The organism is Myroides sp. N17-2, assembly GCF_002286775.1.
Classification (GTDB): domain Bacteria; phylum Bacteroidota; class Bacteroidia; order Flavobacteriales; family Flavobacteriaceae; genus Flavobacterium.
In genome coordinates this window covers 1-57671 of sequence record NZ_NSGJ01000009.1, presented here as the reverse complement: position 1 = coordinate 57671, position 57671 = coordinate 1, and the positions used below count along the sequence as shown (strand labels likewise).

The 57671-nt window shown below is 36.3% G+C and carries 51 protein-coding genes; 40 read left to right on the top strand and 11 right to left on the bottom strand.

What is annotated here, in order from left to right; translation table 11 throughout:
• Positions 1 to 155 precede the first annotated feature (155 nt).
• The gene (locus CF599_RS06120) at positions 156 to 989 is read right to left on the bottom strand and encodes an META domain-containing protein (RefSeq protein WP_121965164.1); all 834 of its coding nucleotides are present in this window, start codon (positions 987 to 989) and stop codon (positions 156 to 158) included.
• 628 nt (positions 990 to 1617) lie between these two features.
• Entirely contained in the window at positions 1618 to 2448 is an 831-nt protein-coding gene (locus tag CF599_RS06115) for a hypothetical protein (RefSeq protein ID WP_121965163.1), read from the bottom strand.
• A gap of 1043 nt (positions 2449 to 3491) precedes the next feature.
• Here CF599_RS06115 and pyrR point away from each other — a divergent pair.
• Together pyrR and CF599_RS06105 are read left to right on the top strand one after the other, a co-directional pair.
• Positions 3492 to 4040, top strand: coding sequence for a bifunctional pyr operon transcriptional regulator/uracil phosphoribosyltransferase PyrR (gene pyrR / locus CF599_RS06110; RefSeq protein WP_121965222.1), 549 nt, complete (start codon positions 3492 to 3494; stop codon positions 4038 to 4040).
• Between the two features lie 27 nt (positions 4041 to 4067).
• Positions 4068 to 4994, top strand: a complete 927-nt coding sequence (locus CF599_RS06105) for an aspartate carbamoyltransferase catalytic subunit (protein WP_121965162.1) — start codon at positions 4068 to 4070, stop codon at positions 4992 to 4994.
• Positions 4995 to 6262: 1268 nt separating this feature from the next.
• Here CF599_RS06105 and CF599_RS06100 read toward each other — a convergent pair.
• On the bottom strand, positions 6263 to 7672 hold the full coding sequence (locus CF599_RS06100) for a VWA domain-containing protein (protein ID WP_121965161.1): 1410 nt from the start codon (positions 7670 to 7672) through the stop codon (positions 6263 to 6265).
• A gap of 162 nt (positions 7673 to 7834) precedes the next feature.
• Between CF599_RS06100 and CF599_RS06095 the strand changes: the two genes are divergently transcribed.
• The 12 genes from CF599_RS06095 to CF599_RS06040 all read left to right on the top strand — a co-directional run bounded on the left by CF599_RS06095 (position 7835) and on the right by CF599_RS06040 (position 20382).
• The gene (locus tag CF599_RS06095) at positions 7835 to 9616 is read left to right on the top strand and encodes a histidine kinase (protein ID WP_216821866.1); all 1782 of its coding nucleotides are present in this window, start codon (positions 7835 to 7837) and stop codon (positions 9614 to 9616) included.
• Between the two features lie 477 nt (positions 9617 to 10093).
• Positions 10094 to 10852 carry a LytTR family DNA-binding domain-containing protein gene (locus tag CF599_RS06090; protein ID WP_121965160.1) on the top strand — a complete coding sequence of 253 codons (759 nt, stop codon included), beginning with the start codon at positions 10094 to 10096 and terminating at the stop codon, positions 10850 to 10852.
• Between the two features lie 1178 nt (positions 10853 to 12030).
• Complete coding sequence (locus CF599_RS06085; protein ID WP_121965159.1) at positions 12031 to 12372, top strand: ribonuclease Z; 342 nt, start codon at positions 12031 to 12033, stop codon at positions 12370 to 12372.
• Positions 12373 to 12532: 160 nt separating this feature from the next.
• Positions 12533 to 13441: a ribonuclease Z gene (locus tag CF599_RS06080; RefSeq protein WP_121965158.1), complete on the top strand. Its 909-nt coding sequence runs from the start codon at positions 12533 to 12535 to the stop codon at positions 13439 to 13441.
• Between the two features lie 11 nt (positions 13442 to 13452).
• Positions 13453 to 14100, top strand: a complete 648-nt coding sequence (gene pdxH, locus CF599_RS06075; protein ID WP_121965157.1) for a pyridoxamine 5'-phosphate oxidase — start codon at positions 13453 to 13455, stop codon at positions 14098 to 14100.
• Between the two features lie 6 nt (positions 14101 to 14106).
• Positions 14107 to 14358, top strand: a complete 252-nt coding sequence (locus CF599_RS06070) for a hypothetical protein (RefSeq protein ID WP_121965156.1) — start codon at positions 14107 to 14109, stop codon at positions 14356 to 14358.
• Entirely contained in the window at positions 14351 to 14908 is a 558-nt protein-coding gene (locus tag CF599_RS06065; RefSeq protein ID WP_121965155.1) for a Smr/MutS family protein, read from the top strand. The genes CF599_RS06070 and CF599_RS06065 overlap by 8 nt, the downstream gene beginning before the upstream one ends.
• A 712-nt stretch (positions 14909 to 15620) precedes the next feature.
• A complete protein-coding gene (locus tag CF599_RS06060) occupies positions 15621 to 16724 on the top strand; it encodes a porin (RefSeq protein ID WP_121965154.1) in 1104 nt (367 codons plus the stop codon).
• A 2-nt stretch (positions 16725 to 16726) separates the two neighbouring features.
• Positions 16727 to 16948 carry a hypothetical protein gene (locus CF599_RS06055; protein WP_121965153.1) on the top strand — a complete coding sequence of 74 codons (222 nt, stop codon included), beginning with the start codon at positions 16727 to 16729 and terminating at the stop codon, positions 16946 to 16948.
• 819 nt (positions 16949 to 17767) lie between these two features.
• A complete protein-coding gene (locus CF599_RS06050; RefSeq protein ID WP_158221768.1) occupies positions 17768 to 18346 on the top strand; it encodes a DUF4840 domain-containing protein in 579 nt (192 codons plus the stop codon).
• Between the two features lie 63 nt (positions 18347 to 18409).
• Positions 18410 to 18994 carry an RNA polymerase sigma factor gene (locus CF599_RS06045; RefSeq protein ID WP_121965151.1) on the top strand — a complete coding sequence of 195 codons (585 nt, stop codon included), beginning with the start codon at positions 18410 to 18412 and terminating at the stop codon, positions 18992 to 18994.
• Positions 18991 to 20382 carry an outer membrane beta-barrel protein gene (locus tag CF599_RS06040; RefSeq protein ID WP_121965150.1) on the top strand — a complete coding sequence of 464 codons (1392 nt, stop codon included), beginning with the start codon at positions 18991 to 18993 and terminating at the stop codon, positions 20380 to 20382. The genes CF599_RS06045 and CF599_RS06040 overlap by 4 nt, the downstream gene beginning before the upstream one ends.
• 771 nt (positions 20383 to 21153) lie before the next feature.
• On the opposite strand, the gene CF599_RS06035 is transcribed toward CF599_RS06040, so the two are convergent.
• Entirely contained in the window at positions 21154 to 21384 is a 231-nt protein-coding gene (locus CF599_RS06035; RefSeq protein WP_254050245.1) for a hypothetical protein, read from the bottom strand.
• Between the two features lie 300 nt (positions 21385 to 21684).
• On the opposite strand from CF599_RS06035, the gene CF599_RS06025 reads away from it, so the two are divergent.
• Both CF599_RS06025 and CF599_RS06020 read left to right on the top strand, forming a co-directional pair.
• Entirely contained in the window at positions 21685 to 22455 is a 771-nt protein-coding gene (locus CF599_RS06025) for a hypothetical protein (protein ID WP_121965148.1), read from the top strand.
• A 218-nt stretch (positions 22456 to 22673) separates the two neighbouring features.
• Positions 22674 to 23492 carry a helix-turn-helix domain-containing protein gene (locus CF599_RS06020; RefSeq protein WP_121965147.1) on the top strand — a complete coding sequence of 273 codons (819 nt, stop codon included), beginning with the start codon at positions 22674 to 22676 and terminating at the stop codon, positions 23490 to 23492.
• A gap of 31 nt (positions 23493 to 23523) precedes the next feature.
• Here CF599_RS06020 and CF599_RS06015 read toward each other — a convergent pair whose 3' ends face one another.
• Positions 23524 to 24060, bottom strand: coding sequence for an energy transducer TonB (locus CF599_RS06015; protein ID WP_158221767.1), 537 nt, complete (start codon positions 24058 to 24060; stop codon positions 23524 to 23526).
• Positions 24061 to 24123: 63 nt separating this feature from the next.
• Positions 24124 to 24579: a hypothetical protein gene (locus CF599_RS06010; RefSeq protein WP_121965145.1), complete on the bottom strand. Its 456-nt coding sequence runs from the start codon at positions 24577 to 24579 to the stop codon at positions 24124 to 24126.
• A 127-nt stretch (positions 24580 to 24706) separates the two neighbouring features.
• Between CF599_RS06010 and CF599_RS06005 the strand changes: the two genes are divergently transcribed.
• From CF599_RS06005 to CF599_RS05975, 7 genes are all read left to right on the top strand, one after another.
• The gene (locus CF599_RS06005; RefSeq protein WP_121965144.1) at positions 24707 to 25378 is read left to right on the top strand and encodes a hypothetical protein; all 672 of its coding nucleotides are present in this window, start codon (positions 24707 to 24709) and stop codon (positions 25376 to 25378) included.
• 962 nt (positions 25379 to 26340) lie between these two features.
• Positions 26341 to 27768: a multidrug transporter subunit MdtD gene (mdtD, locus tag CF599_RS06000; protein ID WP_121965143.1), complete on the top strand. Its 1428-nt coding sequence runs from the start codon at positions 26341 to 26343 to the stop codon at positions 27766 to 27768.
• A 19-nt stretch (positions 27769 to 27787) separates the two neighbouring features.
• Positions 27788 to 28270 (top strand): GNAT family N-acetyltransferase, encoded by a 483-nt coding sequence (locus CF599_RS05995; protein ID WP_121965142.1) that lies wholly within the window; start codon positions 27788 to 27790, stop codon positions 28268 to 28270.
• Between the two features lie 229 nt (positions 28271 to 28499).
• Positions 28500 to 29438: a ParB/Srx family N-terminal domain-containing protein gene (locus tag CF599_RS05990; protein WP_121965141.1), complete on the top strand. Its 939-nt coding sequence runs from the start codon at positions 28500 to 28502 to the stop codon at positions 29436 to 29438.
• Positions 29439 to 29603: 165 nt separating this feature from the next.
• Positions 29604 to 30317 carry a phosphodiester glycosidase family protein gene (locus CF599_RS05985; protein WP_121965140.1) on the top strand — a complete coding sequence of 238 codons (714 nt, stop codon included), beginning with the start codon at positions 29604 to 29606 and terminating at the stop codon, positions 30315 to 30317.
• 205 nt (positions 30318 to 30522) lie between these two features.
• Positions 30523 to 33360 (top strand): DUF6493 family protein, encoded by a 2838-nt coding sequence (locus CF599_RS05980; protein ID WP_121965139.1) that lies wholly within the window; start codon positions 30523 to 30525, stop codon positions 33358 to 33360.
• A gap of 152 nt (positions 33361 to 33512) precedes the next feature.
• Positions 33513 to 34022 (top strand): hypothetical protein, encoded by a 510-nt coding sequence (locus tag CF599_RS05975; protein WP_121965138.1) that lies wholly within the window; start codon positions 33513 to 33515, stop codon positions 34020 to 34022.
• A gap of 139 nt (positions 34023 to 34161) precedes the next feature.
• Here the strand turns inward: CF599_RS05975 and CF599_RS05970 are convergent, their stop codons facing one another.
• Positions 34162 to 36288: a TonB-dependent siderophore receptor gene (locus tag CF599_RS05970; protein ID WP_121965137.1), complete on the bottom strand. Its 2127-nt coding sequence runs from the start codon at positions 36286 to 36288 to the stop codon at positions 34162 to 34164.
• A 267-nt stretch (positions 36289 to 36555) separates the two neighbouring features.
• On the opposite strand from CF599_RS05970, the gene CF599_RS05965 reads away from it, so the two are divergent.
• The 6 genes from CF599_RS05965 to CF599_RS05935 all read left to right on the top strand — a co-directional run bounded on the left by CF599_RS05965 (position 36556) and on the right by CF599_RS05935 (position 43032).
• Positions 36556 to 37038, top strand: a complete 483-nt coding sequence (locus tag CF599_RS05965) for a hypothetical protein (RefSeq protein ID WP_121965220.1) — start codon at positions 36556 to 36558, stop codon at positions 37036 to 37038.
• A 1367-nt stretch (positions 37039 to 38405) separates the two neighbouring features.
• Complete coding sequence (locus tag CF599_RS05960) at positions 38406 to 38870, top strand: hypothetical protein (RefSeq protein WP_143824796.1); 465 nt, start codon at positions 38406 to 38408, stop codon at positions 38868 to 38870.
• Between the two features lie 172 nt (positions 38871 to 39042).
• Complete coding sequence (locus CF599_RS05955; protein WP_121965135.1) at positions 39043 to 39900, top strand: alpha/beta hydrolase; 858 nt, start codon at positions 39043 to 39045, stop codon at positions 39898 to 39900.
• A gap of 121 nt (positions 39901 to 40021) precedes the next feature.
• Complete coding sequence (locus CF599_RS05950) at positions 40022 to 40315, top strand: hypothetical protein (protein ID WP_121965134.1); 294 nt, start codon at positions 40022 to 40024, stop codon at positions 40313 to 40315.
• Between the two features lie 1637 nt (positions 40316 to 41952).
• On the top strand, positions 41953 to 42468 hold the full coding sequence (locus CF599_RS05940) for a DinB family protein (protein ID WP_121965132.1): 516 nt from the start codon (positions 41953 to 41955) through the stop codon (positions 42466 to 42468).
• Positions 42469 to 42540: 72 nt separating this feature from the next.
• The gene (locus CF599_RS05935; protein WP_121965131.1) at positions 42541 to 43032 is read left to right on the top strand and encodes a MarR family winged helix-turn-helix transcriptional regulator; all 492 of its coding nucleotides are present in this window, start codon (positions 42541 to 42543) and stop codon (positions 43030 to 43032) included.
• 361 nt (positions 43033 to 43393) lie between these two features.
• On the opposite strand, the gene CF599_RS05930 is transcribed toward CF599_RS05935, so the two are convergent.
• Entirely contained in the window at positions 43394 to 43786 is a 393-nt protein-coding gene (locus CF599_RS05930; protein ID WP_121965130.1) for a hypothetical protein, read from the bottom strand.
• A 695-nt stretch (positions 43787 to 44481) separates the two neighbouring features.
• On the bottom strand, positions 44482 to 45084 hold the full coding sequence (locus CF599_RS05925; protein ID WP_121965129.1) for a nitroreductase family protein: 603 nt from the start codon (positions 45082 to 45084) through the stop codon (positions 44482 to 44484).
• 95 nt (positions 45085 to 45179) lie between these two features.
• On the opposite strand from CF599_RS05925, the gene CF599_RS05920 reads away from it, so the two are divergent.
• The 11 genes from CF599_RS05920 to CF599_RS05870 all read left to right on the top strand — a co-directional run bounded on the left by CF599_RS05920 (position 45180) and on the right by CF599_RS05870 (position 55124).
• Complete coding sequence (locus tag CF599_RS05920) at positions 45180 to 45548, top strand: helix-turn-helix domain-containing protein (RefSeq protein WP_121965128.1); 369 nt, start codon at positions 45180 to 45182, stop codon at positions 45546 to 45548.
• A gap of 98 nt (positions 45549 to 45646) precedes the next feature.
• Positions 45647 to 46321 (top strand): hypothetical protein, encoded by a 675-nt coding sequence (locus CF599_RS05915; protein ID WP_121965127.1) that lies wholly within the window; start codon positions 45647 to 45649, stop codon positions 46319 to 46321.
• Between the two features lie 16 nt (positions 46322 to 46337).
• Entirely contained in the window at positions 46338 to 46955 is a 618-nt protein-coding gene (locus tag CF599_RS05910) for a hypothetical protein (RefSeq protein WP_121965126.1), read from the top strand.
• Positions 46956 to 47570: 615 nt separating this feature from the next.
• Positions 47571 to 47918 (top strand): hydrogenase maturation nickel metallochaperone HypA, encoded by a 348-nt coding sequence (locus CF599_RS05905; protein WP_121965125.1) that lies wholly within the window; start codon positions 47571 to 47573, stop codon positions 47916 to 47918.
• 13 nt (positions 47919 to 47931) lie between these two features.
• Positions 47932 to 48642, top strand: a complete 711-nt coding sequence (gene hypB, locus CF599_RS05900) for a hydrogenase nickel incorporation protein HypB (protein WP_121965124.1) — start codon at positions 47932 to 47934, stop codon at positions 48640 to 48642.
• A gap of 7 nt (positions 48643 to 48649) precedes the next feature.
• Positions 48650 to 49105, top strand: coding sequence for an urease accessory protein UreE (locus CF599_RS05895; protein ID WP_121965123.1), 456 nt, complete (start codon positions 48650 to 48652; stop codon positions 49103 to 49105).
• A gap of 79 nt (positions 49106 to 49184) precedes the next feature.
• Positions 49185 to 50186, top strand: coding sequence for an ABC transporter substrate-binding protein (locus tag CF599_RS05890; RefSeq protein ID WP_121965122.1), 1002 nt, complete (start codon positions 49185 to 49187; stop codon positions 50184 to 50186).
• 15 nt (positions 50187 to 50201) lie between these two features.
• Complete coding sequence (locus tag CF599_RS05885) at positions 50202 to 51200, top strand: iron ABC transporter permease (RefSeq protein ID WP_121965121.1); 999 nt, start codon at positions 50202 to 50204, stop codon at positions 51198 to 51200.
• The gene (locus CF599_RS05880) at positions 51197 to 51964 is read left to right on the top strand and encodes an ABC transporter ATP-binding protein (RefSeq protein WP_121965120.1); all 768 of its coding nucleotides are present in this window, start codon (positions 51197 to 51199) and stop codon (positions 51962 to 51964) included. Before CF599_RS05885 ends, CF599_RS05880 begins: the two co-directional genes overlap by 4 nt.
• Positions 51965 to 52091: 127 nt before the next feature.
• Positions 52092 to 52604 (top strand): GNAT family N-acetyltransferase, encoded by a 513-nt coding sequence (locus CF599_RS05875; RefSeq protein WP_121965119.1) that lies wholly within the window; start codon positions 52092 to 52094, stop codon positions 52602 to 52604.
• A gap of 87 nt (positions 52605 to 52691) precedes the next feature.
• The gene (locus CF599_RS05870) at positions 52692 to 55124 is read left to right on the top strand and encodes a TonB-dependent siderophore receptor (RefSeq protein ID WP_121965219.1); all 2433 of its coding nucleotides are present in this window, start codon (positions 52692 to 52694) and stop codon (positions 55122 to 55124) included.
• 209 nt (positions 55125 to 55333) lie between these two features.
• On the opposite strand, the gene CF599_RS05865 is transcribed toward CF599_RS05870, so the two are convergent.
• Complete coding sequence (locus CF599_RS05865) at positions 55334 to 56491, bottom strand: erythromycin esterase family protein (RefSeq protein WP_121965118.1); 1158 nt, start codon at positions 56489 to 56491, stop codon at positions 55334 to 55336.
• Between the two features lie 132 nt (positions 56492 to 56623).
• Positions 56624 to 57553 carry a serine hydrolase gene (locus tag CF599_RS05860; RefSeq protein ID WP_121965117.1) on the bottom strand — a complete coding sequence of 310 codons (930 nt, stop codon included), beginning with the start codon at positions 57551 to 57553 and terminating at the stop codon, positions 56624 to 56626.
• Positions 57554 to 57671 lie beyond the last annotated feature (118 nt).

Here is a 57671-nt window from a genome sequence, read left to right as displayed (position 1 = left end):
CTGTTATTTAGCCTACTAATTTAGAACTTTTATTGATTATAAAAGGTTTACTTCTCTAACTTAATCTTTCTTTAACGGATATTACTATAGCTAGAGTGATGCGACGTAACTGTATAGTAAACAAAAAAGCCTGTCACTTGGACAGGCTTTAGATATTACTTAAGGGTGTTTTTCTTAACTTGATCAAATTTCATTACGATCTTACCTCCTTGGTAGATACTTAATGTTTCGTCAGCTACATTAAATTGATACGTTGAATTATCGAAGTATTTAAGGAAGTGATCTTTCGTTGCATTGTCTTGACTATTTCCACAAGATTTAGCATCGTCTTGGTTTACTTCAAATAAGGTAATCGTATTATTCTTTCCATCTAATGTGAAAGGTACTTCAAACTTAGCACAGCCTGTTCCACCTTTTACTACGTAATAATGAAAATCAAAAGTAATCCACTGTTTGTAATTTCCTCCTGTTTCACCATCTAGTTGAACTAACTTCCAGTCATAACGGCGAACATCTTTAGCAGACTTCTCTAGTTTCTCATCAGCGAATATATACTTCACTTTATCTTTAGTAAGTAAGTGTAACTGCCCTTCAGTCTCATTAAAAGTGATAGTACCATTAGAGATACGCTTTAAGAATTTATTCTCAGTATAAGCTTCTTGATTAGCACACTCTTTCCCTGTTTTGGTAGCAAAACGAGTAGTCATATGCACTCCTTTTGAATCAACAGCTGTTCTTGATACAGGTAACTCGAATACATTACATCCAGCAAAACCTGTAATAGTAGAACCATTCGTGCGATTAAGCATAATGTGTTTATCCGTTGGTTTTAATACACCAGGTGTACTGCTATCTTGTAATACCCATCTAACATTCCATATTCCATCGGGAGCTAATGGATGAGTTTCTTGAGAATCTGTAGAGCCTTGTTGCGCAAAAGTTACTAAGCTTGTTAAACAAAGAAATAAACTTGTAGCGTATTTTTTCATAATAAATATTAAAATAATTCTAAAATCAAATAGTTTTTGTACTGCTCTATGTTAAGTTATGAATACATAAATGATTGATAACTATGTTTTTGTATTTCATAGAGATACGGATATAACGATTGTGAAAAGATAGTGATTCTTGATGAATATCCCAATTTATAAGCAAAATATTATCAATACACTAAATCATCATCTATAATCGCATCGATATAATATGCTATACCTGTCAATTTACGTTCATAATTATCAATCATATTATCCGCCATCAATATCCACACAACACATTTTCACAACGCATTTCCGCAATACAAATCCACAACGTATATCCACAATCATCATCCACAACGCATTTCCACAATCATCATCCACAACGCATATCCACAATCGTAGGGACGTATTACATACGTCCAAATAAAACATCCTTGGATGTTTTCATAACGATTATATGTTGACATTCCACAATCATCTGCACAACGCATTTCCATAATCATTATCTACAACGCATTTCCACAACGGTATAATGATTACGTGCTGAATGAACGTAATATGGATTACGTGCCAAATGGGCGGGTGGTTAATTACCTGCCAACATTACACATCCATACAGCATATCCACAAAAAAAACATACTACTCCTGTTTAGGCATAAACCCAAACATTAACACCAACTGATCACCTTGATAAAAATTAAGCGTCTGCTCAGCGATATCATAGTGATATACCTTAGAAGTAAAGTACTTCGCATACTTATCAGTTACTCTTTTGAGATCTTTGCGTTTTACCCTTTTTCCACCTTTGTGCTTTGCATGAAAGGTTATACTGTGAAAAGAGAACTGACTTTGACTATAAGAAACATCAAATTGAGCAACAAAAGGGACATTATCTATCGTACCTGTCATCACTCGGTTCTCAAAGTCAAATGAAGTAACCATCTTAGGGAGTTTATCCGAATTCCTGTTTAAAGCAATCAATCCCCAGTCAAATCGTGAGACAAACTTATAGAATCGATCAAGGTTATTAGAATACAGTTTATACTTCGTATCCATTCCTTTTTTTAGCGTGATGACATCTTCAGCACCACTAATCGTAATAGTGCTATTCTCTAATACCCTAAAGAACTCTTGATCCTCTTGAGACCATTGTATTTGAACAAAAGTAGGCAAGAACTCTGTCGCCCCAGTTTGTAAAGTATACTCATCCGCATTGACTTCGACTTGCTTAATTGGTATCTTAGCATAGACAGTTCTCTCCTGATTTTGATTAATACCCTTATTCGCAAGCGTGAACTCTAACGCAGTATCAGTCCATTGAAGTATGATATTTTTATCCTTGTCTTGTAGTATCCATTGCTCTTTTTGTATCACTTTATCAGTCAGTGGAAGCGCTTCTTTTATAAGCTGTGCACTCGCAGATACTGTGAATAGTAGTGTTATGATAACTAATAATCTAAACTTAATCATCTGTATTCCTGTTTTAAATAGTAGTTCAAATATATTAATATGATTATAAAGATAAGAGAGAAGAGAAGAAAAAGTTAACGGTTAATTGGTTAACGGTTATCGGTTTACGGTGAACAGTTTTTAACTTGTGTTTAAAAGATTATTAATCTTAGTAGTAAATCCATAACGTATATCTACAATCAATATCCACAACGTATTTCCGCCATCAATATCCACAACGTATATCCACAAACAATATCCACCATCAACATCCACAAACAATATCCACAAACAATATCCACCATCAATATCCACAACGTATATCCACAATCGTAGGGATGTATTACATACATCCAAATAAAACATCCTTGGATGTTTTCATAATGATTACGCGTCGAATGGACGTGATGTGTATTGTGGATGTATATTGTGTGCCGACAGGACGTGATATGTATTGTGGATGTATATTACGTGCCAACAGGACGTGATGTGTATCGTGGCTACTGGGTAGGACGTATGTAATACGTCCCTACGATTGTGTGCCGAATGGACGTGATATATATTGTGGATGTATATTACGTGCTAACAGGACGTGATATGTATTGTGGATGTATATTGTGTGCCGAATGGACGTGATGTGTATCGTGGTTACTGGGTAGGATGTATGTAATACGTCCCTACGATTGTGTGCCGAATAGACGTGATATGTATTGTGGATGTATATTGTGTGCCGAATGGACGTGATGTGTATCGTGGTTACTGGGTAGGACGTATGTAATACGTCCCTACGATTGTGTGCCGAATGGACGTGATATGTATCGTGGTTACTGGGTAGGACGTATGTAATACGTCCCTACGATTGTGTGCCGAATGGACGTGATATGTATTGGGTGGTTAAACATATCGACAAAATATATTGCATACATCCACACAATCCACATCCCTTAATGCCTGAAAGGCAAACAACAAAAACACAACATCACACCTTCACAAAAAAACAATATAAAAATGGTACTAAACAATATTTAATTGTAAATTTACCCCCCAAACACAACTCTTTATATATGAATCCAAAAGTATTACTTACTTCAAAAGAGATTGATATCATTCTACACCGTTTGGCTTGTCAATTAGTAGAGAAACATCTTGATTTTTCTAACACCCTTCTTATTGGGATACAACCACGTGGTAAATTTCTTGCAGAGCGAATAATGAATATTCTAAAGACAGAGTATGGTATATCTGATATACCGCTAGGGTTCTTAGATATCACATTCTTCCGCGATGACTTTAGAAGAAATCAAAAGACTCTTGAAGCAAATAAAACCCAAATAGACTTCTTAGTAGAAGATAAGAAAGTCGTATTTATAGACGACGTGCTTTACACAGGACGCAGTATACGTGCCGCACTCACCGCTATACAGTCATTCGGACGTCCTGCTGAGATCGAATTATTAGTACTGATAGATCGTCGATTTAGTCGTCACCTACCGATCCAACCCGATTATAGAGGGAGACAGGTAGATGCCTTCGGAGAAGAGACTATCCGTGTACACTGGTCTGAGCACGAACAGGAAGACGCAGTCTTACTAGAAGAAATTGATAAAAACTAACTACCTAAATCTACTATTAGAAGTACAATGAAAGAATTAAGCGTAAATCACCTTTTGGGAATTAAGTATATCACTAAGAATGATATTGATTTAATATTCGAAACAGCTGATCACTTTAAAGAAGTAATTAATCGCCCGATTAAGAAAGTTCCTTCTCTTAGAGATATTACTATTGCTAATATCTTTTTTGAAAACAGTACACGTACCAAGTTGTCTTTCGAATTAGCACAAAAACGTCTGTCTGCAGATGTTATCAGCTTCTCTGCTGCTCAGTCTTCTGTTAAGAAAGGAGAAACCCTAATCGATACCGTTAATAATATCTTAGCGATGAAAGTAGATATGGTCGTGATGCGCCACAGCGATGCTGGAGCAGCTCACTTCTTATCTAAGAACGTTAGTGCTAGTATTATCAACGCAGGTGATGGAGCACACGAGCACCCTACACAGGCGTTATTAGACAGTTATTCTATCCGCGAGAAACTAGGTGATGTAGCAGGTAAGAAAGTCGTGATCGTAGGGGATATCCTACACTCGCGTGTAGCACTATCTAATATATTCGCTTTACAGATGCAGGGAGCAGAAGTAAAAGTATGTGGACCGAAGACCCTTATCCCTAAGTATATCGAGAGTCTAGGAGTGAAAGTAGAGTCTGACTTAAGAAAAGCACTTGAGTGGTGTGATGTAGCGAATATGCTACGCGTTCAGAACGAGCGTTTAGACTTTAGTTATTTCCCTAATACACGAGAGTATGCACAGCAGTATGGACTAGATAAGGCACTATTAGATTCTCTAAATAAAGAGATCATCGTGATGCACCCAGGGCCTATTAACAGAGGAGTAGAGATTACTTCGGATGTAGCAGACTCACAGCAAGCCGTGATCTTAGATCAAGTAGAGAATGGAGTAGCAGTACGTATGGCTGTTACCTACCTATTAGCTTCTAAAATTAAGTAATTACAGCCTTTTTTAAAAGGCTTATTTTATATCTTATAACCAGTATACAGTGTCATATTAATGCTGTGTACTGGTTTTTTTTTGTTTCTTTTTTAAAGGTAACTGCAGTCTATATTACTTTATGCCATAAAAACACTGATTCTTAATTTATACTTCTTAATTGTTTTTGTATCTTTGTACTGTATTTTGCTTCAAATCAGAAACCTATCTGAATGCTTTTTGAACCTAAAAAGTATATAAAAAATAAGCAAATTCACCTTCCTTAGAATCTCTAAAAAACACCATTTTTTAAAGGTTAAAATAATCTCATTTTGCGTTTCTCATTTAGTTTCTATTTGGATTAATACTGGCTTGTATCTCAGTATTTTCGGGCTATTATGCAGTTTAGTTTGGTGTTTGTTCGGGGCTTGTTCGGAAAAAGGCCCTTTTTTCCGAACCTCTTCCGAAGGAGTCCCGAACAAATCTCGAATAAAACTTGTTTATCCCTGTGTGTCATTGGGTTTGTGGTGTGGTTCGGTAATTGTCGAACCATTTTTTTAAAGGTTTTTATAGTTCGTTTTGAGAAGAGTAAAAAATACTATTTTTAAAAGAATTAGAGTGATTTTGGTAATAATATAGGGGTGTTTTGTGGGGATGTATATCACGCTATGTCGGCACGTAATTCACATCACGTCCATTCGGCACACAATCGTAGGGATGATTACATACATCCTATCCAGTAGCCACGATCTATATCACGTAATATTGATACACAATGTCGGCACACAATGTTGGCACACAATGTTGGCACACAATCGTAGGGATGATTACATACATCTTATCTAGTAGCCACGATACACATCACGTCCATTCGTCACACAATGTATATTACGTAATATTGATACGTAATCATTATGAAAACATCCAAGGATGTTTTATTTGGGCGTATAGTAATATGCCCGTACCGTTGTGGAAATGCGTTGCGGATATTGATTGTGGATGTATATCACACAATGTCGACACATAATTATTATGAAAACATCCAAGGATGTTTTATTTGGATGTATGTAATACATCCGTACGATTGCGGAAATGCGTTGCGGATATGTGTTGCGGATAATGATTGCGGAAATGTGTTGTGGATATACGTTGCGGAAATATGCTGCGGATATTGATTGTGGATATGTGATGGGGATTTTTGATAAAAAAAAGCACCTTTTACATAGTCGTAAAAGGTGCTTTGTAAGCGTTTTTTGGGAATTTATTTTATTTAAACACGAAAAGAAAAACTATAATATTCTAGGAAAAGTAGTTGGGGTTGGTTGCCCTGTTTTATATTGTTCCACGATTTTATATACACGTTGGAAGTCACTGTCTTTAAAGTTGTCAGACGAACTCATTTCGTAGATCATAGTATTCATAGATTGGTTCGCATTAGCGATATTGCTTCTAGATTCTATACTTGCAAGTTTTAGCGTGCTAGCCATATAAGCGATATCGTAGTTTTTCGTTAACTCAGGGCTTGTGCTATCTGTATTGTTGTCGAATAGTCTTACCTCATTTACTCTCACTTGTCTACCATCTTTTAGATAAGATAGATTAGCAACTATCTCTTTAGAACTTCTAGAGCTACTAGATTTTCTCACTTTTAATAAGATGATACGAGTAGAGTTAGCTCCTAAGTTCTCTAGGTCGAAGTGTATTTTATTATTGGCTACTATCGTTGCTTTAGCGTCATATCCATAACACGTTACGATGCTCCATTGACTCGGTAGTTCGATATCTACTTTTTGGTTAGTACCCACTCTGTATAAGATAGCGTCTAGTTCTTCGTCGAATACCTTATAGATGTCCTCTTCGTTTTCGCCGATGTAGTAGTTAGATCCTTTTCCTTTATCAGCAAGCGTTCTCAGTAGTTTAAAATCTAATGATTGACCGATACCGATCGTTGAGATTTCTATTCCTTCTTGGTTGTATTTCGCAGAGTTGTCTACTATTCTATCGTGATTTGTTTCTCCTACATTTGTTTCTCCGTCTGTCAGAAGGATTACTCTAGAAGTAGTGTTTTTAGCGTTGTTTTTAAAAGCTTCTTTATATCCTAACATCATTCCTGCGTTTAAGTTGGTACTTCCCATAATCCTAATATCATCGATGACTTTTCGGATTTTTTCTTTTTGATTACCTACTTTTTGACTAGAGAGTACTACTTGGGCATCTGTGCTAAAAGTAGTGATAGATATGATATCATCACTTATTAAGTTATCTACTAAGTGATTTAATGCTTTCTTCACTAGTTCCATTTTTTGACCATACATAGATCCACTGTTGTCTACTACTAGGGAGATGTTTACCCCTCCGCGTACTTTGGCATTAGAACTTACAAGAGGAGTAGCGATACCTACCTGTACTAACGCATAGTTAGGATCATTAAATATCGCATTGTTATAATCGATGCTAACTGCTACTTTTTGATCAGAAGGTATTTTGATTTGGTGTTTATGGTAGTTGATAAAGTCTTCGATCTTCAGTGTTTCTACATTAGGGTAGTTGTTTGAGTTGCTGTTGTAATACCCATTGTTGTTTTGATTATCAAGAGATACTTGTCTCGAATATGATACTGATGCTGTTCCTAGACCTACTTGAGCAAAAGAGTTGATGCTAAATAGTATAATAATTAAGAGTGATAAGTGTTTTTTCATAATAATTTTTATTAATTTGTTAAATAATTTTTATCAAATGTAAGGTGGTTCATCATCACTTTTTGGGGTAAATGGGTGAACTGGTGTTTTGACTTGGTGAACTGTATAAATGGATTGTTATGAATGTATTTACTTTGTCCTATAATTAATTAAGATATTGATATGCAATATATAAAGTGGGTTTTGATACTGTTTTTTGGTACTTCTATAGGGTATGCTCAGGTGGGGGTAGGAACTCGTATACCTACTACAGGAAGTGAAGAAGCATTGAGCGAATTACAGGCGATGCTAGAGACGGCTTCTGAGGAGGATGTAGCGATGAGCTATGTAGCGGTAGCTAAAGAGTTAAATAGAGAAAGGGATCTAGCGAAGGCGATTGCGTATTATACGAAGGCTAAGGATCTCTATGTGAAACTAAAGGACAAGAAACGCCTAACTACGGTAGAGCGTGAGATCGGTAAGCTGTATGAACGACTAGGCAATAAGGAGATGGCGATCAAGAGCTTCGAGTCTGCGCTACAGTCTGCTACAGATAGTGAAGCGAAGGCTGTGAATGAGAATGACCTAAAGCGGCTAGGGGCAAGTAGTCCAAAGGAACAGACTAAGGTGATGGAGAGTAATCTAGCTATCTTCGAAAAGGCAGATGACAAACCTGCACAAGTAGAAACGCTGAAACAAATAGCTGAAATCAATCTGAAGGAAGGAAAAAAGGAGGAGGCTATCCAACAATTAAAACAGGCTAAAGAAAAGGCGGTAGAGCCTGAGGCGACGACTGAGATAGAGAAGCAAATCTCGACTATCTATGTAGAGGAACAGCAATATGACGAGGCGCTAGCATTGAGTTTATCCCTATTAGAGAAGGCTAGGCAAGGGAAGAATATAAAGGAGGAGGTCATACAACTGCGACAGTTGGCTCACATCGCTTTCTTACAAAAGAATAAAGAGGCAGGATTTAAGTATCTAACGGAAGCCTATCAATTGGCGTTATCGACTAATCAAACCTTACAAGCGAAGGAGATTGTGTCTGAATTGACTGCTAGATATCAAGAATATAAAGAGGTAGATAAGGCATTAGCGCTCCAATCTTCGTTCTTAAAGCAACTAGATCAATTGGTCTTGGCGGATAGTACATTGGTTAGTTCGAAGCTATTTCACGTCAAAGAGGAATTGATTAATCAACTTGAGAAAGAGAGAGGGTTAAAAGATGAATTGCTAAGTAGAACGACTACGATTAACTATATCTTGATTGGGTTTATAGCAACGATTTTAGTGTTTATGGTATTTATATACAGAACGCTGTTCTCTATCAAGAGAAAGAATAAACAGATTGCGTTACAGTCACTTAGACGTGAGATGAATCCGCACTTTATCTTTAATAGCCTAAACAGTGTAAATCAGTTTATCGCTCAGAACAATGAGTTGGAAGCGAATAAGTATTTGTCTTCTTACTCACGATTAATGCGCAACGTGATGGAGAACTCGAATAAGGATTTCGTGCAGCTCTCCACAGAGTTAGAACAGCTAACGGAGTACCTAGACTTGGAGCACTTGAGGTTCTCAGATAAGTTTGACTATACCATCAGTGTAGCAGAGGATATCGATGAAGATGCAGTCTTAGTACCCAATATGCTTATACAACCTCAATTAGAGAATGCAATATGGCACGGGTTGCGTTATAAAGAGTCTAAAGGACTGCTGTCATTATCTGTATCTAGACAGGGGAAGAAGTTGGTAATAGTGGTAGAGGATAACGGTATCGGGCTTACTCAGAGTAATGCGTTAAAGACGGCTAATCAACGTGAACACAAGTCTAGAGGAGTGAATAATACGACAGAGCGCATCAAGTTACTAAACGAATTATACAAGGCGAATATCTCTATGGTGATTAGAGAAAGGGAGGCTCCTGATATGGGAGTGAGAGTGGAATTATTAATTAAGAATTAGGAATGTATGTCGTTTCGCTACGCTACACTCTAATTATGAATTATGAATTAGGAATGTATGTCGTTTCGCTGCGCTACACTCTAATTATGAATTAGGAATTAGGAATGTATGTCGTTTCGCTGCGCTACACTCTAATTATGAATTATGAATTAAGAATTAGGAATGTTTGCCTACGGCAGTAGGGGGAGCTTCGCTTAATTAAGAATTACGAATTAAGAATTACGAATTAAGAATTAGGAATTAGGAATGTTTGCCTACGGCAATAGGGACGCTTCACTTAATTAGGAATGGGGAATTTGCACCTATTGACACTCGCTTATCTGTTAAGGCCACAGGGACTCCGTAAGAATAATTGCCTTAAATAAGGTACTTCATTTTATCACTTCATAAGGATTATGGACTATTAAAGTGAAATTAAAAACTATCAACTGTCAACTATCAACTGTAAACCGTACACTGTTAACTAACAAAACAATTATGCAACAACGTATTAGAAGTGTTATCGTAGAGGATGAGTCTGCGGCTAGAGATATACTGAAGACTTATATAGAGAAGTACTGTCCACAACTAGAGATAGTAGGAATGGCTATGGACTGTAAGGAGGCTATAGAGGTCATACATACATTAGAGCCACAGCTAGTCTTTCTAGATGTAGAGATGCCCTTTGGCAATGCTTTTGACGTGCTAGAGGGATGTAAGGATTTGTATTTTGAGACGATATTCGTTACTGCCTTTTCGGAGTATTCGCTAAAGGCATTGAATCAGAGTGCGGCGTATTATTTGCTTAAAACACTGAGTATAGAGGAGCTTATCCTCGCAGTAAACAAGGTTCAGAATCATATCGTCAATAAGGAGTTACTAGATCGAAACAAGATCCTCCTCAACAATATGAAAGAGCCTCAACCTGATAAACAGCAGGTGATATTACCTACGTTAGAGGGTTTTGAGGTGATCAAAATGGAGAGTATCATCCGCCTCCAAGGCAATGGTAACTTTACGAATATACACTGTGATAATGGAGAGGTAAAGATGATCTGCCGCTTCCTTAAACACTTTCACGAGATACTTCCTTATCCGTTTATCCGTGTGCATAAATCCCATATTGTCAATGTCAATTATATCAAAGGATATCACAAGGCTAATGGTGGGTATCTAGTGCTTAAAGATGATATGGAGATAGATATCTCACAGAGTTATAAAGAACAGTTTTTGAGTATTTTTAAAACGACTATTTGATGTCGCTGTGCTCTAGTTATGAATTTAAAATTAGGAATTAGGACTGTGTGGATGTATTATTATTTACAATCTACATCACGTCCTGTCGGCACACAATCGTAGGGATGTATTACATACATCCTACCTAGTAGCCACAATACATATCACGCCCATTCGGCACACAATCGTAGGGATGATTACATACATCCTACCCAGTAACCACAATACACGTCACGTCCATTGGGCACACAATGTCGGCACATAATGTTGGCACACAATCGTAGGGATGTATTACATACATCCTACCCAGTAACCACAATACACGTCACGTCCATTGGGCACACAATGTCGGCACATAATGTTGGCACACAATCGTAGGGATGTATTACATACATCCTACCCAGTAACCACAATACACGTCACGTCCATTGGGCACACAATGTCGGCACATAATGTTGGCACACAATCGTAGGGATGTATTACATACATCCTACCCAGTAACCACAATACACGTCACGTCCATTGGGCACACAATGTCGGCACATAATGTTGGCACACAATCGTAGGGATGTATTACATACATCCTACCCAGTAACCACAATACACGTCACGTCCATTGGGCACACAATGTCGGCACATAATGTTGGCACACAATCGTAGGGATGTATTACATACATCCTACCCAGTAACCACAATACACGTCACGTCCATTGGGCACACAATGTCGGCACGTAATTATTATGAAAACATCCTTGGATGTTTTATTTGGGCGTATAGTAATACATCCCTACGATTGCGGATATTGATTGTGGAAATGTGTTGTGGATAATGATGATGGAAATGCGTTGTGGATGTTGATTACGGAAATGCGTTGTGGAATTGTGTTGCGGATATTGATTACGGAAATGCGTTGTGGATGTATATCACACAATGTCGGCACGTAATCTTTATGAAAACATCCAAGGATGTTTTATTTGGATGTATGTAATACATCCCTACGATTGCGGATATTGATTGTGGAAATGTGTTGTGGATGTTGATTACGGAAATGCGTTGCGGATATCGATTGCGGATCTGCGTTGCTGATACATAATCAGTCTATACATTACTCATCCTATATTTCCGTAATATTTTAGGTCTAGTCTATGATTATATTCATATTCGTTTTATATTCGCTTAATCAAATTAAGGCGTATACAATGAAAGTAAAAGAAAAAGGGCATACACTTATTATAACGTGCAATGAGGGGAGTCTTGTTGAGTTTATTGAGAAGGTAGAGCAGCAGTATGAGAGTAGCTTCAAACAGGCTAACCTAGTGATAGATTTGACTAATACTAGTTTTGTGGTTGAGGAAGAAGATATAGAGCAGTTCGAATCTCTTGCTGTACAGCATATGGAAGAGGCTAATAAGTCTTTTATTATTGTAATCGAGTCAATAGACTTTAATGAGTTTGATGGAGATTTGATAATCGCTCCTTCTTTACAAGAAGCACATGATTTGATTGAAATGGATGAGATCCAAAGAGATTTAGGGTTTTAGAAAGAGATTAATTACTTCGTTTCACAAGAGGATATTTCTTATGTACGATAGTTAAATATATAATTACAGATAAAAGGCTTAAAGTAATTTAAGCCTTTTATTTTTGACTTAGTAGTAGTTTTTCGTAAATTACGTGCTCAAAATATAAAATAAAACCACATTGAAACTTACTATATTAGGCTGTTATGCAGCAACACCACGAACGATAACCAACCCTACTTCTCAAGTTTTAGAGATAGCGGGGCATATGTTCTTGATCGATGCAGGCGAAGGAACACAAGTACAATTAAGACGTCATAAACTAAAGTTTCAGCGTATTAATCACATCTTTATCTCTCACTTACACGGAGATCACTTCTTTGGTTTAATAGGATTGATCTCAACATATATGTTACTTAATCGCCAATCTGATTTGCATATATATGGACCCAAAGGGATTAAGGAGGTAACGTTATTACAGTTAAAATTAGGTAACGCCTATTCGGGATATAAGTTGTTCTTCCACGAACAGACTAGTAAAGAGAGTAGAGTCGTCTTTGAAGATGATAAAGTGATTGTGAGAACTATTCCATTAGATCACCGCGTATATACCAATGGATATAAATTTGAAACAAAACCTGGAGACCGCAAGTTGCGCATTGGTGCGATAGAGGACTTGGGGATAGATAAATGTTACTACCAAAAGATTAAAAGCGGTGGGAATATAACACTAGATAACGGAACAGTCGTGGAAAATAAGGATATCACTTATGAACCGGAAGATACGGAGAGTTATGCATTCTGTTCAGATACATACTATTCAGAAGCAATAGTGCCTATCATTAAAGATGTAGATGTGTTATATCACGAGAGTACATTCTTAGAGTCAGAGGAGCATTATACAGAGAGAACGAAACACTGTACAGCTAAGCAAGCAGCGACAATCGCTAAACTTGCTAATGCTAAGACGTTAGTATTAGGACATTATTCTACTCGTTATAACGATATTACCCTGTTTAAGAAAGAGGCAGAAACTGTCTTTAGTGGTAAGATTATAAATGGAGATGATGGTAAAGTGTTTGACTTATAATAGATAGAGATATGAGTGATTTAAGCGATTACAGAAAATCTTATGAGAAAAGCGTATTGCTAGAAAGCAATGTGGACGAGAACCCGATGATGCAATTCAAGAAATGGTTCTACGAGACAGAGGATTTCGGAGGTGTAGATGAGGTTAATGCGATGACGGTATCAACGATAGGTTTAGACGGTTTTCCGAAGGCTAGAGTAGTGCTGTTAAAATCTTATGATGAAGAGGGATTTGTATTTTATACCAACTACGATTCAGAGAAGGGAAAGGCGATTATCGCTAATCCGCATTTGTGTTTATCATTCTTTTGGCCATCGGCTGAGCGTCAAGTAATCATAAAGGGGATCGCTAGTAAGGCTAGTGCGGTACAATCTGATAATTACTTCGATAGTCGCCCTTTAGGGAGCAGATTAGGAGCGATAGTCTCTAATCAGAGTGAGGTAATTCCCAATCACGAGGTATTAGAACAAGCAATCAATAAGCTAGAACAAGAGGTGGAAGGGACTACTGTTACACGCCCTGATAACTGGGGAGGTTTTGTTGTTAAGCCTGTATCTATAGAGTTTTGGCAAGGACGTGCTAACCGTCTTCACGATCGTATTAGATATACGCTGACGGAAGATGGAATGGACTGGAAAGTAGAACGATTAGCACCTTAAAATAATATGAAAATAGCTAAATTAGCATTGACATTAACGACCTTGTTCTTTATGGGATGGGCATTAGTGGAGAGTTCTAGTGAGAAACCTAATATTTGGATTCAGGTAATAGGGGTAGCGTTATTCTTCTTCGCGATGGCGAGGTTGATGCAAAAGACACCAAGCAATACACATAATCGTGGACCGGCAGAACGTGAGTTTGATGCTGGGATAAAAAGAGATTTAATTAACCAAGCAAAAGAAGATAAAGATGCTTAGCAAAGGAGATTACGTACAAGTATTAGATGAGGACGAAGAAGGAGTAGTCATCAATATCATAGGGGAAGAGGTTACTGTAGAAACGAAAGATGGTTTTCTATTAACATATAAACCTAAAGAGTTATTAAAAGTAGTGAAAGAGGATGAAGTAGATATGCGATCAGCAAGTATACGTAGTTCTGTTAGTGAAGCACTTCAAGATAAGGTTGATCCTATTAAACGTTCGTTTACCAAGGATAAACGCTCTCGTAAGGATGAGTTTATCTTAGAAGTGGACTTGCATATAGAGAAGCTTACGAAAGACTTTAAACGCATGGATAAGCACGATATGCTAACGCTACAGTTAGACACTGCTAGAGGACAAGTAGAGTTCGCTATACGCAATCGCATTCCTCGTATTGTATTTATACACGGAGTAGGTGAGGGAATCTTAAAAGCAGAGTTAGAGTACTTGTTTAGCCGCTATTCTGAGATAGTAGCTGAAGATGCTAACTATCAGAAGTATGGTGTAGGAGCAACTCAGATCTACTTTAAACAAAACGTCAGATAAATTAATTAGGAATTAGGAATTACGAATGTTCTTTCTAAGTAGACTTTTGATATAAAAACGACAATATGGTTAGGCTGTATTGTCGTTTTTTTTTGAGAAAATACACGGCACTTACTGTGTGGAAATACACGGCACGGATTGCAAATCCGCGCCAGCGTTAGGTTTGTGGTTACTGTGTGGTCACGCATACCTAAAACATCATTGATGTTTTCGTGGTGATGAATTGTGATAAATAAACTTAGTAAGTTCAGCTCGCGCGGATTTGTAATCCGTGCGGAGCCTTTAAACTATATGGGAATATGCAGATCTTCTAAAAATAAAAAAAATCACTTGATATACCCACACTAAGGCATAAAAAGTGATTCTCCATTAAATTCATACTAATACACAACATTATAAAGATATAATTATTTTTATTAATAACATAGTATTATTTAGATAAATTGTGTGTTGGGATATTAATTAATCATGAGGTTTGCAGTTTTAGGTAGATTGGGGAGGGGTGAAGTGTTATTCTGTGATTGTTTTAAATAATCGGATAGTTGTTATTGTGTATTTTTTAAGATATAATAGTTGTTGTTTTGCTTGTGTTAGGTTTTTTTAAGTGCTTTTACTTCTATTTATAGCTATGCTGTATTTGTATAATTTTGGTAAAGTTTTGTTAATTATGTTTTAAAAAATGCTATATTGACTTTTTAAAACCTACCAAGCTATGAAGATTAAGTATGTGTTATGTGCCCTAGTTTTAGGAACTCTAAATACAATGGCACAAGATGATAAAAAAGAAGAAACGACCTTGTTAGGAGTATTGGCACCTACGCCGACAGTAACTCCCCAAGAAAAAATAAATAATGTAGAGGTATTCCTTGATACCAAGTATGAGAATTTGACGAAGACAAGTGGTGCAGGTACAAGTGATAGCAAGTTTAGACTAGTGCAATCAAGAGTTTATTTAAAAGGAAATTACAATAATAAGTTGACGTACTCATTGCGTTATCGCCTAAATGAGTCAACAGCTTCTAATGCCTTAGAGTTTGCTTTCTTAGAGTATAATATTGATGAACATTGGACTGTGGGAATGGGAAAACAGTTTACTGCTTGGGGTTCTACGGAGTTGTCTTATAATAGTGCTGATCTATATATGTTCACGAATATCATTGGTTCTATTGAGTTATTCAGCCCTGGAGCTAGTGTTGCTTATAAAGTAAAAGGACAATCATTTAAGCTGCAAATGGTCTCTCAAGGGGAGCAGTTTAGTGCTGAAGCATATAAGAATAAGGCTTATGGAGGCTTGTTCTTATGGGAAGGGGAGTTGTTTAAGAAGCATTTGAAAACGAGATATGGGTATGCTTTATTTCAACACGATGCGAAGAAATATTACAGTTGGATAACGATAGGAAATAGGTTGACATTTAATAACTTTATGGCTGAGTTTGATTGGATGTATGGTTTTAGAAATGTAGCTGATGCGGCGTTTACAGATTTGAATACCGTAACGAAGGGAGTGGCTTATGTAAAGGATAATGTTACTACTGCTTCTATTAAGTATAAGTTTAATAAGATAACGCCTTACATCAAGGTGATGTATAACTATAGAAACGACCTTGATAATGGGGTATCTTATGGTTTAAAAGGAATTTCTACTGCGGTGGAATATAATCCGTTTAACGAGGCTGCCTTTAAAAACCTGCGCTTGTTCGCTGCATATAATTATCTGAACTATGACTATAAGAATTACACTGTAGCAAAATCAGACAGAAATGAACATCAGATAGCACTAGGGGTGAGATGGATGGTACCACTATTTAAATTATAAGTATGATAAAATATAATGAGTTATTAATAGACGAGGATAGCAAGACGATGCAGCTGTTTAAAGGGCTATCTGTAGAGGAGGATCACCTGCTAACCAAAAGGGTGGATGCTCTTATCCGCCAAGGAAAGAATATACGAATGCAAGTAATCGCTATTGATAAAGAGGAGGGGAACTTGTATATAGAAGGGTATACTTTAGTGGAGGATTTGTTAGATAATCTATAGAATAGAGTAATAAAGTTAGGGAAGACCTGTTAGCACTGTTTTAGTGGTAATAGGTCTTTTTTTTGGTTGTATTTTAAGAGGGGTAAGTGTGCGTGTAGACTTTGTCACCCTGACGCAAGGAAGGGTCTCACGTGTAACTCTACTGCGTGACCATAGTCTATATCACACACAGTGTCGGTGCTACATTCCCCTCGATGGAGGGGTGCCTGAAAGGCGGGATGGTTATGAGTCCACTTCATTTATCACTTCGTAAGGCTATGCGGTTTATCCACAGACCTTGTCACCCTGACGTAAGGAAGGGTCTCACGCGTAACTCTACTTCGTGACTATAGTCTATATCACTTACTAATCTTTTTCGCTACGCGGTTTTCTTCTTTTACTTTTTTTCTTGATAAAAAAAGTAAACAAAAAAATCAAGGCTTTAACTCCAAAGCGGTCAATTACGGCACAAATTCCTGAACAAAATTAACTCCCTTCGGTCAAACAGAATTTTGTTCTGCGGAATTAGCACCTATTGACACTCGCTTTTCTGTTAAGGCCGTTAAGTGCTTCGCAAGTCTAGGATGGTTTAATAGCTCACTTCACTTTATCACTTCGTAAGGATAATAACCTTTTAAACGCAAGTTAAAAACCGTTCACTGTTCACTGTCAACTGTAAACCTAAAAAAAAACTTATCTTTAAACTGTTGATTAATAATATCTTATTTGTTATTTGATATTTTTTTATAATTTCTATGCAAGGTTTTGACAAAAGGTGGTTTATATAGATGAGTACTCACCAAAGAATATTGTTTAGTAAGAATTAAAATGTCTGATAAGATGAAAAGAGCAAAGAAGATTAGTGCGTTTTTATTGATGTTCAGTTTAGTGGGGTTAGCATCGTGTAGTATAGATGATAATGATGTCTATCCTGATCAACCCGTTAAAGTGGAAGATATTAATGGAGAGTACTTCGGTAGGTTAATTACTGTACAAGGAAGAATGCAAAGTGGAGTGAATACGACCTTTACTGTAAAGGAAGATATAATGGCTTTTAAGGCATTACCTGTAAGAGAGATCGTGGGAAGTGTGGTGGAAGATGAGGTAGCAAAGGCTGAAGCTATTAAAGCGCTAGGTGATGTGAAGTATAATGTTGACTTTACAGCGAGTCTACATCCTACTAATACTGCGGTACTACTTGTTTTTACTCCTAAGCCATTAGAGCTAGAGATTCCTGTGGAAGGGGTGAGTAAGAAGGTGATAGCAACATTTAAAGCAGAGAGAAAAGGAGTTTACACATCGAATAGAATTAATTCGTTAAAGTTTGAGTTAAGCGTTGATAAACTAACAGTGGATGGAGTCGATTTGAGTACTTTTGAACCCATTAAATACGTTTTTCCACAAGCAATAAAGAAATAGAATGAAAAGATAAATAGCGGGTTGTTAGTTATATAATGACTCGGTATAAGCCTCTTGTAACATATGTTTATACAACAGAAAACTAAAAAAGATGTCGCAGAGCAGAAGCTCGTAGAGAGACTGAGAAAGAAGGATCAGTCTGCTTGGAAGGAATTCTACGAATTCTATTCGGGGCATCTTACCTATGTTTGTATGAGATATATCAAGGGGCAAGAGGATGTGAGGGACATTATGCAGAATAGCTTGATTAAGATATTTAATTCTATCGAGATGTTTGAGTATAGAGGGGCAGGCTCTTTAAAGGCTTGGACTACTCGGCTGTTAATTAATGAGTCACTAAAGTTTATAAGAGACAACTCGAAGATGATGTTTCCTATTAACTCAGATGATCTTCCTGACCTTGAAGATGAGGAGGAGCCGTGTCTAGATGGGATACCAGAGTCGGAGATACTAGAGTATATTCAAGATTTACCTGATGGTTATCGCACCGTGTTTAATCTTTATGTATTCGAGAAGAAAAGCCATAAAGAGATAGCGTCACTTTTGTCAATAGCAGAGAATTCTTCAGCTTCACAGTTTCACAGGGCTAAGAAGATGTTAATGCAAAAGATCAAAACATATAATAAACTAAATACAAATGCCTTATGAACGATAAATGGACAGATGACCTAGAGCAGAAGATGAAGGGTCATACAGAGATCGGACCAGAGGGTTTGTGGGAAGATTTGGAACAAAAACTTTTTGGGGAAGAGAAGGGAAAAATCATACCATTATGGTCTGATACTGTATATCAACACAAAGAGGAGAAACCTAGTAGTAATATAGGGTTTAAAAGAATAATAGGTATTGTAGCTTCTGTGGTTATACTATTAATAGGAGGTATGGAACTGTATAAACAAGCAGGACAGGTATCGCCAAAAGAGATTATCAAAGAAAGAGAAAGTATTGTTGTTGATTCGAGAGAAGAAAGTTTAAAAGGAAATAAAGAAGAGAATAAGGTAGAGGAGAGCACAGAGGAAAATAGTAAGCAAGAGCATATAGCAATGCCTCCTACAGCTATCGCTTCTTATGGACAACCAAAGAAGGAAGGGAAGGCGGTAGAAGAGCTTAGTTCAGGTGTGTCTAAGGTTGTTGCTATAAGTCAATTAAAGATGAAGGGACATACTTTAAATGGCAATACTGAAATAGCGGTGACTAGTGCTAATATACAAGAAGCAGTTAATGATTATATAGCTCAAGAAGAGATAAGACTAGACAGAATACTTGTTGATAATATAGATCGCAAGAAAGAAAAGAGAGGTTTCTCTATAGGGCTGCTTTCTAGTAATCTATCAGCAAATTCAAGTCAAGCACAGAATGGATATGCATCTATGAAGGGAGGCTTTAAGACAGAAGCTAATGATCCTGTGTTTAGCTTGGTACAACGACCTCTTTCAGAGATATACAGTGCTAATCTAGATCGCAATGTCAACACCAAGATAGATCATAAGAGACCTGTCCGATTTGGATTGTCAGTGTATTATCAGATGGGAGACAAGTGGGGGATTAACACAGGTGTTACTTATTCAAGATTGTCGTCTAAGCTTCAGTCAGGTAGTGATGAGTATAAGGTTATTAGTGATCAGACATTACACTATATAGGGATTCCTATTCAGGTGAATTATAATGTATGGCAGATAGGTAGATTCTCTACTTATGTTAATGGAGGAGTACATTTAGAGAAGGCAATAGCGGGTACAGTTGACACTACCTTTAAGATGGGAGATGTAGTAGAAAAGGGACCTAAAGAGCATATACATACTAAAAGCTTACAGGCTTCAGTAAATGCTAGTTTGGGTATGGAGTATAAATTAGCGAAAGAGGTAGGGGTGTTCTTTGAGCCGGGGGTTAGGTATTATGTTGACGACAGAAGCTCTCTTAGCAATGTCTATAAAGAGAGACCATTCAACTTTAATGCGCAGATAGGGATACGCTATTCTATCCCGAATGCCAAAAGGAAAGCGAATAACGACGAGCAATCTGCTGTTATAAAATAAATAGAAACCATAGTATTTAGGGAATACTATAGTATAAAGAAAAAGAAAGTGCTAGTAAGAAAAAACAATGTTTATGTAGCTATAAGGCAACTTGTAGCATAGGTTATTTTTAATTAATTTATCAGCTGACGTCTCTGTATTCATTTATAGAGGCGTCTTTTTTTGGTTGACAGTTGATGGTTGACAGTGAACGGTTTTTAACTTGCGTTTAAAAGGCTATTATCCTTGTGAAGTGATGTGAACTGCTAAATGTAAATAAACTGCTCCGCAAAGTCTCCCGACTTTGAGGTAACTGAAGTGGACTCATAACCACCCCGCCTTTCAGGCACCCCTCCATCGAGGGGAATGTAGCACCGACATTGTGTGTGATATAGACTATGGCTACGATGTAGAGTTAGGAGTGAGACCCTTCCTTACGTCAGGGTGACAAGGTCTGTGGATAAACTGCATAGCCTTACGAAGTGATAAAGTGAGGTAAACTATTAAATGTAAATAAACTGCTCCGCAAAGTCTCCCGACTTTGAGGTAACTGAAGTGGACTCATAACCACCCCGCCTTTCAGGCACCCCTCCATCGAGGGGAATGTAGCACCGACATTGTGTGTGATATAGACTATGGCTACGATGTAGAGTTAGGAGTGAGACCCTTCCTTACGTCAGGGTGACAAGGTCTGTGGATAAACTGCATAGCCTTACGAAGTGATAAGTGAAGTGAACTCATAACTAAAACAACTACGCCTTTGTAATCTGATTACAAAGGCGTAGTTGTTTTCTATTTGCCATCTAAGTCATCCTCATTATCAGGGAAGAACTCTGTAAATATCTTGATACTCTCTATCGGATCAGGCATCCCCATAGGAGCATTCTCTCGTTCGTAGTGTTCTATTAGAATGTTTATAACATCATATTCATCTGCTTGTGCTGTATTGGGCTTAGAATCCTTTAGGAGTTGTAATCTCACTAAAGCCATATGGTAATCTTCTTCTGTTCTTATAGGTTTCATAGGCATTGTGGCGTTTAACCCAAAATCAGTATTAGCCAAATACTACAAAGCAATTCTACTTCATATCTCTTTCATTAGCTTCTCAACCGTACTATAGTATGGTTGAGAAGCTAATTCAGACCTATTTTGTATACTGACTGTTCGTTGATATGTCTATCACTGATTTTGGGTTTAAAATAATTATGTTACTTTTATGTAGATAAATATACTGATTATAAAATGGTTAAGACATGGTGTGTATATGTTTATTTTGTAATTTTAGTGTTAATGTAATTTAAAACCTATTAAAAAAGAAGTACTATGAGAAATTTACTAGTTTGTTTGATGTTAAGTGTGACTTCATTAGTTGCGGCACAGAAAGTTGTGTTTAAAAAAGGAAAGGTTATTTATGATAAGAATCCTATTGCTAATGTACTAGATGAAAAAGGTGTTTATACTATTTCTACTTTAGAGAATGAACCTATTATTATTGCAGATCCACGTATTATGGATGGACAGAAGTTTTATGTTAGGGTTAATTTGCCTGAAGACAAAGAAAAAGTAGTATTGGTAACTCCTACACATAAGAAATGGAGTATGTCTAAATCTAAAATAGTTATTGATGAATTTACTTTTGGAACATATAAGATATTTACTCCTCAGGGGATTGATAAAGATGCTGCTAAAGCAATTATGACTCATGATGATACTGAAATTAGAGCTGTTTTGGAAGCAAATAGAAAAGCTTATGTTGAAACAGAAGAGTATGTGAAAGAGTTTGGTAACCAGAAATGGATATTTAATGATTTAGGAGAATTTGGTAAAAAAGAAAATGGAAGCTTTGTTTCTTATGGAAAGATAAAACGCTATAAAGATGCCGGAGGAATAAATGTGGTATATGATATTTCTATATATGACAATACAACTAGAAGTTACATACTAGTTGGTAAATGGAATGAGAAACGAAATAGTATGTTCATTCTAAACAATGGAGAATCATATACTGTACCTAGCTTTTACAGTTCGCCTGATTTTAGTTTAGATATGGATAGATTAGCTAAAGCTTTGGTTTATATTGTTAAAAATAAATAAACTGCCATGGGTTGTTTAGGAGTATTATTTTCTTTAACTAAGCAAGATGTAGATTCTTTTAAGTTGTGTGATTATGGAGGGAAGGTATTATATAGTATGCTCTTTACAGTAGATCAGTAAAATTAGTCGGAAGAGATAGCACATTTCACGGATTTAAAAGAATATTAAGTGCAGTTGTATTTAATTAGTTTTATTTTGTACCCTTAATAGAAAGGAAGATGAAGTTAGAAGAAAATAAAGAAATAGACTTTTATACGAGAAAGGATAATTTGATTATTCCTACACCACAGAAACAAGATTATTATACGCTTATTTTATGTACTAAAGGACAGATAGACTTAAAGGTGGGATATCACAAGTTTACTATTACAGAGGGAGCTATGTCTATTATTTCCCCTGAAGTACTATATGTAGGAGGGGAAGCTTCAGAGGATTTTAGAGTATTACAGATCTTCTTTAAAAAGTGTTTTCTCTATCGCAATTATGTCAAGGAGATGATCGTAGACGAACTATTGTTCTTAAATGTAGACTATCCGCCGATGTATAACCTTGAGAACTCGTTTAAGCACGTGTTACAGAATTTTAATAACCTAGCTTGGGAGTTAGATACGAAAGGACCTTATCATCTTAACATTATTCGCTTAAAGCTGATAGAGATACTATATGACTATAACAGAGCTTGTGAATATTGTCTATTGGGCTTTCACAAGGGAATGAATAGACAGTATCAACTGACTTATACCTTTAAGCAATTCTTAGAAGAGAAGTTTAAAGAACTAAAGACGGTACAGCAGTATGCTGATCTGATGGGAATAACACCGAAGCACTTGACTGAGGTTATTAAAGAAGAGACAGGTATGACAGCCCTACAGTTGATACACGAGCGCATATTACTAGAAGCACAGTATTTGCTTAAGCACAGTCATATGACAGTGAAGGAGTGTGCTTATGAATTAGGGTTTGATAATATATCTTACTTCAATAGATTCTTTAAACTGCACTTAGAACTATCTCCATTGGTTTATAGGAACAAGTAATGGACTATAACGTATAAAAGAAAAAGAGAGCTTAGTGTATCTGCACTAAGCTCTCTTTTCTTTCTTGATACTTTATCTGAATAGGAATTGTGTAATAGCTTCTTACTGCTTTATTGTCTATAAGTGCAGGTTGCCACGTTTTCATTTCCTTTATTACTCTAATAGCTTCTGTGACTGTTGTTAAACCGGGATGTCTCAATACTTGGATATCACCTATTAGTCCATCTTTTTCTATTGTGATTTTAACGATCAATAGTATTTTATTAGTTGTTTCTGTTAGTTCAGTTGGTATTTGAAACTTTGAGATAAACTCTTTTTTAAAGGCAGGTATTCCTCCAAGATATTCAGCTCTTTTATCTGTTTCTCCTTGTATATAAATATGGTTAGTACTCTTAAGAGAATCATTTATTGGTAGTTCTATAGAAATGTCGGCTCTAGGAATACTACAATAAGATTCTTTTATTTCAGGGGGTGGTGGCATAAAGGTCTTTTTCTTTTTAGTCTTTTGAGAATACATTATTGCCACTGGAATAAGTAAAAATAGACAAAGTATACGTATTTTACTCATTCTAAGTGTATGTGGTTTATTGTTAGAGTACTGTATGTTCATATTAACATAATAGTAAAATCATTAAGCTCTTCTATTTCCTTGAACATCGATAATCAGTTGTTCTCTTAGTTCTTCAAAATTCTTATAGGTAAACTCAAATATCTTGGTTGTCTTATTGTCTTCTTGGATAACGATATACTGTGTCGCGCCGAAGAACGCTCTTTTAGTATAGCCTAGGGCACAAACTGTATTGGGTTTATAAAAGGTCTTCTTAGCGCCTATTAGATTTCTAACGATAATCTCCTTATCAGTGATACTAACATCTTTAACCATCGTCATTGTCAGAGAGAAACTAAATATAAATAAGACAACTCCTACTGTGACTCCTCCAAGGAAGCCGTAGTGTGTTTTAAATACTGTATGGCTTTCCCCTGAATTATCAGCCATAAAATACAGGATGAATGCAAAAATGATAGCGACGGTAAGCATAAAGAGCAATAAATTGATTACTCTATTACTATATTGTGATTTGATCATAGGGATTGTGTTTTTGTGTTGTATAACAGCAAGTTAATAATAATCTAACGCATAAACAAACTAAATATTAGTAAAGAAGATGAAGACTTATGAGATAATTATATCTTAGCAAAAAAAGAATAAAGCAATGAGTTGGAATGCAGAGCAGGTTTATACATTAGCTAACCCAAAGCTAATGGAATGCTTAAAAGGAATAAATGAGCTTCAACAAGGATTGTTTCAAGTAGATGATTTGAGAGGAATTAGAAGTCAGTGGACTAGAGAAATTTTCTTTGAGAATGATAATCACGAACGCAAAGAGATTAAGCACAGTGTACCTCAAGAGGGATTATTAGTGATTAATCCATCGATGTATAGAACTAGTTATGATGATAAGAACAATGATTTCTATGAGCGTTATAAGGAATATGAATCAACAAAGTGGGACTTTATAAAAGATATTACCGTAGAACCTGTTGTATTATCGCTTAATCTAACAATGGAACAGTGTAAGTTACTTGCTTATTTACAGTATTTGAACCTTGAGTTTAATCAGCCTTTTGTCTATTATAAGTGTGAAATGTGGGGTGGACAAATAGACGAGGAAATTGCAATTGTCTTTGATGGTGAGATGAAGGTATATTATTTTGATGAGTTGAATGATCACTATAAACAATTAGTAGGAACAGAGTTAAAGGAGGTAGAAGAGAGTACAGCCTTACAGCTAGGCCTTGCTTCAATCGGACTGCATTTACCAACACACTTTTTTGCCCTACACGAGACTTCATTTGATTGGTACCCTTATCGAGTGATACATTAATGAATGCTATATTAGGTCTATTAATCGTTGAGGTATACGAGAAGTATCTGTGCGGTGTTGTTGCTGAGGAACGCTGTCTTGGCTCGTATACCTCAGGAATACTGCTAGTATTATCAAGATAGTGCAAGAAATGGGAAGTGTAGGCTATATTATATTTTGTCAGCAGATGATGCGGAAGAGATATGTTATGTGTTAGACGGAAGGTATTTCGTTCTGTTGGCAGATAATATACTTCCATAGACCATGTCCTCCTACGAAAATTTGTGAGAGCAGAGTTTGTGAGAGGATTATCACTCGTAACTCTATAATATAACAACAGTCTATATCACTTACTAATCTTTATCGCTACGCGGTTTCTTTCTTTTCTTTTTTGTCTTGACACAAAAAAAGAAACAGGACAGAGCGTTAAAAAGATGTCTAGTAGACATCTTTAGTGAATGGGACAGGAGGCGTGGGGGAAAAGGCTGTAACTCCTAAGCACTCAAACAGAATTTTGTTTCTTAGAATTTGCACCTATTGACGCTCGCTCACTAGCTTAGGCCCTTAAGTACTTCGTAAGTCTAGGCTGGTTAAATAGTTCATTTCACTTTATCACTTCGTAAGAATAATAGCCTTTTAAACGCAAGTCTAAAACTGTTCACTGTTCACCGTCAACTGTAAACCACTCAAATCCTTAAAGTTTTACTAAATTATTTAAACAGCAGGAATAGGGAATTGTTGTATATATAGTAGACTATAGATTCATTCGGTATGTTTATTGATGTGATGTTGTGATTTTGTTAGAAGAGTAGAAGTCTTTTCGCAATTTTATTAGACCGAACTTGTCATAGGACAAGTGTGGGAATTGATTGGATTATTTATATTTGATATATCATCAGAATAACGGTTTTAGCATAAGTATATAAGGTGATTTTAATCTTTTAGACCTTATATATGTAAGACCAATATACTATAACAACATTATGGAAATAGGGATTGTACAAGACCCGAAGGTAAAGAAGTATTTGCCTTGGCTTGCTGCGTTAGCCATATTTATGCAGGCATTAGATGGAACTATCCTCAACACAGGATTACCCTCTATAGCGAAGAGTTTAGGTGAGTCACCTTTAGAGATGCAGAGTGTTATCGTGTCTTATACCCTAACTGTCGCATTACTTATCCCACTTAGTGGATGGTTAGCAGACCGATTCGGTACACGTAATATGCTGATGGTAGCAATTACTACATTTACTCTAGGTTCTTTGTTTTGCTCAATGGCCAATACCTTAGATCAGTTAGTTTTAGCTCGTATATTTCAGGCTATAGGTGGTTCGATGCTAGTTCCTGTAGCTCGTCTTATCTTAATCTATGCTTATCCGAAAGATCAGTTGCTAGGTATCATTAACTTCATTACCATACCTGCCTTAATAGGCCCGATGTTAGGTCCTACAGCAGGTGGATTCTTAGTAGAGAAGTTCTCATGGCATTGGATATTCTTAATCAATTTACCTGTGGGAATTATCGCTATTCTATGGACGAGAAAGTTAGTGCCCAACTTTAAGAATACAGTAGGTAAGTTTGACCTTAAAGGATGGATACTTATAAGTGGAGGATTAACCACGATCACTTTGATTATAGAACGATGGAACTCACCACAGTTCACTGCTGTTACTCTAATTCTATTAGCGGTATTAGCTGTTATCTGTACATTAGGGTATATTCGATATGCTAATAAGACAAGTAAAGCTTTAATCAGACTGAGCCTGTTTAAGATTAAAACTCTTCGAGTAGGACTAATAGGTAATCTTATTACACGCTTCGGAGTAGGAGGCATGCCACTAATGGTACCTTTATTACTACAAGTAGGGTTTGGATATTCAGCATTCTTTGCGGGGTTGATGATGATTCCACAAGCAGGAGCAAACCTAGTGTTTAGAAATTTTGTTATTCCTATTGTGCGCAAGTTTGGTTATCGAAATACCTTAATTGTCAATACAATATTGACAGGGATTATTATTAGTTGTTTTTTCTTTATTACTAAGAGTACACCGATGTGGGTACTGGTGATGTTAATGATCTTTAATGGTGCATTTAACGCGATACAGTTTACCTCTATGAATACTATAGCCTTAGCAGACTTAGATAATGATACTTCAAGTGAAGGGAATACTCTGCTATCAGTGACTCAACAGTTAGCGATAAGCCTAGGTATATCTATTTCGGCTATGATCTTAATGATGTTCCAAAACAGTACTGTAGGGATGAATGATCAGGGAGTAGATGTGTTTAGATACACGTTTTTAGTAATGGGGATTATCACGATACTATCAAGTAGAGTGTTCGTGAGACTTAGTGCTGAAGCAGGAGCAAGCCTTGTAGAAAAAAGAGAGTATAAGACAGAAAAACAATAACCCACCACAATCAGACACCATGGAAAGATTATACTTCAGACCTTTAGTTTTAGAAGATAAAGAACAATTACTTCATATCTACTCAGATAAGGAAGCAATGAAACACAGAGCAAGTAAACCTCTCGAAACTCTTGATGATGCTGAGCAAATGGTCTTACAAGCACATCGTGAATGGGAAGATAGAGTCAAGGTAAGGTTAGCTGTAGTACAGAGAGATACGGAGGTATTAATCGGTACGGCAATGTACTTCTTCGAATCACCAACTGCAGTAGAGATAGGCTTCTCTATCGGTAGGGACTTTTGGAAGTACGGCTATGGACAAGAGGGAACAGAAGGGCTGATAGAATACGTTAAAGCACACGAATCAGAAGTCACTACTATAGTGGGTATTGCTCGTAGTGCAAATGAAAAGTCTTTGAAGATGTTAGCTAATATTGGTTCTTTTGTGGAAGTGTTAGATTATGATAGAGAGGGGATGAGGAGGTTTGAAATCAATTATTAATTATTAATTAAGAATTAGGAATGTGTGCCTTTGGCAATTGGGATGGCATATCACACAATCTTTATCACGTAATGTATGGTTTGGGTGACACTCAAAATATTGCGTCTGTACCTTATATTGATTGTGTATATACGCTGTGGAAGTATATCGTCGCAAAGGACATCATGCTCTATAAGTTCTATCATTAGTAAAAACACCTTACCTTTACCTTGTAGATAAAGCATACCCTATGAAATATTATTGGAAAGATATCGTAGATGAACGTCAGCAATGGCAAGCATTAGAATTGACCGTAGAGGGGTTAACGCCACCTGCTATGCGATTATTGAGTGGTTCGAATTGTAAGATGAAGTTGGTCTGTGAAGATAAACCTGTGATGTGGGGATTGATAAGTCGAGACTTCTGTGATATAGGATTAGTAAGAACCTTTGAAGAGGAGAGTAGGCTCATTAAGAATATAAATTCTCAAGAAGTAGAGAAGCGCAAAGGCCTGTCTAGTGAAGAGAGTCTAAAGTCTTGGTCTCGCTACTTTGCAGAGGAAATGGTAGAGTCAGATAAGCACTTCTTTTATGACGCTATATGGCTTTTTGAAGGGTATAAAGACTTTGCCTCACCACCTAATTACGGTACTACCATAGCCGCAGAAGATGATTTTGATTCGTTTATTTATGCACGTTGGGATAGAGAGTTATTATATTCACGTCAGGTCGATGATCACTCAGGTCGTCTAAAATGGTGGAGAAAGAAGGCGAGAGAAGGGACGCTTCCTCCTATATTTGCTTGGTATATACCTTCTCTTGGTGGGTATTGGATTATAGATGGCAACTATAGACTTAGAGCAGCTATCTTAGAAAAAACAGATATACCTGTAGTATTAGCATACTCAGGAGAATATAAAGAAGCAATAATGAACCCTGATTACCAAAAAGGAATACTACATTCTTTAGCGAAAACAGAAAGGAAACCTGTAAGTCCTCAGACTGCAGAGTCAATGAATCAACACTTGGCTCACGCTTTTGATGACAGACCTTATTTCCAACAAAAGACAGTTGCTAAAGTAAAGATCAAGTCTAATGAAGAATGGCTAGCAGAGGTAACAGATTATTTAGAGTGTATTGATTATCCTGAAAGGGAGAAGTATATTAAGCAGCTGAAGGATGAACTGTAATCATTAAAGTTTTTTTGTGATTTTGGTTTTTCGTTTTTTTGTTTGAGATAAATAAGCTTTTATGAGTTGATTAAACTATAAAAGCTTATTTGTTCAACATCACATCATCACATCATCACAATATCACATCATCACAACATCACAACATCACAAAAAAACAAATAAATGAGGTTGTTTCAAATAAGTATATTGTTTACCGTTCTACTGTTGTTCTCTTGTCAAGGGAGTCAATTAGAGCAGAAGTATGTCATTTATCAATGTGATCCTGCTAAGGAGAACATCAAGATGTATTGGAAAAACGAACAAGGAGAAGTGATACACAGCTTAGCGAACCTTAAAACGATGTTAGCTGAGAAAGGAGAGAAGCTTGTCTTTGCTATGAATGGTGGGATGTTCGAACCTGATAATTCACCTAAGGGACTATACATCGAAAACTACCAAATGTATACACCTCTAGATACTTTAAAAGGAGGTAATGGCAACTTCTATTTGCAACCTAATGGTGTGTTTTATCTCACTAAAGATAATCAAGCGAAAGTAGTATCAACGTCATTATATAGTCATAATACAGCTATAAAATATGCTACACAGTCAGGACCGATATTGCTATTAAATGGTGAGATTAATACAGTCTTCACACCTGGCTCTACGAACCTCAATATCCGCAACGGTGTCGGCGTAAAAGAGAACGGCGAGGTAGTCTTCGCTATGTCTAAAGAGAAAGTCAACTTCTATGACTTCGCTCTATTATTTAAGGAACTAGGCTGTATGGATGCACTGTATTTAGACGGTTTTGTGTCAAGAGCTTACTTGCCTTCTAAAGGGTGGGAGCAGACTGATGGAGACTTTGGTGTGATAATAGGCGCTTCGGGGAATTAGGAATTACGAGTTAGGAATTAGGAATGTGTGCCTTCGGCAGTAGGTTATATATTTTGTGTTGTATTTGTCGGGCTATATCACGTTTTTTTGATACCCGTCTGCACTCAACTGTCTTTTAATTCCCTTTATCTAGCTATTCATAATCCCTTTTTAAAAGCGTATATTTCGGTCTTAAAACAAACGACAAAACTACACAAGCACCATCATGAGTAAAGATATATTTTATACCCAAGTAGAACAGTTAGTAGAAGCAGGAAACACTACAGAAATACTTACATTACTTAAAAATACACCAACAGAAAAGAGACTATCACATAGTAAGCAAATCTCTAAGCTAGGGAAGTATTATGAGGAGTATGTACAGAATGAGAGTAATGTTAATTCTTATCATCCGAGAGGTAGTAGAGAACAACGTTCTACTGTGCATATAGCAGTTTTGACTTGTTGTACATATAAAGAATTTACAGGGGTATGGGGTGTAGATGGACCTGTGTATAAGCAAGTGTTGGACTGGTATGTACCTGATTGGTTAGGGGATTATCTTAATGATTCTCAAGCTAACGGATGGATACGTGATCCGTTTAGAGATATAGATGTTGTGTATGATTTGCATACTAAAGGTGCCTTTAAGACGCCGTTGACTGATGCTAGTTGGGCTTCTATATTAGTATCTTGTGATAATGCGGGGGTGTTTGAGAAACATCCTGCTTTGCTTGAAACACAGTTCTGGTATTTGTTTCAGCATGAATTAGGGATGAACTACACTAAATGGAATGAGGTTATCAGTGAATTGATTAAAAAACACAAACTTGATAAATACCGTGTAGCCAAAGAAGCTATTAATGCTTCGATGACGTTCACTAATCAAGCTCTATGTGGCTGGTATGTGAACTTATTGACGAAGATAGATTTATCAGATAAAGATTTAATAGGGATGCAAGAGGATATATTCCAATTGCTGAATAGTCCTATCTCTAAAGTGGTGAATACTGCCTTAGATTTGCTATATCGCATAGCGAAGGACAAGGAGTTTCAGATAGAGACCTTTGTGGCGCATATGCCTATATTAGTGAGTAGTAGTATCAAGACAACTATCAATAAAGTGATGAGGATAGTAGCTGTATTTGAGAAGTCACATCCTACCTATAAGGATGCAAGTGCAGTGGCTTTAGTAGGTGCTTTACATCTACAGGATCAAGTGATCCAAACCAAGATAGCGAAGTTAGTGACGAAGTTCGCTAAGCCAAATGATGATTTGTCTCTACAATTAGAGGTTTATCAAGAGATGATGATGAGTGAGACGAAGACCTTATTTAGTGGATATATGACTGCTCAGGAGGCGATGTCTTTAATAGATTCTATTGAAGAAACAGAGGTACAGTTGATACCTGTTCAAACTATTGAGACGATAGAAGATTTGATCTTTCACTGTTCAGCTTGGAAGACCTTAGAGAGTCATTATGCTTTTGAGCAGACCATAGATGCTATCATCAGACTTCAAGGCGAGCTTACAACAGAGCATATCGATCAATTACTACCTGCCTTTGATAAAGTATTCAAAACATTTAAGGACTTGTGGTCAACTACTACTGTACAGACTGCCTTGGCTTTTTGGCTGTTAGAATGGGCTCGTATACTGATGGCAGATACCACTATAAATACAACAGAATTAGATAAACTATATAAGAAGTACGCAGATAAAGAGACCTATGTTAATAGTAAGGTTACACTAGCTGAAATGAAACTAGAGCCTAGTAATAGACTTAGTTATCACTATGGGGCTCTGCGTCCTTATCTGACGATGTATTATTACAGCTTACAATTGGTCAAAGAGAAGCGCATACTTCCTATCTTGAGTTTGCCTACACACGAACCGTTTTATATTGATGCTACAGTGCTAGTCAGCCGATTAATGGCTTATCAAGACCAAGGAGAATTAGTAGATGCAGTAGACTTGCAGATCGCTTTAGCACGTATAGATAAGGAGACAGAAGCAGCAGGATTAGCTCTAGCTAAGAAACAACTAAAAGGAGAGTTACTAGCCATATTAGAGTTTTATCTAGGTAAGGGAGAGGTGAAAGAGGGGTCAGCAGATTACTACGATGTATGGAGATTAGCGGCAGCTCTTAAATACCCTCATCAATCATTAGACAGCTTGACAAATGAGAACTATACAAAAGAACAGCAAGAGTATTGTGCTGGTTGGCTTGGCAATTGGGAAGTGATTGAGGAGAGACATACTTACAAGGATTGGGACCAAAAAACAAAACAGCAAGTAGACAAGGCGTTTACACATAAGAAACTGAAGTTTGAGAAGATACCTTATGATTTTAATTTGTCTTTAATCTTTAGTCGTCTTAATAAAGCGATGCCAAAGACAGAGGTAGGTAATCGTATGGAATCTGCAAATTTAATGGACTTGATAATGTATCAGATTACGGATACGAAACTAAGTGCTGATTTGCTAGCGCTTAACCCAAGACAGATAGACGCTGTACTGATAGCTGTTGTGGAGCAATGCTTACACTATGGTGGTAGCTCGACATTCGAAGTGGCTGAGAAGAAATTATTACAAGGGATTGTTACTTATTTGTTACAAATGAATAATGTGCTATTCTCAGATAAATATTACTTATTCTTAGGGTTAGCGTTGATTTGTGATGACAAGGTAACGCGTGCTTTCGTAGCAGAGTATTGGATTAAAGAGGTATCTCGATTAGACCAACAACAACTTGGATATATAATAGGTAAGGTAGAAGCGAAAGAATATGTGACGATAAAACGCCTTACAGATTCTATACAAGGGTTTATGATGAATGTAAGTGTACAGCATAATCAAGCATTACAATTGCTAATAGAGAGTATATTAGAACAATTAGAAGCTAGTCCTATCAAAGGATTAAAGACGCTATTAGAGCAGTATGTAGAGGTACTTCATACAAATAATGTAAAGGTGACTAATGCTAAGGTAATTGCTTTATTAGGTGAGTGGGGTAAAGTTAGTACAACAAAGAAAGTAGCAATGGCACTAGGAGCTAAGTAAGAATATGCCCTATGTCGTTTCGTTGCGCTACACTCCTTTTAATTAGGAATTAGTGTCTTCGGCAGAGGGTTCGTGGATTGTGCTATCTGATGAATTGTATCACGCTCTGTCAGTAAATGACTACATAGTGTAAAACACGATATAGAATTAATATGAGTCTAAGAAGTGAAATAGCTCCTCAAATGAAGGTAGCAGAAGAGCGTTATCCAATAGTGCTAAAAGCTGTATTAGGATATACTGACTTCTGTGATGAGTATGGGGATGAAGACTTTATAGAGTACAAAAGAGTAGAGGATGAGCTACATCAACTGACTGGGAAAGATATGTCTGTGTATGACTTATGGGAATATTGGGAAGCAGAAGGAGCGGAGGTGCTATCCTTTAGAATAGCATTGCCTGATCCTTTATTAGTAAAAAATATTAGTAGAGAAGAGATTATCGAGATAGTGACTATACTTAAGGTTTTTGACGTTCCTGAGAATACAGAAGTACTTACTTTTGAACAGCAGTTTAAGTGGTACTTAGATGAGTATTATGACGCCTTTTTGAAGCTAAACTGTCCTAATTATTCCTATAAACTCTTTATGCGTAATAAGAATAAGCAAGGTGAGTATTTTGAATATTCTATAGAAGAGATTGTCAATGAATTAATGAAGAAATAAACAGAAAAGCCTCAAGTGATTGAGGCTTTTCTGTTATAGGTATATTGATAAGTCGTAATCCACACATCCTTTAATGCCGTAGGCAAAAACTGTAAACCGCCAACTGTAAACCGTCAACTGTAAACCGTCAACTATCCCCTTAAAGCTTATAATTTAATGCCAAAGAAAATGTTCTTTCTCCTTGAGGAGTAACAGTTGAGTTACCTGAGAAGTACTTCTTGTTCGCTAGGTTATCTATTTTAAGAGAGGCTGTGAATCTGCTTATATCATAAGAGATAACGGTATTGCAAATCGTAAAACTTGGTACTGCGAAGACTCCTATAGTTGTGCGGTTCATTACTCTGTTTTCACTTAATGAGTAGACTCCAAAGCCAATGTTTAGGTCTTTTAACGCTCCTGTTTGGAACTTGTAGTTTGTCCAAAAGTTGAAGGTGTTCGCTGGTCCTGCTTCCTCAGGGCGTGTACCTAAATTGCCGTCTTCTGGTTTAGATTTGGTTACCTTATTATAGTTATGACTAAACCCTGTCATTACATTCCATCCCTTAAGAGGGCTTCCTGATAGGGTTAATTCTATCCCTTCACTTTTGACTTTTCCTCCTTGAGAAAAACCATTCATTGTATTCAGATCAGACATTAACTTATTAGATACTTTAATGTGGTAGTAGCTAATAGAAGCTGTTAAAGCGCCGTTTAATAAACTTGCTTTTGTACCTATTTCGAATTGATTTGCTTGTTCAGGATCAAAAGGTTTGATCGTTTTATTGGTTCCATCAGGATCAGATACGATAGCAGGATCAAGGAATACAAAGCCATTCAAGTAGTTAGCAAATACCGCTAGTTTATCTTGTATAGGTTGATATACGATACCAAACTTAGGAGAGAAGTTAGTTTGATTAGTTCCCTTATCACTAACAGCAGAGGTACTTCCCTTTAAATGATCTACTCTAATACTCGCCATTAGAGACAGGTTAGGTAGGAAGTTCGTTACATTAGATAGGTATGAACTGAAAGTCTCTGTTTTGGCGGTGTTATGTGCGCTTTCAACGTTCATTAACGCTTGGTCTACAGCTGATTTAGATAGGTCACCACTATCAGTTTGGTGTGCTAAAGAGACGATACCGTGATTTACATAATCACTGTCGATACTTGAGAACTCCTTAGACATATAGTCTAATCCAACTAGAAGAGTATTGTCAAAATTCCCTAGTTTAAACTTTCCTGTTATGTTGTTTTGGATGCTCGTTATATTAGTTTTAGAGTCTAACTTTGAGATATAACGCTCGAAGTCGCTTCCGTTAGATAAGTCATCTAGGAGTTGGTCATATCCACGGCTACGAGTGTTATTTCTGCTGATAATCGTATTAGAAGTCCAATTGTCAGTGATTTGATATTCTAATCTAGCTTGTGCAGTAAGCGTTGGATTCTTTACTGTCAAGTCATTACTCGTATACGAGTTCTTATAATTTGCTTTAAAAATATCAATAGAATCAAAGGTCAGTGGATTGTTTCTATCTAAGTATAGCATAGGAGCTACCGCCATTTCAGAAGCTTTATACTGGAAGTCAACGAATAGTTTGACCTTTTTGCTGATGTTATACTGTATAGATGGCGCGACAAATAGTGATTCGTTAAAGCCCGCATCTTGAAAAGAATGCTGTTTATGATAGGCTGTATTCAGACGAAACAATAGGTCTTTAGAGACAGGTGTATTAATATCTACAGCTATTCTATTTAGGTTATTACTACCACCTGTATAAGTGATATTCCCCCCGAAAGTATCATAAGGCTTCTTTGTAATCACGTTGATTAATCCTCCATAAGAGACTACACTACCTCCATACAGGGTACCATTGGGCCCTTTAACTACCTCTACTTGCTCTATATTAGCGATGTCTAGCATACCATTACTATAGCTAGGCATTCCATTTAATAGATTGGGTTGGAAGGCGAAGCCTCTCATCGTATAGTACTCTCCACCTGTAACTCCCATTCCGGTAGACTCTATTAGTCTTACTAGCCCTGTTGCGTTCTGTAGGACATCCTTTATATTAGTAGACATTTGGTCTTTGATGATGCGATGGCTGATCACATCATACGATTGAGGTGTTTCTAAGTAGGTGAGTGGCATTTTAGAAGTGAACCCCTTGTTTGGTTGAGTAGTTGTGATGACTACTTCATTGATTCTTTGATTGGCTATAGAATCATTCTGTTGCGCTAGAGCTATAGTCGAATAGCCTAATAATACAGTTAAAAACTGGTATTTCATTATTAAAGTGTAAGTGTTGTTTTGCGGGGCAAATATAGATTAATAAACCTTTCTGATTCTCGTGAAGTATTGAAATCATTGTGTTTATAGCGTTATTAACGTTCTGATAAGAAGATTGAGAAGTATTTTAAAGAGGAAGTATCCATTACTAGTTAGAATGTCCTAATTTTGTACCTGTATTACTTGTTAAACCAAGAATGAGTAATAGAGATATAAACGAAAAGTAATTATACAAAGTAGGTCTGAATAATGTATAAGAAATGTGATATGGAACAAATAAATAAGGTAAATACAGCGCTTTTTGATAAGGCAGTAGAGTTATTAAGTCAAGAGTGGACGATAGAGAAATGGCAGTTGACTAAGACCGCACAGGGTAACTTTATACGCAATTTCGGAGAAGAAATAGGGACTTTCCTTATCAATCACTCTTATACTGCTGGATGGCGTTTTGGATCTAATAGCTTTCATCAAGTAGTCCATTTACACAAAGAAAATTACAAAAAACACAATAGAGAGATCTATAAACAAGGATATTATATCATAGGTACAGGGCTTCACGAGGACTTGATTATTCTTAATTTGAATACAGCTACTGTGGGATATGTAGACTCAGATGCGTTCTATCGTGGAGAAAAAGAAGTGGATATCACTGCTTTATTTAAAGATACAGGGCTTGATATAGGAACGTTTTACTACCGATCTATTACAGAGAAGGAGACGTTTTATAGTTGTGCAAAGGATGTAAAATAGCTTATTTGGATCTATGAGTTCACTTCACTTTATTACTTTATAAGGCTATATTACGCCCTATCGGTAGACAATCAACATCCACAACGTAACCACAATCCTTGCGCTCTTTTCGCTACGCGGTTTCTTCTTTTACTTTTTTCCTTGATGAAAAAAGTAAACAAAAAAATCAAGGCTTTAACTCCAAAGCGGTCAATTACGGCACAAATTCCTGAACAAAATTAACTCGCTGGCGCTCAAACAGAATTTTGTTCTGCGGAATTAGCACCTATTGACGCTCCTGCCTACGCAACACCTGGCTTCTTCGCTAAAAACATCTACTAGATGTTTTATTAACGCTCGACCCTATTAAGGCCGTTAAGCGCTTCGCAAGTCTAGGATGATTTAAGAGTATACTTCACTTTATCACTTCGTAAGGCTATATCACGCCCTATCGGCACACAATCAACATAAGGTGCAGACGCTTCGCAAGTCTAGGATGGTTTAAGAGTATACTTCACTTTATCACTTCGTAAGGCTATATCACGCCCTATCGGCAGACAATCAACATCCACAACGTAACCATAATCCTTGCGCTGGCGCAGGACAGAGCGTTTAAAAAGTGTCCTGTGGACAGTTTTAGTGAATGGGACAGGCGGTGTGTTGGCAGAGTAATCCGTGCCGTGTATATCCACAATCAATATAAGGTAGAGACGCAATATCTTGCGTGTCACACTATGAATATAATACACAATCAACATCCACAACGTAACCACAATCTCTGCGCTCTTTTCGCTACGCGGTTTCTTCTTTTACTTTTTTCCTTGATGAAAAAAGTAAACAAAAAAATCAAGGCTTTAACTCCAAAGCGGTCAATTACGGCACAAATTCCTGAACAAAATTAACTCGCTGGCGCTCAAACAGAATTTTGTTCTGCGGAATTAGCACCTATTGACGCTCGCTTTTCCATTAAGGCCGTTAAGCGCTTCGCAAGTCTAGGATGATTTAAGAGTATACTTCACTTTATCACTTCGTAAGGCTATATCACGCCCTATACATCCACAACGTAACCACAATCCTTGCGCTAGCGCAGAACAGAGCGTTTAAAAAGTGTCCTGTGGACAGTTTTAGTGAATGGGACAGGCGGCGTGTTGGCAGAGTAATCCGTGCCGTGTATATCCACAATCAATATAAGGTAGAGACGCTTCGCAAGTCTAGGATGGTTTAAGAGTTCACTTCACTTTATCACTTCGTAAGTGGATTTTCTTTAGAAAGTTTAGTTGTCTTTTTTGTATTTTAGTGTTATGAATCAGCAATATAAGTGTACTGTCCCTATTTATCAACCAATAATATGTTTTATAACTCTCCTATATATAGGGGGAATATTGTTTATGGTATATTATACTAAAGCGATGTTGATTGTTGGTTTTCCTCTATTAGCTTATATGTATTTAGGACAAAATCATTTAAGAGATGAATTGAGGTATCTCAAATGTTTGTTTAAAAGGACACCGATTATAGAGCTGACAGAAGAATATTTTATTGATTATAAGAATAATATCAGATTTAAATGGTTGGATATTAAAGATGTAGTGTTTTATTCATCAGTGAGAACCGGAAACTATATTTATATCAAGTTAAAGGATGCTACTACTTACCATAAACAGAGGAATAAGCTCTATGATATATGGAATAGAAAGATATTTGGTGACGTAGAGGAGTACAGAATACCTCTTGCTGAAATTATAGGTAACAATGAAGAGATATTTGAAACAATAAAAAAGTATCATCGAGCTGCTGTGTATAAAGATACCTATGTCTCATTTGAGGAGAGGTTTAATACATCACGAGAATAAAGGTATTGTCCTAATCATACCAATAGATGCTCTAATAATACAAATAGAGTAATAATGCCTAAGGTATCTTGCTATTGGTATACTGTTTTTAAGGTGTTTTGGTGTAAAAAAACGTTGGTAGCTTAATGATTTTTCTATCTTTGGAGGCAATAAACTAACCAAAACAATCCTTATGAATATAAAAACGTTATTAGTAACGACAGTGTTATTACTTGGTATATCAGGTATAAGTCAGACTAAAAGCAAGCCACTTGTACTAGGTACAACGGATGAATTATACTCTACTGTATTAAGCGAAAATAGAATTATTAATGTAGTATTACCTCCTGATTATAGCGCTAATGACACGATTAAGTACCCTGTAGTCTACATCTTAGATGGAGGAGTAGAGGAAGACTTCGTGCATCTAGCAGGGTTAGTACGCTTTAATTCACAACCGTGGATAGCGCGCTTTCCCAACTCTATTATCGTTGGTATAGAGACGATTAATCGCAGAAAGGATATGACCTTTGCTGTTGATAATCTTGACTTTGTGGAGAAAGCAGGCTTTAAGAAAGATATGTTCCCTGAGTATGGAAGAGCTGAGGCTTATACGACATTCTTATCATCTGAATTGATTCCTTATATAGAGAAGAATTATAATGGAAGTGAAACTAGAACTATAATAGGAGAGTCTCTAGCAGGGCTTTATTCTACGTATGTGTTAGAATATCATCCTCAGTTGTTTACGAACTATATCATTATCAGCCCTAGTCTATGGTGGGGTGATGAGAAGTTATTAGATAAGACGCATACTGCTCTATTAACGAAGATCAAACAGCCTGTGAATGTCTATGTAGGGGTGCCTAATAAGGAGGAGGATGTGAAGATGTATGAATATGGTGAGCAACTGTATAAGACGCTTCAAAAGAACAAAAATATCAAATCTTACTTTGATTATTTGCCTAATGAATTGCACTCTACAGTGATACATCAAGCGGTAAATAACGCCTTCCAAAAGATATATACCAAGACTTATTTCTCTAAATAAGGTGAATGAAAATATACTTAAGCTACTCGATATGGGTAGCTTTTTTTATGACTATCAATGATTTTAGGGAGTTAATTATGATGTTAATTGTCGTATTTTTGTACGTATAAATGATTGTAATATGACGCCTGTTATAAGTTTAATCCTTGTTTTAATCATCCAAATTATGGGGTATATCTTCTTTTATAAGATGGGGATTAAGGGGTGGAGATATGTGTTGTTGGTACTGTTACTAGTGATATGTGTGGAGTATTTACCTAATTATTTTATCAGTAAAGTGTGTATAGAAAGAGAGCCTGGATACTATATGGATGCCCCTGAACCGTACTTCTTTTTTGGGATATCAGCAGGGGGATTAGTAGTGCTTACTCATCTTACTTTTTGGGCAATTAATAGGTTTTATAGCAAGAGATAATCACCCAAAACTTACGGTTTTTGCAATGTGATTTAAGTGCTTTATGATATTTTTTCGCCTTGTTTTAGGGTGTTTTTAGACGTATCACGTGCTGTATCTTAGTAGTGGTTTAGGTGATATGTGTGCTTAATCCAAAATAACTCATTAATTCGGATTGTTTAAAGAGTGTTTTAAGATGTTTATTTTAAAAATACGAATTGTTTTATATCAAATTCCATTTGAGTTTATTAGAGGTCTTTAAAATAGTTATTTTTGTTAGTAGTACTATTTAAACAATATAAAAGCGCTTTTTATTAAATATTAAAGGTGTTTTTGTTTCTCTAGATAGTAGTGTACCTTGTTTTTATTCCTTCTGTATTTTGTGTCTTTTATTGAAGTGTAATATTGTTTCTTTTTTTACTTACTTCTATTTTTGGCGGTCTTCGCTTTTCAAAACTTTTAGTATTTGACTATTTCTTGTTTTTTAGAACTGCTGTGTTGTCTTTTTTTTGCAGTGGTTTTGATGAGGTGTATTTGTTCTTCTTTGTTGTTCAATGTCAAAAGAAGTCATTGTTCTATTGACACTTCTTGACTTGATATTTGTGGTTCTACTCTTTTCTATTGATTCTTTATTTGTGTTTTTTTTGTGCGTCTTTTTTACAATTGTATTTTTAGTGGATATAGTGTTGTTGTAAATACTTTAATGGTATTTAAGTCGCTTTTGTGTCAAGAGTGGTAGATGTGTTGTTGTCTTTTTTTATGGAGTAGGGTAGAGATTTATTTCTTAGTTATTCGTTATGGCTGTTTAAAGTGTTTTGTTTTATGAATATTTATATACTGTAATAATTATAATTAATAGTTATGTCATTTAATTTGATAGTTGATGTTTTGTGTTGGCTGAAATGAGTTTTGAGTGTGGTAGATCTGATTTTGTTTGGTTGATTTGGTCAGTCTTATGTGGAGGATTATTAGGTGTGGTAGTTTTTGAGGTTGTGTTTTTAAGAGAAGCGTGTGATTTTTATTCTGTGTAAAAAAGACTATTTGTGTCTAGTTTTTTAATGTCTTTTGAGTGTATTTTAAGTATTGGTTATTTGGTTTTTTGTCAGGGTGTTTTGATTGGATTGTATGTTGTTTTATATGTACTATTATATAGGAGTAGGGGAATGAATGGGAGTGAGATATACGAAGGTATGAAGTGTGGTATAGGAATGTTTTATAGAATTGCGAATGAGGAAGTGGTAGTAATAGGTGTTGTTTTTAGGGGAGGATACAAGGTGTTTCGACAAGAGAATTGTGTTTTAGTTAAGTAGATTATATAAAGTCTTACTTTAAGTTATTTGAGATGTGTCTTTAAAGAGGTGTTATTTGTGGTGTCATAAATAGGACAGATGAGCTAGGTTTGTTTTTTGTCATAATGGCAGTCTTTTTTAGGTGATTGTGCTATGTGGTATTTACTTATTTATAGGTGTGTTTCTGATTATTGTTTTGTAATTGGTATTTTTTTAATTGACTTAAAGTATATTTTATTTAAACTTTATATAATCAATGTAAGTGTCTGAATATTAATTATTAGTGAATTATTGTGTAATATTTGTTTGTTTTGAGTTGATTATTGTAGTCGTGATTACTATATTTGCAACAACAATAATTGTAATGCGATGGCTATAGAGAAAGGTTATAAAGACTTTAAACAGGTGTATAAAGTGTGGTTTGAGGCTCTTAAAGGGTATTCTGAAGAAGAAATTACTGAGAATGGCGCTGCAGATGACTGGTCTATAGGACAGATTTATTTACACCTAATTAATTCTACACTGCAGTTTCATGGAAAGCAAATTGAGGTTTGTATAGAGAGTGAAAACAATGCCGATAAGCGAAAGAATTTTAAGGGATTTATGGTCTATACTATATTAGGTAAGTTTCCTCCTGTGAAGATAAAAGTACCTGCTTCGGATGAGTATACCCCTGTTGTACCAAGTAGTAAAAAGGAAGTGGAAGAAGGAATGAAAAAAGCGCTTGAGATGATGGAAGTTTGGAGTGGATTACTAGCAAGTGATTTGGGTGGTAAAACACCACACCCTGGCTTTGGTTATCTAGGTGCTAAGGAGTGGTTTCGATTAATACCTATGCATTGGGCGCATCACTTAAGACAGAAAAAAGAAAGAGATCAGCAGTAGTATTCGTAAATTGTAGTAGTAGGTTAGTTTTTAACTAATACTGTGTAAATTATAAATAATATAAAAGTATATATGAGTGAGGTAGTAGAGTTTCCGTTTAAGTCACCTGAAGAAAGTTCGGGATATTTGTTATGGCAAGTGACTATGTTATGGCAGAGAGCTATGAAGAGGGAGTTGGATAATTTGGACATTACCCATACTCAGTTTGTTTTGATGTCTGCTTTAGGTTGGTTGTCAAAAGAGAACCAAAATGTAACACAGATAGATATAGCGAATCACAGTAATACTGACCGAATGATGGTGTCAAAAGTACTTCGTACCCTTGAAGAAAAGAAGGTAATTAAGCGCAAAGACCACCCTGTTGATACCAGAGCAAAAGTGATTACGTTAACTCCAAATGGGGTTGAACTTTTACAAAAAGCATTAGTAGTAGTCCGCAATGTTGACACTACTTTTTTTGACGCATTAGGTCCATACCGTCCGATAGTCGATTTGAATCTGAAAACGCTTTTTGAAAAAAATAGTGAGGAGTCATTTTCGAGTAACGATGTTGAGGGGAAGTAATCTCGTAAGATCAGGTGAGAAAACCAGTTTTAATAGCTTTTGTACTTATTGTTTAAAATAAGGCTGTTTTAAGCTTTAATTTATTCTGTTGTAAATAAAGTATTGTTTGAGAGGATATGGTTGCTTAAAACAATGTTATTTGGTCTTGTATGAGGCAAGAAGATGTTTTTTGGGAAGTGCTATCTACGGAAGTTCTATTTTAAGGAAAGGTTAGTCTTGTCTTTTTGGCTAGTAGTGGTTTTTTAATTAACGCGATTGATAATTTCAAAAAGGTCATCTAAGAAGTAGTACTATAAAACCGAATTTAAGATTTAGACAAAAACAAAAAGTCAAGGAATATTACCTTGACTTTTTGTTTGGATTATTTTGTAAGTTCTAATCTGATCTCTGAGTATTCTTTCTCGTTAGAGTCGGTTGTGATTTGCTCTGATTTAAAAACAACGAGATTGTTGTTCTCTGTTGTTTTGCTAAATGTAGTGTCATCGTAACTATAGTATTTTATTTTCTTAATGGTCTTGGTGTAAAAAAGGGGAATACCTGTTTTTAAGCCATCCTCTCTTTCGCCATCGATATAGTAATAATCTTCTGACGCCTCATAGAGCAAAGTTGCTTTGTGCATTAATTTTTGTTTGCTAACTTGTTTTCCATTCAGGTAAGTGATTTCATAAACAGCCATCTTTCCGTCTGTATTTTTTTGGGCAAAGCCAACGACAGAAAAAAGTAAAAGTAAGAAAGTGATAATGCTTCTTGACATAATTTAGTTTTGAGTCAAAAGTAGTATTTTCTCAGAAAGTAAAAAAGATAGGTTTACTCCAATTACAATTTGCTTCATAAACCGAAAAATGTTCTACTCTGTTTTATAAAGTAGTTTGACGTCTGTATTTTCAGAATTTAATTTACTGACTTAAAAAGAATCCGTAAGGGTGTAGTGAAAAGTTTAAATTTGAATTTGTATCTTTGTGGTATAGGAATTCCAAAATTCGCTATTATTTTCTGACTTGATTTCAAGGTCAAATCTCCAAAATCAAAATTTCTTTATTTTTCTAGCACCCATAGCTGTTTTTATGCTATTTCGGTTCGGGTGAGTCCATAGTGAGTCCATAATGAGTCCATAGTGACTCCATTAAAACAAACTTTTTAATGGAGTCACTATGGATACACGATGCTGTCAATATATTTTCATATGAATATATATAGAAGCTTCAGAAACACAAATGCGAGATATGATTGAAATAGATAGGAGTGAGGGATAAGATGTTTAATTCTTGTGAAATAGGAACGCTGATTTCTAGTAGAATAGAAATCGTTTGAGAAGAGCAATATACAAAATAACGGAGGATTTAAAAAGTAAAAACCTGTTTTTGGCAGGAGCTAGCTTTGAGACCCAAGTCTCGTTTTTGCAAAAGCAAAAAAAGAAAGGCAAGCTGTGATTAATAGCTTGCCTTGTGATTATCTGATTTCGATAATTTTATTTTGATCTACACGTGTTTTTGGAGTGATCGATGGTTGGTTAGTGTCTTCATTATGTCTGTATCCGATAGCAACGGCAAAAGTACTCTTATGTGTTCCATCAGGATTAAGTAACTTATCATACTCTACTCTGTCGATACCTTCCATCGGCGTGGCATCTATTCCCATAGTGGCACATGATGCTAAGAAGAAACCTAGCGAAATGTATACTTGGTTTTTTAACCAAGCTTTAATATCTTCTTCAGGCAGTGGTTTTACGAAGCCTTCGTAGAAAGCCTTATTTCCTTCTTGAGCATTATGGATACTCTGGTTCTCGAATGCTTCGATGCTGTCAAATACACTGAATACTACTAGGTGACTAGCGTCTTTTATCTTCTGTGCATTGAAGTATGATAGGGAAGCTAATTCGCTTTTTACACTTTCGCTTTCAACAATGGTAAACTTCCAAGGTTGGCTATTGATAGACGAGGGACTAAGATTTAAGATTTGTTTTAATTGTTCTATTTTGTCCCCACTTACTTTTTTGGTTGGATCGTATTTCTTAGTGGTGTATCTACTCTTAGCAATTTCTAAAAAACTCATTTTGTATTGTATTAAATTAAACTATCATTTTTATAGTTGCAAACTTAAGTATAGTATTTTACCTTTGCAATAACGGTCAAAAAGGATAGTAACTAATGTATAGTATAGACGATAAAGAATATCCGTGTAGCACGAGTGTGGCGATGCGATTTATAGGTGGGAAGTGGAAAGCTGTGATTTTGATTCATCTAATTGAGAAAAAGAGATACAGCGAGCTTAGAAAAGAGATGGTTAATATCACTGAACGCACACTGAGCTTGCAGTTAAAGGAGCTTGAGTCAGATGGTATCGTCATTAGGACGGTTTATACAAGTAAACCACCCCTGCGAGTGGAATATGAGTTGTCTGATTTTGGCAAGTCGCTTATTCCGCTGTTAAAGGCGATTTCGGACTGCGGAAAAGAGATTATTAAACACCATGACAAGGTGACGGTGATCAGTCAACCTTCTTGTTCGATAGAATAATTAGAAAGGATATTACAGATGTGTAGTATCCTTTTTTTGATTCTGTGTTTAGGGAAAGAGAATAAATAGTATTTTAGTTGTTTAATAGATAGTTGGTTATGGAGAAAGTAAAAGAAACTTTTGTGTTTAAAGGAGACCAATATGAAGATTTAGACTATGCTATTGAAGACTTCGTGAATGAATATGATTTGCCTTTAGATCCTAAGAGATTGGCAATAGTAAAGAATGTGGCTGAAATGATAGAGCTATTAGTAAGTACTTTTAAGCAAGAAAGAAAAGAGGGGTGTACTTCCCAACAAGCTTTTTATAAACTGAGAACAGTTCTTCAGAAGTATACAAACGAGTCTGATATAAAGCCGAGTACTCGATTAGAAGAATTATTTCCTAAGCAGAATCGGATAGAGAATATCAAAAGGGTAGAAGAGGAGTTAGGGATTAAGCTGTCTATCTTAAAACCGAAGGATAGTGTTGCTGCTATGTTTGTAGTTACGTTTTTAGGATTATTTGCTTTGCTGTTTTTTGCCACATTGTATGCAATGGTGGGAGGAGTTATTTGGTCTTTCGCTTATAAGGTAACTAAGGATTATGGCAAGGAGTTTAAAGTTGATACCGGAGGTGAGCTAGTCAAAAGGATGATTGAGAAAAACTACTTCAAGAGTAGAAGAGATCCTAATACAATGAATGAACAGGAGTTTAGGGATGTGATAATTGATTATCTCGTAGATAAGGTAGGGTTGGAAAGGGAAGAGTTCTTGAATGCTAAGTTTGGATAAGATAAACGTATATATTATGAAGAAATATTACATACCCGGAATGATCAGTATTATACTACTGCCACTTATGTGTATGTGGTATTTTAGTTATACTAATTCGTATAAGACTTATAGTGCTATAGTTGTTCGTATGGCAGAGGGTATTGGTGCATGTACTTTTGATGGAAATATTCCTATTGAAGAAATGACTTTTGTTGATTTTAGTTTAAATGGAGATATTGAAAATGATACTCCAACTGTCAATAAAATAATAAATGAAATAGAAAGAATAGCGCGGAATAAAGATAATGATAGTGGGGTCAATATTTTATTAGGAGAAAAGATGGAGTACGCTAGTTATATTCGTATACTAGAAACGCTTTATCTGAAAGGAGGAATGTATATAGTACTTGAGGATAGGATAATTTGTGTTAATGATAAATATTATAATAAGAATATTAGAGTATCAGATGATTTGATAGTTATTGATCCTGTGACGAACAAGCCATTTCCTGAGTTAAAACGCAATCGTCTAATGGAGTTTTATGAACAAATGGGTAATAAGAAGTATTTAATTCTAGGAGGTTTCTTATTATTAGTCGTTTTTGCTTTTAGAGATTATATTCCAATTAACAAGTACAGAGAGAAAAAATAGTAGAGTCGGGTGTCGTCAGATATTCGGCTTTTTCGTTTTCTTTTTAGGACATACTAAACGGATGTATGTGATATCTATGATTGAGTGTCAGCAGGGTGTGAATAGTTTGGAGGGCGTATAGTAATACGCCCGTACCGTTGTGGAAGTGGATTGAGGATGTTGTTTTGGATTACTATGTGTGCTCCCTGCTCTTTGTTTCCTTTTTCCTGTTTCTTGCTCCCCGTTCCCCATTCCCTGCTCCCTGTTTCCCCTTATATAGTACTCTTAAAGAAATGTGAATCCCTATTTTATGGTAGAATAGTCAAGATTAGTGCTATTCTAGTGGCAGAACTGTTTCTACATTTGTGCCGTTGATAATGCGGACGTAGCTGATGTATAGCTTGTTTGTTGTCATTGATAATCACTTTTATTGAGAATGCCACTTTAAAGCATTTAGTAAAGAAAAGTGTAATTAGTGTCTATTCGAACCGATAAGAATAGTACTGACTTCCTCAGTGAGAATCCACACTAATGAATTAAGAAGTTTGACTGCAACTAATCACTTCACGTTGTAGGCAGATAAAGAAGGTCTAAGAAAGTAGAATTTATTTTATAGAATTTAAAAAAGATCAAGCGATGCATGAATTGTCAATCGTGAAAGATATCTTTTCTACCCTAGAGGAGCACTACGAGGCTAAAGTAGAAGATATTCAGAAAATACAGGTTACAGCAGGGTTGTTATCTAATGTACAACCTGTGTTGATACAGAATGCCTTTGATGCGTTTATCATTGATAATCTAATCTATAAAGAGATGGAATTAGAAGTAGTGGTCAACGATATCATCGCACACTGTCACAGCTGTGATAAAGACTTTAAGGTGGAGTACCACCGATTCGTCTGTCCGTGTGGTACTCCGTCTGCGGATATCGTACAAGGCAACGAACTATACATATCAAAAGTAATATTTAAACAATCATTATAAATCACCCATACTTATGTCAACAAGTAATCCAAAAAGTTTAGGAAATCGCGTAGGTTCACTACAATGTGATAATACTACTTTACACTTATTAAAAGCAAATGACTTCGTGGCAAATGCGATTAGAGAACGTCTAAAAAATATCTGCGTCATTAATGTGTGTTCTTCTCCTGGTTCTGGTAAGACTACTTTAATGCAAGAAACAGGTAAGCGCCTATCTAATGAGCTAAATATATCTGTATTAGTAGGAGATCCTGAGACGGATAGAGATGCTGTACGTATGAAAGAAGTGGGGTTAAACGCACTTCAGATCGTAACAGGGGGGATGTGCCATATCGAAGCACAGATGATCTTACAGGCATTAGACCACATCGATCTAGAAGGGACAGATGTGTTATTTATAGAGAATGTAGGGAACTTATTATGTCCATCTGCTTTTGACTTAGGGGAAGATTACAGAGTGACGCTATTAGCGACTACAGAAGGAGATGACAAGCCTAAGAAGTATCCACGTATGTTCTTGACTAGTGAGCTAATGTTGGTGTCTAAGATAGATTTATTACCTTATGTGCCGTTCACAATAGAGAATGTAACGAAAGATGCTAGAGAGGTTAACCCAAATATAGAAGTACTACCTATCAGTACTACTAACGGAGAGGGAATAGATCAGTGGTGTGAGTGGTTAAAAGAACGCGTGAAAGCTAAGAAAGCTAAACTAGCGGAGTAGGCACACTATGCAACAAACAATTTATATAGATGATGTTCAACTTCAAGATGTGGTCTCAGAGGGAGTAGATACATTCGAGATCGAATGGTTCGAAACGCAGAAGCACTTGTTTCACCGGAAGACTACTTTGGGAGTTGAACTTCATTTGCTAAAAGAACAAAACAGAGATTGGCAACACGCAGACTTGCTTTATAGTCAGGGAGAAGTAATCGCTCAACTGATGATTAAGCCAACCTTAGTGATCAAGTTTATCGCTGACAAGGCAGAAGAGGTCGCTGACTTTACCTATTATATCGGCAATAGACATTTGCCTGTATTTGTAGACAAGTCTTCTAATGCGTTATCTGTGCCTTATGATGGGAGCCTGTATGAACAGTTAGTTGCCAAGTTTGGAACAAAGATCGTTTTAGAAAAGCAACAGCTGTTTACGCAACATCTACTTAAAAAGAAGTACAGTAAATAGGGAATAGCTGTCGCGGATTTGCAATCCGTGACGATAAACTAGCAGTCGTGCAATCCGTGACGAGTAAACTCTAAGAATTATGAAATTAAGATATTTATTACCTGTATTGTTTGCACTTGTATTCTTACAATCGTGTAAACAAAGTACAGCAACAACTCAATCTACAGAACCAACGTCAACAGAACTTGTGGCGATAGACAGTCGTGGTAAAGAGGTTCGTTTAGCTAAGCCTGCGACTAGAGTAGTGGCATTATACGAAGCGTTAGTAGACGATGTGTTTATGTTAGATGCGCAACAGACTTTAGTGGGTATCCCACAACAGATCTACTTGAATGAAGATACATTTGCTTTCCTATCTACTTTAGATAGCCGTATGGCAAAGAAAGAAATAGCAACACCTACTTTCGGTGGGGGGATGTCTAATGTGGAAGCCATCATAGGGTTACAACCTGATTTGGTCATCACATTTGACCAAGATGCAGAAGCAGTAGCTCAGTTAGAAGACTTGGGTATCGCTGTATTTACTATTGCGAGTGAAGATCAGAAAGGGATTATCAGTGAATTAAAGGGAATAGGAACACTGCTAGGTAAAGCTGAGCGTGCTAATACCATCACTACCTATATCGAAAAAGAAGTAGCTGAAATGGAAGCGACGAAAGTAGAGAGTCCAAAGAAAGTATATTACGCTTGGTCTAAAGGTCGTGTACTTTCTACTTCAGGTAAGGGAACACTGATGGATATGGCGATCACGTTATCAGGAGCAGTAAATGCCTGTCCACTAGAGATGCAAGCGCCTAATATCGGAGCTGAGATGCTGTACAAGTGGAATCCTGATATTATCCTGCTTTGGAACTCAAGTGCGAGTGATGTGTATGGATTAAGCGAGTTAGCTAATCTACCTGCAGTAGAGAATAAGCAAGTTAAGGTGATGACTCCATCATTCTTGTATGATCCTCATACGGTGAAGTTCTTATTATTCGCTAAACAAGTACGCCAATGGAGTTATCCTACTTATACTGAGGACGCTTTAAAAGCAGACTTAGACGAAGCAATGAATATATTGTATAATACAAAGAAATAGAAGTAAGATAAATAGATGAGATACAGCATAAAGGTTGCGTTATTATGGATAGGACCTATCTTGTTATTAATAGGTTCGCTGATGCTCGGGACGACAGGTAATCTATCTCCAAGCGAATTAGTAGCTTATATTACTAAGGCGATTAGTCATAGTGGTATCACTACAGATCCTGTGGAGACTATTCTGTGGAAAGTGCGTCTGCCTCGTATTATCTTAACCTTTATGGTGGGAGCATCACTAGCGGTATCAGGAGGAGTGCTACAAGCTATCTTTCGCAACCCTATCGTAGATCCGTTTACACTTGGTATCTCTTCAGGGGCTGCTTTCGGAGCTGCTCTCGCGATGTTATTCCCTTTTATCTCTATTAATCTATCTGCTTTTGCTTTTGGGATATGTGCAGTAGCCTTGACTTACACGGTATCCTATGCAGGTAGTCGTACTTCTATTGTGAGTATGGTCTTATCGGGGATTATCGTATCAGGAGTATTTACAGCCTTGTTGACTTTGTTGCAATATATGAGTGACCCTTATAAGCTACAAGCGATAGTACAGTGGACGATGGGTAACCTACACACAGCCTCTTGGGCTAAAGTACAGACAGCCTTTGTGCCTATTGTAGTAGGTCTAGTTGTTATTATCCTCTTGCGTTGGAAGTTAAACTTATTGGCATTAGGAGATAATGAAGCCCTAGCAGTAGGAGTGAACCCTAAGTATCTGAAGTTAGCCCTTATTTGCGTTGCGACGATGATTACAGCTTCTTCAGTAGCGGCAGTAGGAGTGATTAGCTTATTTGGATTAATCGTACCACATATGAGTAGAATGGTGTTCGGACCCAATAACAATATTGGTGTTTGGGCTAATATCAGTATAGGAGGTTCTTTCTTATTAGTGATAGATGATTTCTCTAGAGCTGTTATGCCATTCGAAATACCTGTGGGAGTATTCACGATGATTATAGGGGCACCGATATTTATTTATTTGATGAAGAAGAGTTTAACGAGTTGGAACGCATGAGACAGATGATTGAGATAAGTGAATTGTCATTTTCTTATGACAAAGAGATTGTACTAGATAATGTTAATGCAAGTTTCGAGAAAGGGAAGCTATCTATTATCCTTGGTAGAAATGGTAGCGGAAAGTCTACGATGTTTAATATTCTAGCGGGATTAGAGAAGAAATATCACGGCAAGGTGTGCTTCGATGGACAAGAACGCCGAAATATTAAACTAGGCAAAGAACAGCATATCCGCATAGGATTCTTAAATCAGTTTCACCAAACGACCTTTCCCTTTACGGTAAAGGAAGTGATCTTGACAGGAAGAGCTTCTTTCGCCAAGTTTGCTCCCTCTGACGAAGACTTTAATGAGGTAAGCGCTATTTTATCTCGCTTTCAGCTATTGCATTTGATAGACAAGCCTTATACGTCCCTTTCAGGAGGAGAACGTCAGCTAGTCTTATTATGTCGAGTGTTAGTACAGAAGCCTGAAGTGCTGATGTTAGACGAACCAACGAATCACTTGGACTTGCACTATCAAGTAGCAGTGCTCAAATGTATTAAACAACTAGCAGAAGAAGGTACTACCATCTTATGTGTGATGCACGACCCTAACCTTGCGTTTATGTATGGAGAGCGTTTTTACTTGATGCAAAATAAGCAATTGGTAGATATTCAGGCTATCCAAGGAGAGGAGTTGCACAAGCTTTTAGAAGATACGTATCAACTGCCGTTGCATAGAATAGATAATCAAGGGAAGGTGATGTTTATGCCTTTAATATAAGTGATAAGGTTTTGCGTTACGCGGATATTTCTTTCTTTTTTGTCTTGATACCCAAAAGAACCAAAGAAGTGTTTCACAAGATAATTATCGTTGACTATAAAATTAAGACAGAAGATTAAGTTCGTTTATGGAAGATATTCAAATTAGCAAAGTAGAGGAGGATCAAGCGGAGTGTATTAAACAATACGTCAAAGCATTTCGAATAGGGTTATTTCCTATGTTAGACCCGGATAAAGTTCCTCTAGATATTGTTGAGTTTACCTCTACCTATATCACTTCAGATAGTGGAGCATTCTTATGCGCAAGAGATAAAGAAGATACTATAGTAGGAGTTATTGGGATGATGCCTTATGATTACCGATTTGACTACCTTGATTATAAAGATCAACGGACAGTAGAGGTCGCTCGTCTATTCGTAGAGCCTGCCTATAGAAGATTAGGATTAGCAACCAAGTTGTTTAACGCCTTATTAGAAGTAGCGAAGCAGAAAAGGATAGAGATGTTATACTTACATACGCATCCTTTCTTAACAGGAGCGTTTGAGTATTGGCAAAAACAAGGCTTTGAATTGGCGACTACTACAATGTATGGAGAGTTTGAGACACTTCATATGGAAGCACGGATTACAAATCCGCGCTAGCGTATAACAGGAAACTAGATAACTACTTCTAAACTCGCTGTCGCGGATTTGCAATCCATGACGAGTAAACTAAAAAAAACATTACAAATGAAAACATATTTACATAAATCAGGAATAATAGCTATTTCGCTATTACTTCCTTACCTAGCTATTGCTCAGACTTCTCATCGAGTGATCGGTCGCTTAGTAGGCGAAAAGAATAATCCTGTGGCGTATGCTGTAGTGATGATTGGCAATGATAACGTAGAAGAGAGCGATGTGAAAGGAGAGTTTACCACTGCTGATCAAGTAGCGTTCCCGCTGTTATTACAGATTAATGCTATGGGATATAAGCAGAAGTTCGTAGAGCTGAATGAAGAGAATTACAAAGAGGCTAAAGGGATTGTCATTAAGTTAGAGGAGAACCCTAATGAACTAGAAGAAATAGTCGTTACCTCTCGAAGAAACAACTCTTACTTGACCAACTCAACTGTGTTAGGAGGAAAGTATACAGGGAAGATAAAAGACTTGCCTCAGTCTATCTCTATTGTCTCTAGTGAGCTAATGGAAGATAAACAAGCGTTCCAAGTAGCGGACGTAATCCCTGATCTAGCAGGTGTAACACAAGCATCTGTATATGATGAGTTTGTGATACGCGGTTTTAAAAGTGGATATGACAATGGGATTAGATTAATCAACGGTATGCGTTCTGCTTATGGTTTTGGAGAAAGTTATTACCGTTCTCCGATGACCATCAACTTTGAGAGTATCGAAGTCTTAAAAGGGCCTGGAGCATCTCTATTTGGAGATATTGCACCAGGGGGAACGATTAATATGGTCACTAAGAAACCGTTAGAAGAGCACAAGGGCGTGATTAACTTCTCGGCAGGTAGCTTTGAGACATTGAGAACGACTGTCGATATAGGTGGACCTCTTGATAAGGATAAGAAAATATTGTATCGTTTAAACGCAGGGTACGAAAGCTCTAAGACGTTTAGAGATATTAATAACCGCAAGAACTTTGCAGTTGCACCCTCATTTACCTTTAAACCAATGGAGGGAACGACGATTGATGTTGACTTGGTATTTGATCAATTCAATGGATATTTAGATAGAGGGATGAGTACTAAAGGAGGGGATTTATATGCCTTGCCACGTACCTTTACGCTTAGTCAACCATCAGATTACTTTAAGACAAAGACTACAACACTTAGTGGACGTTTAACGCAACGCATCGTAGATAACGTGAACTTACACGTGAACTATATGAAGTCAATCTATGAAGAGGACTTAAACGAACATAGAACATTAAACACCTATGCTAATCCACCAGAGAACACAGTGGTTAACTTGCGTTTCTTTGACCGTCACGGTAAGGAGTACACAGATAACTTCGTGTCGTATTTAAAATGGGATAAGTATGGTAAGAATATAGATCACCATATCGTAGTAGGAGTAGACTATGCACAGTATAAGGGTGATAAGAATAGCTACCAACGCGAGGCACGTAGCAAGAAAGAGAATGGAGAAGTAGTAGCCTTAACTTTTGATATGAATAACCCTGTTTACCAAGGGGCGGATATTACTAACTATGTATGGAGATCGAATACACAATATCCGTTTATGAGTCCATATAAAAGTACAGGCGTCTATATCCAAGACCAAATATCGGTAGGCGAGCGCTTAAAGATGGTATTAGGACTTAGACACGAGAGTTATAAATCAGAGAGTACAGATGCTAAAGTACCGTTTACCGCTACTCAGAATGCTTGGTTGCCTAGGGTAGGACTTACTTACCTTATTAATGATAAGATTAACTACTTCGCTAGTTATTCTCAAGGGTATGTACCTGTGGCGGCTAACTTTGTAGCTAATTACAAAGATTACGGAGCGGATAGTGCGTTTAAGTCTGAGAAGAGTTTCCAAGTAGAAACAGGGTTTAAGACAGGCTTCTTTGACAATCAATTGCAAATGGACTTGTCTGTATTTAGAATAGAGCGAAGAGATATGCTTATCGGTACAGGTCAGTTGACAGAAGCAGGACTACCTGTATACAGACAGTCGGGTAGAGTAATCTCTCAGGGGGTAGAACTAGATATGAGAGGGCAGATCACTAAGGAGTTTCAGATTATGGCGAACTACACCTATAACGAGACTGAAGTAAAAGAGTCAGCTATCGCATCAGAAGAGGGACAGTTGTTACCTGGAGCTCCTAAAAACTCAGGAAGTATTTGGTTAAAATACGTCTTCTCTGATACAGCGCTTAAAGGTTTAGGATTCGGAGCAGGTGCTTACTATGTAGATCAGCGCAGACTAAGTGAAAGTGTAGGTAAAGATGCTCAGGGCAATGCTCAGTGGGGATACTTACCTGCTTATATGACCGCTAATGCAGCGGTGTATTACCACTTAGATAAGTTTAAACTAGCGGTGAATGTGAATAATATATTCGATAAGTATTACTTCTTAGGAGGGTTTGATTATACGAGAGTATTCGCAGGAGCACCTCGTAATGTGATGGTGTCTTTAGGATATCACTTTTAGATGAATATAAAAAAACCTCAGCGGAGTATATCTTCACTGAGGTTTTTTTATGACTGTATTGTATGAGTAGTAGGTTAGCTAAGTATTAGCTTGAAGAATGCGAGCAGAGTCCTTGAGGTGTTGTTGCTGACAGAAGTGCTTTGAGTAGGTATATCTCTCTGAACATGCAGGTTTTGCCCAACCTACTGCAAAAGGGATACTAATTGTCGCTAGTTTTCAGTATTGTTATCTCTAATTAATACTAAACCATCGATTACTTCTTTAATATTCATTTTTTGGAATGTATTGCCTAATAAACGAGTATATTTTACTTGAGTTAATACTTTATCATCTTTATAGAGGTAATAGAAAGGTATTTCGGTGTTATGGTTTAGAGTAATTATTTGTTCTATAGAATTTGGTATAGCATCTTTCAGTTTGTGTTTCTTACCATAAAACCCTAGAGTATTTCCGTTAATGGCTGTGTAAGCGATGAATGCATAATCATCTTTAAATTTGTTAGCTAACAAAGAGCCTAAAGTGATTCTGTTGTTTTGCATAAAAGAAGATTCAATGGCTTTCGGTTTTCTTATAAAATGAGTAGAGGACCCAAATAAAATCAATTTTTCGTTGGGATATAGTTTCTTTAGGGTTAGGATATTCTCAAACATCAATTGGTCTCTATGATTGTCTGAATTAACCTGGTTTTTTTTAGCATCTATTATCTTTGTAAGATTGGTTAAAGCTTGTTGTAATATAGGATTACTTTCAATTTGTGTTAGATAGCATTGAAGATAGTCATAGACAATGTTGTAATCTTTTTTAGTACGAAACAATGCTTTTAGATTAGTAATAGTTAAGTTTTTAAAGTGTTTTTCGAACTCTTTAGGTGATATAGATGTACAATTTAGTGAGGAATTATTGATAGTTTCTGTTATAGATGTTGTAAAAACGCTATCTGAATAGTCACCTGAAAATGCAGAGTCAAACCCAATTACTTTGACTGTATTACCTTTTTCATTCTGTTCTTTTAAATAATGAAATAATTCTTCAAGTGGTTTGTTTCTCATATTGAAATAAATGGCACTATTGATTGTTTCAATCTGACCAGTGATTTTGTATTGTTCAAAAGCTTGATATACCTCATATAAGTTAGATTCAAGTGCAATGATTTTGAAATTGTGTTGTTCTACTAATTCTTTAATTAGGTCTACTCTTAGTTTACTAGCGGTGTAATCAGTATGACTTGCATCTCCAAGAGCTACTATGTACTTATTAGCTATATCGTTAACAATAAGTGTGTTTTGAGCATAGCTAATAGGTGTGTAAATACTGCTTATGATTAATAATAGTAGATAGTGAAAGAGTCTGATTTGGTTTGGCTGCATAGGGACTTGTTTGTTATACTAACGAGGCTTTTATAAAAATGGTATATTTATTCTCTCACTAGTATAGTAGGACTGTGTTTAATAGGGAAGTTAACTGAGTTAGCGATGAAGTATTTGTAAGCCTATATATTATTAAGTGTTGAGAATCTTAAATATTTTTTCAGAAATTAAATCGCAAGGGATATCGGTTCTATTAATTGTTATAGCTATTATTAGTTGTTGATTTGGATAAATATTTAAAACTGCACTACCACCAGGAATATTTCCACGATGGCCATAGTATTCTGAGAATAGAATGTTAGCTTTTTTTTGTAGAGAAGTTTTTTTCTGTAAAACAAAGCTTTCACCTAATTCAAATCCTAAACCATATTTCTTTCCTTCAAGAGAGTTTTGTACTTGACTTTTTGTAAATAAGTTTAAATGATAAGCACTAATAATTTGGTGTTTTAAGATAGCTCTTCCAAATTTAGTTAAATCTTCTGTTGTTGATAAATAGCAGCCTTCAGCATACTTAAATCGACAATCTAGACATTGAGCGAGTATGTTTTTGTTGTTTATTAATTCGTGATAGAAGTTGTCAGAATTTGTATTTCTATCAATAGTAGTGTGTAACATATTTAAACTATTGAAGAGATCTTGATTGTGATCTATGATATTCTTTGATGTTATTTTTTCTATTATTATGCCAAGTATCTTATAGCCATAGTTGCTATATGAGAATAAAGAATCTGGTTTAGAAGTAAAGTCTTCAGAAGAGAACGTATTATAAAACTTTTCAATATCATATTCGTTTTCACAACCATACTTTTCGTATTTAGGCATTTGAGGGAGTCCTGATGAATGACTTAATAGATGTCGTATAGTGATATGTTTTAAAGAGGAATCATTAAAAAAAGTATCAATAGATGTGTTTAAACTTATCTTGTTAGAATCTATTAAATTAGCTATTTGAATTGCTGTGAACATCTTAGCTAGACTAGCTATTCGAAATTGTGTGCTATTAGGTGTAGCCTTTATGTTTTCCGCTATATCAATAAATCCATATCCTTTAGATAATAGAATACATCAGTGTCCGATAAAAACTTTTATCGGAGCTTTTCATATCTATAATATGCTTTAAATCATCCTCTTAACTCGGATAACCGATCTTTACACCTGTAAATAGGTTATCCGAAGAAGG

What these genes read in the sequence shown, in the direction of transcription:
- CF599_RS06120 (WP_121965164.1), bottom strand. Translation starts at nt 989, where the DNA reads ATGAAAAAATACGCTACAAGTTTATTTCTTTGTTTAACAAGCTTAGTA.
- CF599_RS06115 (WP_121965163.1), bottom strand. Translation starts at nt 2,448, where the DNA reads ATGATTAAGTTTAGATTATTAGTTATCATAACACTACTATTCACAGTA.
- pyrR (WP_121965222.1), top strand. Translation starts at nt 3,492, where the DNA reads ATGAATCCAAAAGTATTACTTACTTCAAAAGAGATTGATATCATTCTA.
- CF599_RS06105 (WP_121965162.1), top strand. Translation starts at nt 4,068, where the DNA reads ATGAAAGAATTAAGCGTAAATCACCTTTTGGGAATTAAGTATATCACT.
- CF599_RS06100 (WP_121965161.1), bottom strand. Translation starts at nt 7,672, where the DNA reads ATGAAAAAACACTTATCACTCTTAATTATTATACTATTTAGCATCAAC.
- CF599_RS06095 (WP_216821866.1), top strand. Translation starts at nt 7,835, where the DNA reads ATGCAATATATAAAGTGGGTTTTGATACTGTTTTTTGGTACTTCTATA.
- CF599_RS06090 (WP_121965160.1), top strand. Translation starts at nt 10,094, where the DNA reads ATGCAACAACGTATTAGAAGTGTTATCGTAGAGGATGAGTCTGCGGCT.
- CF599_RS06085 (WP_121965159.1), top strand. Translation starts at nt 12,031, where the DNA reads ATGAAAGTAAAAGAAAAAGGGCATACACTTATTATAACGTGCAATGAG.
- pdxH (WP_121965157.1), top strand. Translation starts at nt 13,453, where the DNA reads ATGAGTGATTTAAGCGATTACAGAAAATCTTATGAGAAAAGCGTATTG.
- CF599_RS06070 (WP_121965156.1), top strand. Translation starts at nt 14,107, where the DNA reads ATGAAAATAGCTAAATTAGCATTGACATTAACGACCTTGTTCTTTATG.
- CF599_RS06065 (WP_121965155.1), top strand. Translation starts at nt 14,351, where the DNA reads ATGCTTAGCAAAGGAGATTACGTACAAGTATTAGATGAGGACGAAGAA.
- CF599_RS06060 (WP_121965154.1), top strand. Translation starts at nt 15,621, where the DNA reads ATGAAGATTAAGTATGTGTTATGTGCCCTAGTTTTAGGAACTCTAAAT.
- CF599_RS06055 (WP_121965153.1), top strand. Translation starts at nt 16,727, where the DNA reads ATGATAAAATATAATGAGTTATTAATAGACGAGGATAGCAAGACGATG.
- CF599_RS06050 (WP_158221768.1), top strand. Translation starts at nt 17,768, where the DNA reads ATGAAAAGAGCAAAGAAGATTAGTGCGTTTTTATTGATGTTCAGTTTA.
- CF599_RS06045 (WP_121965151.1), top strand. Translation starts at nt 18,410, where the DNA reads ATGTTTATACAACAGAAAACTAAAAAAGATGTCGCAGAGCAGAAGCTC.
- CF599_RS06040 (WP_121965150.1), top strand. Translation starts at nt 18,991, where the DNA reads ATGAACGATAAATGGACAGATGACCTAGAGCAGAAGATGAAGGGTCAT.
- CF599_RS06035 (WP_254050245.1), bottom strand. Translation starts at nt 21,384, where the DNA reads ATGAAACCTATAAGAACAGAAGAAGATTACCATATGGCTTTAGTGAGA.
- CF599_RS06025 (WP_121965148.1), top strand. Translation starts at nt 21,685, where the DNA reads ATGAGAAATTTACTAGTTTGTTTGATGTTAAGTGTGACTTCATTAGTT.
- CF599_RS06020 (WP_121965147.1), top strand. Translation starts at nt 22,674, where the DNA reads ATGAAGTTAGAAGAAAATAAAGAAATAGACTTTTATACGAGAAAGGAT.
- CF599_RS06015 (WP_158221767.1), bottom strand. Translation starts at nt 24,060, where the DNA reads ATGAGTAAAATACGTATACTTTGTCTATTTTTACTTATTCCAGTGGCA.
- CF599_RS06010 (WP_121965145.1), bottom strand. Translation starts at nt 24,579, where the DNA reads ATGATCAAATCACAATATAGTAATAGAGTAATCAATTTATTGCTCTTT.
- CF599_RS06005 (WP_121965144.1), top strand. Translation starts at nt 24,707, where the DNA reads ATGAGTTGGAATGCAGAGCAGGTTTATACATTAGCTAACCCAAAGCTA.
- mdtD (WP_121965143.1), top strand. Translation starts at nt 26,341, where the DNA reads ATGGAAATAGGGATTGTACAAGACCCGAAGGTAAAGAAGTATTTGCCT.
- CF599_RS05995 (WP_121965142.1), top strand. Translation starts at nt 27,788, where the DNA reads ATGGAAAGATTATACTTCAGACCTTTAGTTTTAGAAGATAAAGAACAA.
- CF599_RS05990 (WP_121965141.1), top strand. Translation starts at nt 28,500, where the DNA reads ATGAAATATTATTGGAAAGATATCGTAGATGAACGTCAGCAATGGCAA.
- CF599_RS05985 (WP_121965140.1), top strand. Translation starts at nt 29,604, where the DNA reads ATGAGGTTGTTTCAAATAAGTATATTGTTTACCGTTCTACTGTTGTTC.
- CF599_RS05980 (WP_121965139.1), top strand. Translation starts at nt 30,523, where the DNA reads ATGAGTAAAGATATATTTTATACCCAAGTAGAACAGTTAGTAGAAGCA.
- CF599_RS05975 (WP_121965138.1), top strand. Translation starts at nt 33,513, where the DNA reads ATGAGTCTAAGAAGTGAAATAGCTCCTCAAATGAAGGTAGCAGAAGAG.
- CF599_RS05970 (WP_121965137.1), bottom strand. Translation starts at nt 36,288, where the DNA reads ATGAAATACCAGTTTTTAACTGTATTATTAGGCTATTCGACTATAGCT.
- CF599_RS05965 (WP_121965220.1), top strand. Translation starts at nt 36,556, where the DNA reads ATGGAACAAATAAATAAGGTAAATACAGCGCTTTTTGATAAGGCAGTA.
- CF599_RS05960 (WP_143824796.1), top strand. Translation starts at nt 38,406, where the DNA reads ATGGTATATTATACTAAAGCGATGTTGATTGTTGGTTTTCCTCTATTA.
- CF599_RS05955 (WP_121965135.1), top strand. Translation starts at nt 39,043, where the DNA reads ATGAATATAAAAACGTTATTAGTAACGACAGTGTTATTACTTGGTATA.
- CF599_RS05950 (WP_121965134.1), top strand. Translation starts at nt 40,022, where the DNA reads ATGACGCCTGTTATAAGTTTAATCCTTGTTTTAATCATCCAAATTATG.
- CF599_RS05940 (WP_121965132.1), top strand. Translation starts at nt 41,953, where the DNA reads ATGGCTATAGAGAAAGGTTATAAAGACTTTAAACAGGTGTATAAAGTG.
- CF599_RS05935 (WP_121965131.1), top strand. Translation starts at nt 42,541, where the DNA reads ATGAGTGAGGTAGTAGAGTTTCCGTTTAAGTCACCTGAAGAAAGTTCG.
- CF599_RS05930 (WP_121965130.1), bottom strand. Translation starts at nt 43,786, where the DNA reads ATGTCAAGAAGCATTATCACTTTCTTACTTTTACTTTTTTCTGTCGTT.
- CF599_RS05925 (WP_121965129.1), bottom strand. Translation starts at nt 45,084, where the DNA reads ATGAGTTTTTTAGAAATTGCTAAGAGTAGATACACCACTAAGAAATAC.
- CF599_RS05920 (WP_121965128.1), top strand. Translation starts at nt 45,180, where the DNA reads ATGTATAGTATAGACGATAAAGAATATCCGTGTAGCACGAGTGTGGCG.
- CF599_RS05915 (WP_121965127.1), top strand. Translation starts at nt 45,647, where the DNA reads ATGGAGAAAGTAAAAGAAACTTTTGTGTTTAAAGGAGACCAATATGAA.
- CF599_RS05910 (WP_121965126.1), top strand. Translation starts at nt 46,338, where the DNA reads ATGAAGAAATATTACATACCCGGAATGATCAGTATTATACTACTGCCA.
- CF599_RS05905 (WP_121965125.1), top strand. Translation starts at nt 47,571, where the DNA reads ATGCATGAATTGTCAATCGTGAAAGATATCTTTTCTACCCTAGAGGAG.
- hypB (WP_121965124.1), top strand. Translation starts at nt 47,932, where the DNA reads ATGTCAACAAGTAATCCAAAAAGTTTAGGAAATCGCGTAGGTTCACTA.
- CF599_RS05895 (WP_121965123.1), top strand. Translation starts at nt 48,650, where the DNA reads ATGCAACAAACAATTTATATAGATGATGTTCAACTTCAAGATGTGGTC.
- CF599_RS05890 (WP_121965122.1), top strand. Translation starts at nt 49,185, where the DNA reads ATGAAATTAAGATATTTATTACCTGTATTGTTTGCACTTGTATTCTTA.
- CF599_RS05885 (WP_121965121.1), top strand. Translation starts at nt 50,202, where the DNA reads ATGAGATACAGCATAAAGGTTGCGTTATTATGGATAGGACCTATCTTG.
- CF599_RS05880 (WP_121965120.1), top strand. Translation starts at nt 51,197, where the DNA reads ATGAGACAGATGATTGAGATAAGTGAATTGTCATTTTCTTATGACAAA.
- CF599_RS05875 (WP_121965119.1), top strand. Translation starts at nt 52,092, where the DNA reads ATGGAAGATATTCAAATTAGCAAAGTAGAGGAGGATCAAGCGGAGTGT.
- CF599_RS05870 (WP_121965219.1), top strand. Translation starts at nt 52,692, where the DNA reads ATGAAAACATATTTACATAAATCAGGAATAATAGCTATTTCGCTATTA.
- CF599_RS05865 (WP_121965118.1), bottom strand. Translation starts at nt 56,491, where the DNA reads ATGCAGCCAAACCAAATCAGACTCTTTCACTATCTACTATTATTAATC.